This is a genomic window from Hymenobacter sp. UYCo722, assembly GCF_040547115.1.
Classification (GTDB): Bacteria; Bacteroidota; Bacteroidia; order Cytophagales; family Hymenobacteraceae; genus Hymenobacter.
On the sequence record NZ_JBEPPC010000007.1, the window covers coordinates 1 to 56,872 of the forward strand.

52 protein-coding genes (1 of these 52 cut by a window edge) are annotated in these 56,872 nt (G+C 60.9%); 24 read left to right on the top strand and 28 right to left on the bottom strand.

Annotated features, from left to right (window positions below):
- Both ABIB44_RS15570 and clpB read left to right on the top strand, forming a co-directional pair.
- Positions 1–1,476 (top strand): hypothetical protein (locus ABIB44_RS15570; protein ID WP_354585583.1); only part of this gene is annotated, 1,476 nt, incomplete at its 5' end.
- Between the two features lie 149 nt (positions 1,477–1,625).
- A complete protein-coding gene (clpB, locus tag ABIB44_RS15575) occupies positions 1,626–4,235 on the top strand; it encodes an ATP-dependent chaperone ClpB (protein WP_354585584.1) in 2,610 nt (869 codons plus the stop codon).
- A 75-nt stretch (positions 4,236–4,310) separates the two neighbouring features.
- Here clpB and ABIB44_RS15580 read toward each other — a convergent pair whose 3' ends face one another.
- Positions 4,311–4,727, bottom strand: a complete 417-nt coding sequence (locus ABIB44_RS15580; RefSeq protein WP_354585585.1) for a hypothetical protein — start codon at positions 4,725–4,727, stop codon at positions 4,311–4,313.
- 510 nt (positions 4,728–5,237) lie between these two features.
- On the opposite strand from ABIB44_RS15580, the gene ABIB44_RS15585 reads away from it, so the two are divergent.
- The 6 genes from ABIB44_RS15585 (at position 5,238) to ABIB44_RS15610 (ending at position 7,373) form a co-directional block, all read left to right on the top strand.
- Positions 5,238–5,459, top strand: coding sequence for a DUF6364 family protein (locus ABIB44_RS15585; RefSeq protein ID WP_354585586.1), 222 nt, complete (start codon positions 5,238–5,240; stop codon positions 5,457–5,459).
- Entirely contained in the window at positions 5,459–5,875 is a 417-nt protein-coding gene (locus tag ABIB44_RS15590; protein WP_354585587.1) for a PIN domain-containing protein, read from the top strand. Before ABIB44_RS15585 ends, ABIB44_RS15590 begins: the two co-directional genes overlap by 1 nt.
- Before the next feature lie 152 nt (positions 5,876–6,027).
- Positions 6,028–6,261 (top strand): DUF433 domain-containing protein, encoded by a 234-nt coding sequence (locus ABIB44_RS15595; protein WP_354585588.1) that lies wholly within the window; start codon positions 6,028–6,030, stop codon positions 6,259–6,261.
- On the top strand, positions 6,164–6,583 hold the full coding sequence (locus tag ABIB44_RS15600; protein ID WP_354585589.1) for a DUF5615 family PIN-like protein: 420 nt from the start codon (positions 6,164–6,166) through the stop codon (positions 6,581–6,583). The genes ABIB44_RS15595 and ABIB44_RS15600 overlap by 98 nt, the downstream gene beginning before the upstream one ends.
- 132 nt (positions 6,584–6,715) lie before the next feature.
- Positions 6,716–7,033 carry a nucleotidyltransferase family protein gene (locus tag ABIB44_RS15605; RefSeq protein ID WP_354585590.1) on the top strand — a complete coding sequence of 106 codons (318 nt, stop codon included), beginning with the start codon at positions 6,716–6,718 and terminating at the stop codon, positions 7,031–7,033.
- Between the two features lie 7 nt (positions 7,034–7,040).
- Positions 7,041–7,373 carry a HepT-like ribonuclease domain-containing protein gene (locus tag ABIB44_RS15610; protein ID WP_354585591.1) on the top strand — a complete coding sequence of 111 codons (333 nt, stop codon included), beginning with the start codon at positions 7,041–7,043 and terminating at the stop codon, positions 7,371–7,373.
- Between the two features lie 154 nt (positions 7,374–7,527).
- Here the strand turns inward: ABIB44_RS15610 and ABIB44_RS15615 are convergent, their stop codons facing one another.
- Positions 7,528–7,872: a DoxX family protein gene (locus tag ABIB44_RS15615; RefSeq protein ID WP_354585592.1), complete on the bottom strand. Its 345-nt coding sequence runs from the start codon at positions 7,870–7,872 to the stop codon at positions 7,528–7,530.
- A 5-nt stretch (positions 7,873–7,877) separates the two neighbouring features.
- Positions 7,878–8,228, bottom strand: a complete 351-nt coding sequence (locus ABIB44_RS15620) for a DoxX family protein (protein WP_354585594.1) — start codon at positions 8,226–8,228, stop codon at positions 7,878–7,880.
- A gap of 472 nt (positions 8,229–8,700) precedes the next feature.
- Here ABIB44_RS15620 and ABIB44_RS15625 point away from each other — a divergent pair, with 472 nt between their 5' ends.
- On the top strand, positions 8,701–9,489 hold the full coding sequence (locus tag ABIB44_RS15625; protein ID WP_354585595.1) for a hypothetical protein: 789 nt from the start codon (positions 8,701–8,703) through the stop codon (positions 9,487–9,489).
- 480 nt (positions 9,490–9,969) lie between these two features.
- On the top strand, positions 9,970–14,889 hold the full coding sequence (locus ABIB44_RS15630; RefSeq protein WP_354585596.1) for a DUF8696 domain-containing protein: 4,920 nt from the start codon (positions 9,970–9,972) through the stop codon (positions 14,887–14,889).
- Positions 14,890–14,976: 87 nt separating this feature from the next.
- Here the strand turns inward: ABIB44_RS15630 and ABIB44_RS15635 are convergent, their stop codons facing one another.
- Positions 14,977–15,957, bottom strand: a complete 981-nt coding sequence (locus ABIB44_RS15635) for a hypothetical protein (RefSeq protein ID WP_354585597.1) — start codon at positions 15,955–15,957, stop codon at positions 14,977–14,979.
- 72 nt (positions 15,958–16,029) lie between these two features.
- On the opposite strand from ABIB44_RS15635, the gene ABIB44_RS15640 reads away from it, so the two are divergent.
- Positions 16,030–16,635: a HupE/UreJ family protein gene (locus ABIB44_RS15640; RefSeq protein WP_354585598.1), complete on the top strand. Its 606-nt coding sequence runs from the start codon at positions 16,030–16,032 to the stop codon at positions 16,633–16,635.
- A gap of 140 nt (positions 16,636–16,775) precedes the next feature.
- Complete coding sequence (locus ABIB44_RS15645) at positions 16,776–19,133, top strand: M1 family metallopeptidase (protein WP_354585599.1); 2,358 nt, start codon at positions 16,776–16,778, stop codon at positions 19,131–19,133.
- Positions 19,134–19,280: 147 nt separating this feature from the next.
- Here ABIB44_RS15645 and ABIB44_RS15650 read toward each other — a convergent pair whose 3' ends face one another.
- From ABIB44_RS15650 to radC, 12 genes are all read right to left on the bottom strand, one after another.
- Positions 19,281–19,940: a cytochrome b/b6 domain-containing protein gene (locus tag ABIB44_RS15650; RefSeq protein WP_354585600.1), complete on the bottom strand. Its 660-nt coding sequence runs from the start codon at positions 19,938–19,940 to the stop codon at positions 19,281–19,283.
- Positions 19,941–19,954: 14 nt separating this feature from the next.
- On the bottom strand, positions 19,955–21,199 hold the full coding sequence (locus tag ABIB44_RS15655) for a pyridoxal phosphate-dependent aminotransferase (protein WP_354585601.1): 1,245 nt from the start codon (positions 21,197–21,199) through the stop codon (positions 19,955–19,957).
- A gap of 78 nt (positions 21,200–21,277) precedes the next feature.
- Entirely contained in the window at positions 21,278–22,240 is a 963-nt protein-coding gene (locus tag ABIB44_RS15660; RefSeq protein WP_354585839.1) for an N-acetylmuramoyl-L-alanine amidase, read from the bottom strand.
- Between the two features lie 67 nt (positions 22,241–22,307).
- Complete coding sequence (locus ABIB44_RS15665) at positions 22,308–23,105, bottom strand: hypothetical protein (protein WP_354585602.1); 798 nt, start codon at positions 23,103–23,105, stop codon at positions 22,308–22,310.
- 130 nt (positions 23,106–23,235) lie between these two features.
- Positions 23,236–24,924, bottom strand: coding sequence for a ribonuclease Y (rny, locus tag ABIB44_RS15670; RefSeq protein WP_354585603.1), 1,689 nt, complete (start codon positions 24,922–24,924; stop codon positions 23,236–23,238).
- 132 nt (positions 24,925–25,056) lie between these two features.
- Positions 25,057–25,350 (bottom strand): cell division protein ZapA, encoded by a 294-nt coding sequence (locus tag ABIB44_RS15675; RefSeq protein WP_354585604.1) that lies wholly within the window; start codon positions 25,348–25,350, stop codon positions 25,057–25,059.
- 39 nt (positions 25,351–25,389) lie between these two features.
- Entirely contained in the window at positions 25,390–25,686 is a 297-nt protein-coding gene (locus ABIB44_RS15680; protein ID WP_354585605.1) for a hypothetical protein, read from the bottom strand.
- Positions 25,687–25,939: 253 nt separating this feature from the next.
- Positions 25,940–28,936, bottom strand: a complete 2,997-nt coding sequence (locus ABIB44_RS15685) for a M16 family metallopeptidase (RefSeq protein WP_354585606.1) — start codon at positions 28,934–28,936, stop codon at positions 25,940–25,942.
- A gap of 235 nt (positions 28,937–29,171) precedes the next feature.
- Positions 29,172–31,607 carry a phenylalanine--tRNA ligase subunit beta gene (gene pheT / locus ABIB44_RS15690; RefSeq protein WP_354585607.1) on the bottom strand — a complete coding sequence of 812 codons (2,436 nt, stop codon included), beginning with the start codon at positions 31,605–31,607 and terminating at the stop codon, positions 29,172–29,174.
- 270 nt (positions 31,608–31,877) lie between these two features.
- The gene (locus ABIB44_RS15695) at positions 31,878–33,110 is read right to left on the bottom strand and encodes an isocitrate dehydrogenase (NADP(+)) (protein ID WP_354585609.1); all 1,233 of its coding nucleotides are present in this window, start codon (positions 33,108–33,110) and stop codon (positions 31,878–31,880) included.
- 176 nt (positions 33,111–33,286) lie between these two features.
- A complete protein-coding gene (locus tag ABIB44_RS15700) occupies positions 33,287–33,898 on the bottom strand; it encodes a DUF1684 domain-containing protein (protein WP_354585610.1) in 612 nt (203 codons plus the stop codon).
- Between the two features lie 72 nt (positions 33,899–33,970).
- A complete protein-coding gene (gene radC / locus ABIB44_RS15705; protein WP_354585611.1) occupies positions 33,971–34,714 on the bottom strand; it encodes a RadC family protein in 744 nt (247 codons plus the stop codon).
- Between the two features lie 124 nt (positions 34,715–34,838).
- Here radC and ABIB44_RS15710 point away from each other — a divergent pair, with 124 nt between their 5' ends.
- From ABIB44_RS15710 to ABIB44_RS15730, 5 genes are all read left to right on the top strand, one after another.
- A complete protein-coding gene (locus ABIB44_RS15710) occupies positions 34,839–36,077 on the top strand; it encodes a metallophosphoesterase (protein ID WP_354585612.1) in 1,239 nt (412 codons plus the stop codon).
- 109 nt (positions 36,078–36,186) lie between these two features.
- Complete coding sequence (locus ABIB44_RS15715; RefSeq protein WP_354585613.1) at positions 36,187–36,852, top strand: hypothetical protein; 666 nt, start codon at positions 36,187–36,189, stop codon at positions 36,850–36,852.
- Between the two features lie 162 nt (positions 36,853–37,014).
- A complete protein-coding gene (locus ABIB44_RS15720; protein WP_354585614.1) occupies positions 37,015–37,656 on the top strand; it encodes a carboxypeptidase-like regulatory domain-containing protein in 642 nt (213 codons plus the stop codon).
- Positions 37,657–37,787: 131 nt separating this feature from the next.
- A complete protein-coding gene (uvsE, locus tag ABIB44_RS15725) occupies positions 37,788–38,783 on the top strand; it encodes a UV DNA damage repair endonuclease UvsE (protein ID WP_354585615.1) in 996 nt (331 codons plus the stop codon).
- Between the two features lie 278 nt (positions 38,784–39,061).
- Positions 39,062–39,415, top strand: a complete 354-nt coding sequence (locus tag ABIB44_RS15730; protein WP_354585616.1) for a hypothetical protein — start codon at positions 39,062–39,064, stop codon at positions 39,413–39,415.
- Positions 39,416–39,513: 98 nt separating this feature from the next.
- Here ABIB44_RS15730 and ABIB44_RS15735 read toward each other — a convergent pair whose 3' ends face one another.
- Positions 39,514–39,903: a hypothetical protein gene (locus ABIB44_RS15735; protein WP_354585617.1), complete on the bottom strand. Its 390-nt coding sequence runs from the start codon at positions 39,901–39,903 to the stop codon at positions 39,514–39,516.
- Between the two features lie 291 nt (positions 39,904–40,194).
- On the opposite strand from ABIB44_RS15735, the gene ABIB44_RS15740 reads away from it, so the two are divergent.
- The 7 genes from ABIB44_RS15740 to ABIB44_RS15770 all read left to right on the top strand — a co-directional run bounded on the left by ABIB44_RS15740 (position 40,195) and on the right by ABIB44_RS15770 (position 45,697).
- On the top strand, positions 40,195–40,734 hold the full coding sequence (locus tag ABIB44_RS15740; protein WP_354585618.1) for an RNA polymerase sigma factor: 540 nt from the start codon (positions 40,195–40,197) through the stop codon (positions 40,732–40,734).
- A 132-nt stretch (positions 40,735–40,866) separates the two neighbouring features.
- Positions 40,867–41,742: a HEAT repeat domain-containing protein gene (locus tag ABIB44_RS15745; protein ID WP_354585619.1), complete on the top strand. Its 876-nt coding sequence runs from the start codon at positions 40,867–40,869 to the stop codon at positions 41,740–41,742.
- Positions 41,743–41,828: 86 nt separating this feature from the next.
- Positions 41,829–42,599, top strand: coding sequence for a DUF4097 family beta strand repeat-containing protein (locus ABIB44_RS15750; RefSeq protein ID WP_354585620.1), 771 nt, complete (start codon positions 41,829–41,831; stop codon positions 42,597–42,599).
- A gap of 69 nt (positions 42,600–42,668) precedes the next feature.
- Complete coding sequence (locus ABIB44_RS15755; RefSeq protein WP_354585621.1) at positions 42,669–43,367, top strand: DUF4097 family beta strand repeat-containing protein; 699 nt, start codon at positions 42,669–42,671, stop codon at positions 43,365–43,367.
- Between the two features lie 182 nt (positions 43,368–43,549).
- Positions 43,550–44,344: a HipA family kinase gene (locus ABIB44_RS15760; RefSeq protein WP_354585623.1), complete on the top strand. Its 795-nt coding sequence runs from the start codon at positions 43,550–43,552 to the stop codon at positions 44,342–44,344.
- A complete protein-coding gene (locus tag ABIB44_RS15765; protein ID WP_354585624.1) occupies positions 44,331–44,705 on the top strand; it encodes a DUF3037 domain-containing protein in 375 nt (124 codons plus the stop codon). Before ABIB44_RS15760 ends, ABIB44_RS15765 begins: the two co-directional genes overlap by 14 nt.
- Positions 44,706–44,872: 167 nt before the next feature.
- Positions 44,873–45,697 carry a universal stress protein gene (locus tag ABIB44_RS15770; protein WP_354585625.1) on the top strand — a complete coding sequence of 275 codons (825 nt, stop codon included), beginning with the start codon at positions 44,873–44,875 and terminating at the stop codon, positions 45,695–45,697.
- Between the two features lie 106 nt (positions 45,698–45,803).
- On the opposite strand, the gene hemF is transcribed toward ABIB44_RS15770, so the two are convergent.
- The 11 genes from hemF to ABIB44_RS15825 form a co-directional block, all read right to left on the bottom strand.
- Complete coding sequence (hemF, locus tag ABIB44_RS15775; protein ID WP_354585626.1) at positions 45,804–46,742, bottom strand: oxygen-dependent coproporphyrinogen oxidase; 939 nt, start codon at positions 46,740–46,742, stop codon at positions 45,804–45,806.
- Positions 46,743–47,003: 261 nt separating this feature from the next.
- A complete protein-coding gene (locus ABIB44_RS15780; RefSeq protein WP_354585627.1) occupies positions 47,004–47,921 on the bottom strand; it encodes a universal stress protein in 918 nt (305 codons plus the stop codon).
- Between the two features lie 42 nt (positions 47,922–47,963).
- A complete protein-coding gene (locus ABIB44_RS15785) occupies positions 47,964–48,689 on the bottom strand; it encodes a sulfite exporter TauE/SafE family protein (RefSeq protein WP_354585629.1) in 726 nt (241 codons plus the stop codon).
- A gap of 47 nt (positions 48,690–48,736) precedes the next feature.
- Complete coding sequence (locus ABIB44_RS15790; protein ID WP_354585630.1) at positions 48,737–49,195, bottom strand: FixH family protein; 459 nt, start codon at positions 49,193–49,195, stop codon at positions 48,737–48,739.
- Between the two features lie 188 nt (positions 49,196–49,383).
- Entirely contained in the window at positions 49,384–50,793 is a 1,410-nt protein-coding gene (ccoG, locus tag ABIB44_RS15795; protein ID WP_354585631.1) for a cytochrome c oxidase accessory protein CcoG, read from the bottom strand.
- Between the two features lie 168 nt (positions 50,794–50,961).
- Positions 50,962–51,837, bottom strand: coding sequence for a cbb3-type cytochrome c oxidase N-terminal domain-containing protein (locus tag ABIB44_RS15800; protein WP_354585632.1), 876 nt, complete (start codon positions 51,835–51,837; stop codon positions 50,962–50,964).
- Positions 51,831–52,034 carry a hypothetical protein gene (locus ABIB44_RS15805; RefSeq protein ID WP_354585633.1) on the bottom strand — a complete coding sequence of 68 codons (204 nt, stop codon included), beginning with the start codon at positions 52,032–52,034 and terminating at the stop codon, positions 51,831–51,833. Before ABIB44_RS15805 ends, ABIB44_RS15800 begins: the two co-directional genes overlap by 7 nt.
- A 148-nt stretch (positions 52,035–52,182) precedes the next feature.
- Entirely contained in the window at positions 52,183–54,369 is a 2,187-nt protein-coding gene (gene ccoN / locus ABIB44_RS15810) for a cytochrome-c oxidase, cbb3-type subunit I (protein WP_354585840.1), read from the bottom strand.
- A gap of 126 nt (positions 54,370–54,495) precedes the next feature.
- A complete protein-coding gene (locus ABIB44_RS15815; RefSeq protein ID WP_354585634.1) occupies positions 54,496–55,005 on the bottom strand; it encodes a DUF2199 domain-containing protein in 510 nt (169 codons plus the stop codon).
- Positions 55,006–55,062: 57 nt separating this feature from the next.
- The gene (gene ccoS, locus ABIB44_RS15820) at positions 55,063–55,218 is read right to left on the bottom strand and encodes a cbb3-type cytochrome oxidase assembly protein CcoS (protein WP_354585635.1); all 156 of its coding nucleotides are present in this window, start codon (positions 55,216–55,218) and stop codon (positions 55,063–55,065) included.
- A gap of 187 nt (positions 55,219–55,405) precedes the next feature.
- On the bottom strand, positions 55,406–56,872 hold the 3' portion of the coding sequence (locus ABIB44_RS15825) for a heavy metal translocating P-type ATPase (protein ID WP_354585636.1). Its footprint extends 1,035 nt past the window's final position; the window shows 1,467 of its 2,502 coding nt (coding positions 1,036–2,502); its start codon lies beyond the right edge, outside the window — the gene reads right to left on this strand; its stop codon occupies positions 55,406–55,408.

Here is a 56,872-nt window from a genome sequence, read left to right on the forward strand (position 1 = left end):
CCAGCCTGCAAAACTGGTTGGCCCTGCACTGGCTCGCTTTTACCGTGCTGCTACTGCGTAAAATTACGTCGCCGACTACTTCCTAAACAGCTTCATAATATCCGCGGATTGCAGCCAAAGTCATGGATTAGGAAGTTTCAAGAAATTGACTTGTTGATTAAAGGTGGGGAATTACATGGCGTTATTATTTACTTAGCTACTCCACTTTTTTTGCAAGTATCTAAGCCGGAATACAACGACCATTGGAATAGACTATTAGAGATTTGCTCACAAACTAAATCAATAGTTATAGTATATGAGGAGAATATACATGAGAACTTTAATTACTATGATTACACTGAAGAGCGGTATCTGTCTTATTCAGAGCTTCTAGAAAGAATATTAGTCATCGAAGCCGAGTTATTTGCAAGGGATGGATACGCTCCTTTTGGAGAAAAGAAATTTACAGGCGAAGAGCTGCATATGATTTTGGGGGGAGCACCCCCAATCCCAGATGAGCCGAATTTTGGTTATAGGTCTTTGCTAGAAAACCTTGATTTAGCACAAAAAAGGATAGAAGATTATCACAACAGAAAAGATGATGTATCAAAATCAATTGATGCAATTCTCTCTTCAAAAGTCCTTTTGAAGACGTTTAAAGAAAAACAAAGCATTGCTCATGTCATTGAGGAATTTCTCTTTGACATAGTAAAGGATGTTTTTTTTAGTATATATGTGTCGAATGAACAGATTCTGCATGATGAATTTTCTGATTTTGTCAAAATATTCGAGAAATATATGCGAAATATAGAAGGTATAAATTTTATTGTGGATTCTGATAGTAGTTCAAACGGCACTACATACTACTTCAAATCTAAAGTGCTAGAAGGAGCAGAAGACTTTTCGAATGCTATTCGTCGCTTTGATAAATTTATAGAAGTGTATCTGGAAGCACCAGAAGAAGCTGCAAAACTTGTAGCCAAAGAATATGCTAATTCGGTGGAAGTATTTGATGCCATGCAAGGCATCATGAAAAAATATCAAAGGTTATTATTGGATATAAAACATCAACAAGAGAGAATTAAGATGTTGATGAAGCAAGATTTTGAGAACATTGCTTTAGAAAACACAATGTATAGTGAGGAGCTAAGTTTGCTGAATTCTAAAGGGCTTATTAAGGACTCGACTTATTTCATTGGAGGTAAAGTAGGGCCTTTTGGGCTGGATGTGAATGCGGAAGGCTATTCAGAAAATGACACAGAGATTTTGAGAGTTGTGTCTAAATATGGTAGCAAAGAGGATTTGACGCTCATAAAATCCAGCATCGACAAGTTAAAAGATGAAGAAGCGTCACAAACTGATAAAATTAGCTCGTCAGAAAAAATAAAAGGATTTTTAATAAAAGTCCTTAAAAAAACAGGTGAACACGCGGAAACTATTGGTGTAAAGGTGTTAACTACATATTTGGACAACTTGGCAAAAGGTGCAATACAGTAGATAATTCGATTCAGCCAAAATGTCTCACTTGCTCTTTTAAATCATTTTCATTTCCGCCAAAAAGTCCGCTTTTCACCTCTCGCACCCCATTTGCTAGTCCTCTCGTACGAACTTCCTAACCCGAAGCATCCACTTAGAGACGAACGAAAATGGACTTTAAAAACTTCACCATCAAGGCGCAGGAGGCCGTGCAGAAGGCCACCGAAATTGCCGGCGGAAACCAGCAGCAGGCGGTCGAAACCGGCCATTTGCTGAAGGGCATCTTCCAGAGCGACGAGAGCGTCTTCTCGTTTCTGGCCAACAAGCTGGGGGCCAACCTCAACATTCTCACGCCGCGGCTCGATGCCCTTGTGGCCGCCTACCCCAAGGTGAGCGGCGGCTCGCCCTACTTCGCCAACGACGCGGCCGCCGCCGTGCAGCGCGCCAACGCCGCCATGAAGGACATGGGCGACGAGTTCGTGTCCATCGAGCACCTGCTGCTGGGCATCCTCTCCGGCCGCGATGCCGTGGCCACGCTGCTCAAAGACACGGGCTTCAACGACAAGGACTTGAAGGCCGCCATTCAGGAACTGCGCGGCGGGCGCAAAGTCACCAGCCAGAGCGCCGAAGACCAGTACCAGAGCCTAAACCGCTACGCCGTGAACCTCAACGAGCAGGTGCGGCGCGGCAAGATGGACCCCGTGATTGGCCGCGACGAGGAAATCCGGCGCGTGCTGCAAATCCTCTCGCGCCGCACCAAAAACAACCCTGTGCTGCTCGGCGAGCCCGGCGTGGGCAAAACCGCCATCGTGGAGGGCCTGGCCCAGCGCATCGTGGCCGGCGACGTGCCCGAAAACCTGCGCGACAAAGTCATCATGAGTCTCGACATGGGCCTGCTCGTGGCCGGGGCCAAGTACAAGGGCGAGTTTGAGGAGCGCCTCAAGGCCGTCATCAAGGAAGTGACCGACTCGGATGGGCAGATTGTGCTCTTCATCGACGAGATGCACACCCTCATCGGGGCCGGCGGCGGGGGCGAGGGCGCCATGGACGCCGCCAACCTGCTCAAGCCCGCCCTGGCGCGCGGCGAGCTGCACGCCATCGGGGCCACCACGCTCAAGGAATACCAGAAGTACATCGAGAAGGACAAGGCCCTCGAACGCCGTTTCCAGGCCGTGATGGTGGACGAGCCCACCCAGGACGACGCCATCAGCATCCTGCGCGGCATCAAGGAGAAGTACGAGCTGCACCACGGCGTGCGCATCACCGACGACGCCGTGATTGCCGCCGTGGAGCTCAGCTCGCGCTACATCACCGACCGGTTTTTGCCCGACAAGGCCATCGACCTCATGGACGAAGCCGCCGCCAAACTCCGCATCGAGCTGAATTCCATGCCCGTGGAGCTCGATGAAATCCAGCGCCGCATCATGCAGCTCGAGATTGAGCGCGAAGCCATCCGCCGCGAAGACAACCGCGACCGCGAAGCCGTGCTCAGCAAGGAGCTGGCCGAGCTGAACGACAAGCGCGACACCCTCAAAGCCCGCTGGGAAAGCGAAAAAGCCGTGCTCACCGGCATTCAAACCCAGAAGGAAGCCATCGAGCAATTCAAGCTGGAAGCCGAGCAGGCCGAGCGCCAGGGCGATTACGCCCGCGTGGCCGAGTTGCGCTACGGCAAGATTCAGGAAGCCGAAACCAAGCTGAGGGCCCTCCAGGACGAGGCCGCCGCCAACAAAGACGGCGGCACCATGCTCCAGGAAGTCGTGACCAGCGAGAGCATTGCCGAAGTGGTGGCCAAGTGGACCGGCATCCCGGTGAGCAAAATGCTGCAATCGGACCGCGAGAAGCTGCTCCAGCTCGAAGCCGAGTTGGGCAAGCGCGTGGCGGGCCAGGCCGAGGCCATCGCGGCCATTTCGGATGCGGTGCGCCGCTCCCGCGCCGGCCTGCAGGACCCCAAGCGGCCCATCGGCTCGTTCATTTTCCTGGGCACCACCGGCGTGGGCAAAACCGAGCTGGCCAAGGCCCTGGCCGAGTATTTGTTCAACGACGAGAATGCGATGGTGCGCATCGACATGAGCGAGTTTCAGGAGCGCCATTCGGTGTCGCGCCTCATCGGGGCCCCTCCCGGCTACGTGGGTTACGACGAGGGCGGGCAGCTCACGGAGGCCGTGCGCCGCAAGCCCTACTCGGTAGTGCTGCTCGATGAAATCGAAAAGGCCCACCCCGACGTGTTCAACATCCTGCTGCAAGTGCTCGACGATGGCCGCCTCACCGACAACAAAGGCCGGGTGGCGAACTTCAAGAATACCATCATCATCATGACCTCGAACACGGGGGCCGACATCATCCAGAAGAATTTCAAGGAGCTGAACGAGTACAACCACGAGGAAGTGGTGGACCGCACCCGCGACGAAGTGCTGGAGCGCCTCAAGCAGCACATGCGCCCCGAGTTCCTGAACCGCATCGACGAAATCGTGATGTTCCAGCCCCTCAAGCGCAAGGAAATCCGCAAGATTGTCGACATCCAGTTCAAGCAAATCCAGCAGCGCCTGGCCGAAGCCGGCATCCAGCTCGAAGCCACCCCCGAAGTCCTGGATTACCTGGGCGAAGCCGGCTTCGACCCGCAGTTCGGTGCCCGCCCGCTGAAGCGCGTGCTCCAGCGCGTCATTCTGAATGAGCTGTCGAAGGATATTCTTTCGGGCCGTGTGAGCAAGGACGCCGTGGTGGAAGCGGTGTTGGAGGACGGCGCGGTGAAGTTCGAGAACGTGGAGATGCCGGCGGTGTAATTCGTTGGTTGGTTTGGAATGAAAAGGCCCCGTTGGAAATTTCCAACGGGGCTTTTTTCGTGCAGCTGCACGAATTTAATTAGCGAAATATCTCGACTTTTTTAGGCGGCGTTGGACGTAAGCGGGCAGTACTTTGCCTGCTTCGTACGCACTTACGGTGCTACCTTCCTTTGCGCTGCTGAAGCGAGTTAATTTACCAATACTAATGATGGCAGGTATGCCACCGAATAGCGCAACCCCGGTTGCAGTACCGGCAGTTGTACCTGAAAATCCTTGGGTAGCACCGCTACTGGCTGCTACTGTAACAATGCGAATAGCAAATGCACTTCCAATCACTGTCCAGATTATTCCTCCGGTGCGGTGCTTGCTGAACATGTTGTGAATTGCACGAACTGTGTCGGCACGCGAGAATGCTTGTGAAGTGGGGCTTTGGGCATGTGCATTTAAGGCGGTTGCTAGAATAAAGCCCAAAATGAGTAGTTGTCTTTTCATGTTAGCTGCAGAAGGTAAAAAGGTGACCCGAACGAAATATGAGTGGCCAATAGTTAGGACGCTTTAGAGGCAAAGCTACTGCCGTTGTATCTAAGCTGGCGCAAATTTAGCGCAGCATAATTAGTGGCCAACCTTGATATGGAAGCACAAGCTGCACTGCCGCACCAGCGGCAAGGCAGTGCTGACTATCTGGAATGTTCAGAGTAGTTGTTCAAATGCGAGGCGCTGCCTCGCTCGAATGCAAGGCACGAGTTACAATGCGCTAGATTCACGCCCGCACATTTCTTCTGCAACACCCGCTACCCTTGCCGCGCCAGCCACGGCGGCGGGGCGCGTGAGATAGGATTAGAAACTGAAGACACTATTGCTACATGCGCCGCTGGGGTGGCGGCCGGGGCGCGGGGTGAGCGGCTGGCTATTAGCGGTTAGCTTTCAAGAAAGCCAATTCGAGTCCTGAACCAGCTCCGGTAAGCGGGCGTTATCTTTACCTGACCCCAAACTCCTACCGCTATGTCCATTACCCTTGAGTTGAGCGACGAAGTGACGCAGCAAGCCGAGCAGTACGCCCGGCAGCAGGGTCGCAGCCTAGCGGCGCTGGTAGAGGAGTATCTGCGGCAGTTGGCTGCGAAGCCGGTGCCGCCGCTAGCCCCGGCCGTGCAGGAGTTGTATGGCATCCTGGATTTGCCGGCCGGTTTCGACTATAAAACGCAGCGCGACGAGCGGGCTTCGTAATGCGCCATTGCTTTCTGGATACCAACGTCGTATTTGATTACCTGGGCCGACGCGAGCCGAATGACTTGGCGGCCGTGGCCCTATTTCAAGCCGCTTATGATGGAAGGGTAACGCTGCACGTTTCAAGCCTGAGCTTCAGCCACGTCTTCTACACCTTACGCAAGCAGTTCGGCGCGGAGTCGGCGCGGGAAATGCTGCGCAAAATAGCTCGGCTGGTACAGGTGACGGCCGTAGATGCTGCCGTGGTGGAAGCCGCGCTAGAATCGGCCTTTACCGATGTGGAAGATGCAATGCAGCATTTTGCGGCGTTGGCTCTGCCGGAGGTGGAAGCCATTGTGACGGGCGACCCGAAAGGATTCAAGGAAAGTCAGTTGCTGGTATTGAGCCCGCTGGAGGCTTGGCAGCGGGTGAAGTAGCCCGTGGCTGCAAAGAAACTTCTGCTACTCCTGCCGCTGGGGTGGCAGCCGGGGAGCGTGGAGGTGGGTTTTAGCTATTAACGGATGGCTATTAGTGGTTAGCTTTTGCTCTCGTTCGTCGTATTTTTGACCACCCACCCATTCCAATCCGCATGGATACCGCCGCCATCACTGCTTACATCGAACTGAACCCGCAGGTGCGCTTCGGCAAGCCGGTGGTGAAGGGCACGCGCACGACCGTGGCCGAAGTGCTGGAAATGCTGGCCAACGGCATGAGCGCCGCCGACATTGCCGAGGACTTCCCGGCCATCGGCGCGGCGCAGGTACGGGCCTGCCTGCTGTACGCGGCCTATAAGGAAAGCATCATGCTGCTGGCCGCCGCGTAGCTGCTCATGCGCCTGCTGCTGGACGAAAACATCGGCCGCCTATCTACGCCCGCACTGCGCGGCGGTGCTGCACGTCCGCGATATTAACCTGGACAACAGCCCTGACACGAGCATCTGGCGCTACGCCCGGCAGCACGGCTACGATGTGCTGACCAAAGAAGAGGATTTCCTGCGGCTGGTGCTGGCCGAAGGGTTTCCGCCCCGCGTGGTAGCCGTACAAAATGCGCAGGTGCCCGTAGCGAGGCTGGCGGAATTTTTGCTGGCGCGGCTGCCGCAGATTCAGTCGTTTCTGGGGCCGCAGACGGAATTTGGGCTGTTGTAGCTGCGGCTGCCGTGAGCAGAAACTGAAGACACTCCCGCTACTTTGGCTGCTTGGGGAGGCGGCCGGGGCGCGGGGGTGAGGTAGTGGGTGGCTGCCGTATCTTGTGCATAATTAGTCGCGTAGCCTTCTTTTATGGAACCCGTTCAAACCAAAGCCGAAGTTATTGAGCGCTTGCAACAGCAGGGTGCGCAATTGCGGGCGCTGGGCGTGGCGCAGCTGGGCTTGTTCGGCTCGTTCGTGCGCGACGAGGCCGGGCCGGAGAGTGACGTAGACCTGCTCGTAGATTTTCAGGAAGGACGCAAGACGTTTGAAGGCTTCTTCGCGGTGATTGACTTTTTGGAAGCGTTGCTCGGGCGTGAAGTGGAACTGCTGACCCGGCCGGGGTTGTCGAAGTACATCGGGCCGCATATTTTAAAAACGACCGAATATGTCCTCCCCATTGCCGCTTGAGCGGCTAATGCACATCCGCGACGAAGTGCAGTTTTTGCAAAGGTGTCGGGCGAAATTGCCGGATGTGGTGGCGTTGGTAGCCGATGAAGTCATGAGCCGGGCCATCGTGAAAAGTATTGAAATCATTGGGGAAGCCACCAAAAACCTGCCAACTGACTGGCGGGATGCTTACCCGGAAATACAGTGGCGCAACATTGCCCGGATGCGTGATAAGCTGACGCACCATTACTTCGATACCGATTTTGAGTTTGTATGGATAGTGCTTCAAAAACTGATTGACCCGCTGGGTGAAACTATCGCCAAGATGTTAGAAGAGTTGCCGGGAGTGGAGCAGGAATAGCTAAGTAGGAGTGAAACTGCCGCTACATGCGCCGCTGGGGTGGCGGCCGGGGCGCGGGGTAATCGATTGTGTTTAGCGGCCCGCCATTAGTGCTCCTTTATTCCCTAAATACGCGCTGTTTGCTAAGACGTTTTATCATCTTATGCCAGAATAGCTAAGCGGTGTAGTGCTGCCACGTCACGTAGCAGATATAGCCGTTGAGTAGCATGAACAGGAAGGATGGCAGCGATAACCAAAATCCATCGCCGATTTTCATTCGCACGCCGAAGCCCAGCAGCATGAGTAGTGTCAGTCCTCCCGAGGCGAGAAGCAGAATGAGCGGTGAAACCAAGCCGACAAGCAGACCAACGGCTCCCAGTATTTCCAATATCGCAGTTAGCGGCCCGAATTTCTGCAGGCCGTAGCGCACAAATTCCTGCTGCAGATGGGCAGATTTGAAATAACTAATGCCGTAAAATAGAAAGGAAATACTGGAAATCCAGATGAAAATAGTCGTCATTAGGCTCATACCGAAATCACACCTGCGTAAGCCGCTGCCACGAACAACGATAGTAGCAAGAGCACAAAAGAAGGCACGTATTTGTACCAGGGATTGCGCACTTTAATGTGTGCTAATTGAGCGCATACCATCAGAAAAGCCATTATCAGGGCCGGTACCAGCACCAGCTGGGGAAACCAGATGCCGGCCACCAGCAGCGTGGCCAACGCAATTTTGGTTGCGCCCACCATGTTGCGCACCAAATCTGGCAGTCCATACTGTTTAAACTCCTTAACGATATTATCAAAGCGAAATACCCATACCACAACAATGGAAAGGGCGATGATGATTTGGGCGAGTACAACTATTACACTCATATTCGGTCGTGTTTTTCAAAAAAAGTTACGCATTCACGCAGGCCGGTTCGATAGCTCACTTTCCGGCAAATGTTCGCAGCCTTGCTGCAGGAATAGAATTTGTATGGCCTACACCCTTGCATACGCTCTACGAGCCAGGTTTACATTTAGTTGATTGTCAGCAGTAATTCAATCTCAATAGCTTGAGCTTTGCGCGGATTACGGACTGACACTACTGCCGCCGCGCCCGGTAGCGGCCGCGCAAGAGACGAGAAAGCTAGCGCTGGCGGTAGCTGACGTAGCGCTTTGCCGGGTTTATGCAGTAACCATTACACACAGGCAATAGTCGCTTTGGTAAGTTGCCGCGGCAAACCAACGACTACTGAGTCACCGCCACAGGCAACCGCTAACTCCGGTGTCTGGCGGTGATACGTGAGCAACTAGGCACCTTCTCTCTTCTTCAAACCGGTATTTTGGCTTCCGGCTGCTCTGCATGAAACGAATCCACTTGTTCGAACTCGAAGACTTCGCCTGGTTTCCGAATTGGATACGCATCTGCCTGACGCGGCTTATTGTGGTAATGCATAAGTTCCTGGGTTCGCCCGCAGATTTGGTGCAACTGCTCAGTCGGGCGTTGGCCCATTCCGAGCGTGCGGCCATCGTAGACCTGTGCTCGGGCAGCGGAGGACCGATGCTGGAAGTTTACCGAACGCTGAAACAGCAGCCCGGCCTAACCCGCCTGATGCTCATACTGACGGATTTGTACCCGAACCGGACCTTGGCTGCTGCCATCCAAGGGCAGGCCGATGCTGCGCTGCGGTACGAAACCCACTCGGTCGACGCGGCCGAAGTAGGCTCGGAGTTGCGCGGCGTGCGCACATTGGTCTGCAGCTTCCACCACATGCGTCCGGGGGTGGCCCGGCGTATTCTGCAGGATGCCAAGGAGCAGCAGCAGCCCATCTGCGTGTATGAAATCAGCGACAACAGCTTTCCAATTGGCCTGTGGTGGGTAACCCTGCCCCTGAATTTTCTGATGGCGTTTTTCATCACGCCCTTTGCGCGCCCGGTCACGGCAAAACAGTTGTTTTTTACTTATGCCGTGCCCATTATCCCGCTTTGCTTTGCCTGGGATGGGGCCGTTTCCAATGCCCGCACGTACACCTTGGGCGATATGGCAACCCTGCTCGAAGGGTTGCACTCCGATGAGTACACCTGGGAAACCGGCCTCATTTCGGGCAAGGCCAAGAAGCTGTACTTGCTTGGCCTACCCAAGGGGAGGTAGCAGCCCTGGCACCCACCGTCCGGGGTGCTGTGAAGGCGGTGCAACCACTACCCCGCTCCGGCAATTGATAGCCCCGACATCAGCAGGTGGCGTTGCAATCGGCCGCACGGCTATGCTGTGCCGGCCAAGCATGAAGATTTTTCGCCACGGGTGCTGGCCGTGCAGAATGCGTAATTCTGCGGGAAGATATTTATTGTGTGTAATAAATTGATAAACAGCTTGCTAGAGTTGTATTTGTGCGAATGGGTAGTGCAGGTAGAAATGCGGGTATGATGCCTTATTAAAATTCATTCATATTTGCTTGTTCGTCGCTGCCTGTTAGTTAGAATTATCTGGCAAAGTGCACGTTTAGCTGCCTTTGACTGGCTTTGCCAGTGGGTTTTACATCGGCAGTTATTCACTGATGAATATCGATTTCCGTTGGGAGTCGACCTGATTGTATTCGCTTTCCACATCTTTTCACCCATTCCAATTTTCCGTATGCCAAATTCCTTACCCACTACCGGTCGCTGTACGCGGCCGGCAACCCCACTACCGGCCGGTGGCCGTACCTGGCGGCCGTTGCTCGCGGCCGCTTTTGGCTTGCTTTCACTCGCCGAGGCTAATGCTCAGCACCGGCTACAGCCCGTGTTCGACCTGGAAAAGTCGGTTGTGCGGCCCCTGCCGGCTGCGGCTCCGGTAGTGCAGCCTGTTCGCACGGTGGTGGCGCACAAGGTGCTGGCCGCTATCAGCTCGACGGCGGCGGGTGGCGACTGGAGCGCCCCCGCTACCTGGGTGGGCGGCGTGGTGCCCACGGCGAGCGATGACGTTACCATTGTGGCCGGTGCGACCGTAACGCTGGATGTGGCGGCCTCGGCGGCTTCGCTTACCATTGCGGCCACGGGCTCGCTCCTCACGTCGGCCACCACGGCCTACCAGCTGCAGGTAGCCGGGAGCGTGACCAACAACGGCGTACTCGACCTGAGCAATAGCGCCACCATCGGCTCGGACCTGCGCTTTACGAGCGCGGGCAGCGTTACTTTTTCGGGCTCGGGAACGACCGACCTGCAAACCATCTCGCTGGCCAAATCGGTCAGGGCCGATGTGGTGGATATGAACCTGCCGGCGCTGTCGGTGAAAGGCAGTACGACCACCGGCGACGGTTTCCTGCTTACGCTTACTACGGGAACTACGCCCGTGGCTGACATGACCGGCACCCTGAAGGTTTCGGGTACGGCCGCTATCAGCAATAAAGTATTCGTAACTGCGGGCTACATCATTCCGGCAACCGGCGGTTTCTGGCTCAACAATTCCAACTTCACCGTGGCCCCGCAGAACGCCTCGCCTTCGGTGAACGGCTTGCTGCGCATTTCGGCTGGTACCTACAGCGTCGGGGCGAGCATCGGTAACTCCATCACCTTCGGTTCGGGGGCGGTGTACACGCAGGAGGGTGGCACGATGAACGTGGCCGGCCGTTTCAGCAATAGCGGCTTGGCCATCACCTTCACGATGACGGCGGGCACGCTCAATTCGATGGTCATCGGCAGCACTTCTTCCAATAGCAGCTTCGGCTTGTTTGTCACGACGGGCGTTGCTTTTGCTGATGTTATCGTGAACATTTCGGGGGGCACCATCAACCTGGTAAACCGCAATAGCGCCGCTACTCCCGGGCTGGACTACAACGTTACCGGCACCCCGAACATCACGGGTGGAACGCTCCAGATTGGTACGGCTGCCACCGCAACCAACTTTAACTTTCGCATCACTGGCAACACGCCGAGCATGGTGGTCGATAATACCGGCACCGCCAAAACGGTCGCGCTAGCCGGAACGGTATTCAACTACGGGACGCTGCTGGTGAAGTCCGGGGCCGGCTTCACGGTAGGACCTAATACCTACTTGCAGTTTGGCGCGACGCTGGTCAACGACGGCACCTTCACGGCCAATACCGCAGCCGTGACGACCCCGGCCTCGGCGGCCAGCACCGTATATTTTGCCGGCAGCGTTCCGCAAACGCTAAGCGGCGCGGGTACTTTCTCGGCCATCCGGTCGCTGTCAATTGACAACGACGGCGGTGGCGTAACCCTTAACGTGCCCATCGTAGCTTTTCGCGTCAACATGTTCACCGGCAACCTCAACGGCACGGGCAACCTGACCGTTGGCGATGGGTCGGCCACTTTCTTCGCCATTCAAATTGGCGTTAGTGGCAATACCGGTACTTCGGGTTCCTTCACGGCTGCGCCATCCTTCAACATTGGCGTTGGGGCCCTGCAGCTGATTTATGCTCCCGAGCTGACGGCCCGCACGACTGGCTTTGAAATTCCCGCTTCGCGTAACGTTGATGTTATCAGCATCGCCAACCCTGCCGGCGTAATCCTGGCGGGAGGCAACGTGCTGGTTAACTCCCGCGGCGCTTCCGGCAGCTCTTTATTGTTCTCAAGCGGGCTGTTGACCACCTCGGCTGCAAACACCGTCGTGATTGGATTGGGTGCAACGACTACCCCCGCGGGTATTGCTACCTCGTACGTGAAAGGCCCGCTGGGCATCACGGTTAACAGCCCAACTGCTGTTAGCCGGACTTTCGCGGTCGGCGATGCGGGCGGCTGGCGTCCCGTGGTGGTTGCCGGCATCACGGCCGCTACCGACCAGACCTTTACGGCCACGGTGGTGGCTGGTGCAACGGGCGGCTCGGGTGTTTCGCCCGTAACCAACCTGAACCCCACGCGCTACGTGCGTCTTCAGAATACGGCCAACCTGCCGGCTACGGCCACGGTGCAGTTAAGCTACGGGGCCGATGACGTGCTGGGCAATGCCGCTACCGCAGTGGTCACGCAGGCCCCAACGGCGGCCGGCGCCTATGCGTCCATTGGCGGCGCGGCGGCTACCACGCCCACCACCGGCATCGTATCGACCCAAAGCCTGACGCCCGGCAACGACTTTTTCGTGCTGGCCAACACCGAAGGCGGCACGCTCGCCAGCTCGGTAACCGCCGTGTGCGCCGGTACCAACTCGGGTACGCTTACGCTGAGTGGCAACGTGGGAACCATTACCGGCTATCAGGCCGATGCCGGCAGCGGCTTCGTGACGCTGGCTGGCACGAACACTGCCAGCACTTACATGTTTGCCAACCTCACAACCACCACTACGTTCCGGGCCGTGATTATGACCAGCGACAACCGCACGGTGTATTCGGCCCCGGTGACGGTGACGGTGAATCCGGCGACTACGGCCACGTTCAGCTACGGCAGCACTGCCTATTGCGTGAGCGGAACCAACCCCACGCCGACGGTGACGGGCACGGCCGGCGGCACGTTTGCCTCGACGACCGGCCTGGTTATCGACGCCACTACCGGAGCCATTGCGCTGGCTGGCAGCACGCCGGGCACCTACACCGTCACGTACAGCGTGGGCGGTTCCTGCCCGTCCTCGGCTACGGCTTCGGTCACCATCACGGCGGCCCCGGTGGCTGCGTTCAGCTATGCCAATGCGTCCTACTGCACCAGCGCTGCCAACCCTACACCCGTGGTTCCGGCCACCAGCACGGCCGGAACCTTCAGCTCGACCACCGGCCTGGTGATTGACGCGACGACCGGGACTATCAGCCTGGCTACTTCCATGCCCGGAACCTACACCGTAACCAACACGGTGGCCGCCGCGGGGGGCTGCGGCCAGGTAACGGCTACCACGCAGGTGACCATCAATGCGGCTACCACGGCTACCTTCAGCTACGGGGGCTCGACCTTCTGCCAAAGCGGGACCAACCCCACGCCCACGGTAACGGGTACGGCCGGCGGAGCTTTCGCTTCGACGACGGGCCTGAGCCTGAATACAACGACCGGAGCTATCAACCTGACTGCTTCGACGCTGGGAACCTACACCGTGACGTATAGCGTGGGCGGCCCCTGCCCATCTTCGGCCACGGCCCAGGTAACGGTTACCAGTGCGCCGGTAGCGACGTTCTCCTACGCCAATGCCGCTTACTGCGCGGGCGGTACCAATCCGGCCCCGGTTTTCGCCACCGGAGCCAGCGGCGGTGCCTTCACCTCGACGACAGGCCTGGTTATTAATGCCAGCACCGGCGTAATCGACCTCACGGCCAGCACCGCCGGTACCTACACCGTCACCAATGCCATTGTGGCCTCGGGGGGCTGCGCGGCGGCTTCGGCTACCGCCACCGTTACCATCAACGCGCTGCCCACGGCCACGCTCACGGCCAGTGGCCCAACCACGTTCTGCGCGGGCGGCTCCGTAACGCTGTCGGCTCCGGCTGGCACGGGCAATACCTATCAGTTCCTGCTCAACGGCACGGCCATCGGCGGTGCCACGGGCGCTACGTACGCGGCTACGGCCAGCGGTGCCTACAGCGTAGTGGTGACGTCGGCCAGCGGCTGCTCGGCCACGAGCGCGGCCACGGCCATCACCGTTAATCCGGCTACCACGGCTACGTTCAGCTACAGTGGCAGCACCTACTGCGTGAGCGGGACCAACCCGATGGCCACGGTGACGGGTACGGCCGGCGGCACGTTTGCCTCGACGACCGGCCTGGTTATCGACGCCACTACCGGAGCCATTGCGCTGGCCGGCAGCACGCCGGGCACCTATACCGTCACGTACAGCGTGGGTGGCTCCTGCCCGTCCTCGTCCACGGCTTCGGTCACCATCACGGCGGCCCTCGCGGCCACGTTCAGCTACGCGACCGCCACGGGCTGCGTGGGCAGCACCGGCACCGCTACGCCCACGTTGGGCACGGGCGCTACGGCTGGCGCGTTCAGCTCGACCACGGGCCTGACCATCAACGCTACTACGGGTGTGATTACCCTTGGCAGCAGCACGGCCGGTACTTACACCGTAACCAACACGGTGGCTGCCGCTGGGGGCTGCGCCGCCGCCACGGCCACAACTACCTTCACGGTGAACCCACGGCCCGCTACGCCGACCATCAGTGCGGCTTACGGCCCCACGTCGACTACGCTTACTTCGAGCGCGGCCACGGGTAACCAGTTCTACTTCAACGGGACGGCAATTGCCAACGCCACCGGCCAGACCTACGTGGTGAGCGGCACGCCCGCCTCGCTGGGCTCGTACACCGTGACGACCACCAACGCCAACGGCTGCGTGTCGCTGCCCTCGCTCGCGCTGGTAGTCACGTCGAGCCTGAAGCCGCTGGCGGGCAGCTCGCTCACAGTGTACCCGAACCCAACCCACGATGGTGACCTGCGTGTGGAGCTGAAAGGCTACCACCAAGCAGTGGAGCTCACGGTGCTCAACGCCCTGGGCCAGGTAGTCAACACCACCCTGGTACCTGCCGCAACCGGCACCACCACGCAGGTGCTGAACCTTTCGCAGCTGCCCTCGGGCATCTACATCATGCGGGCCAAAACCGAAGGCGGAGTCGATGCTCGCCGCATCGTGAAAGACTAAGCGCACAGCTTCTTCTGCCCCATAAAAAATACCCTGACCAATCTGGTCAGGGTATTTTTTATGGGCGGGCAGTAGGGCCGGTGGCGTTTAGTGACGCTGGCGGGCCGCCCGGCGCTCCAGCCGCTCGCGGTAGCGCCGGCCGGCAGTGAGGTGTTGTGGGCGCAGCTTCTGCCGGATGGTGGCTGGCAGGGGCTGGCCCGCTTTGTAACTGGTTTGCAAGGCGGCCAGGTGAGCCTGCGAATAGGGCGCATTGTGTACCAGCATGAATACCAGGCCCGCGCCCATCAGGCCAAGGCCCGCGGCCACCGCGCCATCCGAAGGGGCCGCTTGCTGCGGCGCGTAGGGGCTGCTGGCCGGAGTGGTAGCCGTGGCCCCGGCCATAATGCGGGCCACGGGCAGCAGTATCACCAGTGGCCACGTACCCGCCGAGCGCCGTGCCATAAACAGGCCGGTAACGGCGTCGAGGGTGTCGGTGCGGGCATCGGCCAGCAGCTGCACCGCCGAGGGGGCCAGGGTGGGCGGTGTTGTTACCGCTGGGGCCGGCGCGGTGGCCGGGGCCGGGGTGGTAACGGCGGGAGTTGGGGTGGCACCGGCGGGTGCCGGGGTGGGGCGCGGGGCGGCCAGCGCCAGGAAAGGGTCGGGCTGCGACGCGGTGCCGTGCAACGGCGCGAAGTCACCCCGTAGGCGGCGCTTCACATCGGCCGGCAGGTGGCCAGTGGCTGCCAGGTCCTGGAGTACGCGGTGCTCGCGCCCCCAGCCAAACTGAAGCAGCTTTTTGGTGCCCAGCAGCGCCAGCGTGGAGCCAATGACGACACCCGGCGTCCAGACGCCGGCACTGGTCGTTTGCTGCGCGGGGATAATGGAAGCCGCCGTGCCGGCCCCGCCAAACGCCAGCCAGCTGAACCCGCCGCCGCGCCGGCTCTTAAAAAGCTCGTGCACGGCGCGGGCGGTGTCCTGGCGGGTGAGCGCGGGCACGGATGCCCCGGCGGCGGTGGCCGGGAGCTGGGCGCGGGCCGGGGCGGCGGCCAGGAGGAAAAACAGTGCCAGCAACTGGTAGATTTTGGGCATAAAAAAAAGGGGTTGAGAAACGCGCACAAGATACCAGTTGCCGTCCGGACGCGCACCGCTAGCTTTGCCGCCATGTCCGTTTTTCAGACTTACCTGCAGCTGGGGTTCCTGCACATCTGCACGCCGCGCGCGGCCGACCACCTCACGTTTCTGCTGGCGCTGTGCGCGCCCTACGTGCTGGCCGACTGGCGGCGCGTGCTGGCACTGGTTACCAGCTTCACGGTGGGGCACTCGCTCACGCTGGCGCTGGCTACGCTGGGACTGGTCGCGTTCAAGCCCACGCTTATCGAGGCGCTTATTCCGGTCACCATCATCATTACCGCGCTGGTGAATCTGCGTGGGGCTGGTTCGGCTTCGGCGCGCCCCACGCTGCGGCCGACCCCGGTGCTGGCGGCCGCCCCCAATGCGCTGGCCCTGGGCTTCGGGCTGATTCATGGGCTGGGCTTTTCCAATTACCTGCGGGCGCTGCTGGGACCCAGCAGCCGGCCGGTGCAGGAGCTATTGGCCTTCAACGTGGGTGTGGAGCTGGGCCAGGTGTTGGTTGTAGGCGCTATTCTGCTGCTGGGAGCGCTGCTGCTGCGCGGCTTTGGCGTGCTGCGGCGCGACTGGCTGCTCACGACCAGTGGCGCGGCCCTGGGCATTGCCGCGCTGCTGCTGGTGCAGCTGCTGTGGCCATAGCACCGCACCCCCCCGGTTCAGCTTTCCAAGAAGGGGAGGGGGTGAGGTGATACACTACCGCAACCTTGCCGTAACTTTAAGCGACCTTATTGGTCGCCAACTTTAACTTATTTCTGATTTTCCCACCTCACCCTTTTTCTATGCGTCGTCTTTTATTCGCCGGTCTGGTGCTGGCCGTGGTGGGCCAACAGGCCGCCGTGGCCCAGACCACCAACTCGGGCACCGACAAATTTGCGCAGCTCGAAACGATGCTGCCCACGCCCAACAGCTACCGCACCGCCAGCGGCGCGCCCGGCCCCGACTACTGGCAGCAGCGCGCCGACTACGACATCAAAGTCACCCTCGATGATGCCAAGCAGGCCCTCACCGGCCGCGAAACCATCACCTACACCAACCTTTCGCCCGATGCGCTGCCCTACCTCTGGGTGCAGCTCGACCAGAACATCTTCGAGAAAAACTCCATCGCCAACGCTACCCAGGTGGGCCAGCTGCAGGATAAGATGTCGTTTCAGGCCGTGGAAGGCATGATGTCGGATTTCGAAGGCGGGTTCAAGATTGAAAGCGTGACCGGCAAGGATGGCCGCGCCCTGCGTACCGTCACCAACAACACCATGATGCGCGTGGACTTGCCCACGCCGCTAATGCCGCGCCAGGCGGTGTCCTTCAGCATAAAGTGGCACTACAACATCACCGACCAGTCGAAAATCAACGGCCGCAGCGGCTACGAGTACTTCGCCGACGACAAGAACTACCTCTACGAGATGGCCCAGTTCTACCCCCGCATGGCCGTGTACTCCGACAACCAGGGCTGGCAGCACAAGCAATTCCTCGGCAACGGCGAGTTCACGCTGCCCTTCGGCAACTATAAGGTGAGCATCACCGCGCCGGCCGACCACATCGTGGGCGCTACCGGCACGCTGCAAAATGCCGCTCAGGTCCTCACCGCCGCGCAGCAGCGCCGCTTCGAGCAGGCCAAATCCGCTACCAAGCCCGTGCTCATCGTGAGCCAGGACGAGGCCGTGAAGAACGAAAGCAGCCGCGCCACCGGCACCAAAACCTGGACCTACGTGGCCAAAAACGTGCGTGACTTCGCCTGGGCCAGCTCGCGCAAGTTCATCTGGGATGCCATGCAGATTAAGGAGGAAGGCAAGCCGGTGATGTGCATGAGCTACTACCCCAAGGAAGGCAACCCGCTGTGGGGCCAGTACTCGACCCAGGTGGTGGCGCACACCATCAAAACCTATTCGAAGTACACCATTCCGTACGCGTATCCGGTGGCTATTTCGGTGCACGGCCCGGTGGGCGGCATGGAGTACCCCATGCTGTGCTTCAACGGTGGCCGGCCGGAGAAGGACGGCACCTACTCGGCGCAGGTGAAATACGGGATGATTTCGGTGATTATCCACGAGGTGGGCCACAACTTCTTCCCCATGATTATCAACTCCGACGAGCGGCAGTGGACGTGGATGGACGAGGGCCTGAACTCCTTCGTGGAGTTCCTGGCCGAGCAGGAGTGGGAGCGCAACTACCCCAGCCGCCGCGGCGAGCCCCGCAACATCGCGGCCTACATGGCCACGAGCAGCAACCTGCAATCGCCGATTATGATGAACTCGGAATCGGTACTGCAATTCGGTAACAACGCCTATGGCAAGCCCGCCACGGCCCTCAACATCCTGCGCGAAACGGTGATGGGCCGCGAGCTGTTCGACTACGCTTTCAAAACCTACGCCCAGCGCTGGGCCTACAAGCACCCCACGCCCGCCGACCTGTTCCGCACGATGGAAGACGCTTCGGCCGTGGACCTCGACTGGTTCTGGCGCGGCTGGTTCTACACCACCGAGCACACCGATATTGCCCTGGAGTCGGTGAAGTCTTACAACGCCAGCACCCGCAACCCCCAGGTCGAAAACGCCCGCCTGCAGCAGCAGAAGGCTGCCGCGCCGCAGTCCATCACGGCTCAGCGCAATGCCCAGGACATCGCCAAAACCCTGGTCGACGAGAAGCCCGAGCTGAAGGATTTTTACAACAATTACGACCCCCTGGCCGTGACGCCCGCCGACCAGCAGCGCTACACCGCCATGCTCGGCAGCCTCACGCCCGAGCAGCAGCAGCGCCTGGGCGACTCGCAGAGCAACTTCTACGAGCTGAGCCTGCGCAACGTGGGCGGCCTCGTGATGCCCGTGGTGCTGCAAATGACCTACGCCGACAACACGCAGGAAATTCAGACCATTCCGGCCGAAATCTGGCGCAAGAACAACGCCCAGGTCACCAAGGTCATCGTGACAAAAAAGCCGGTTATCAGCTTCGTAATCGACCCTTTCCAGCAAACGGCCGATACCGATTTGAGCAACAACTCCTTCCCACGCCAGCCCGCCGCCTCCCGCTTCGAGCTGTTTGAGCAGCAGCGCCCGCAAGCCCCGGCCAACCCCATGCAGGCTGCCAAAGCCACCAGCCCCCTGCAGAAGCTGGAGCAGAAGCCCGGCAGCACCGGTAACTAAGCTCTACCTCACGAGCTCCTTTCGGGGCCGGCCCCGGCAGGTAAATTAAAAACGCTCATCAAAAAGGCCCTTGCTGTACAGCAAGGGCCTTTTTGATGAGCGTTTTTCGTCAGGCACTCCCTCTCCCCAGGGAAGGGAGGCTGGGGGTTACGCCTTGGCCTTCGGCGCTTCGCCGCCCACCATGCGCGAAACCAACCCGTGGTCCTCTTTCGTTTCGGCCCACACCACGCCTACCACGTGCAGCACAATGAAGCCGATAATCAGGTACATCGTAAACTCGTGGACTTCCTTGGCCAGGTCCTGGAAGCTTTTTAGCCAGGATACGTCCTCGTATATCATAATAAGGCCCGTGGCGACCATAAGGGTGATAAAAATGTAGAACAGGGCGTAGGTAGTTTTGGCAAACAGAATTTTGCCGGCTTTGCCCTTGTCGGCGGGCGGGGCCAGGCGGTAGCGGCGCAGAATCTCCATCAGCCGCGCCGAAAAGTGCAGCTCCGAGGGTCCCGTGAGCTGCAGGCCCAGCCGGAACACCCACAGCGCCACCAGCGCCCACCCAAAGTAGATGTGCCAAGCCCAGATGCGCTCGCTGATGATGTGGGCCAGCTCGCGCGCCTGCGGCACCGAAACGGCTTTGCCCGACGACTGCAGCTCCGTCACCGCCGACTTGGATTTGACAATCACCTTCTGAAACAGAATGGTTATCAGCTGCAGGCTTATTAGCAGCGCACTGGCCCAGTGCCAGAAGCGCAGCGGGGCGCGGTAGTCTTTAATAGGCGCTTCGACGGCGGGAGCAATGGTTGGATTCATGGATGAGTGGACGTTCAGATAGTGAGGGAAATAGCCGCTTCGGTGGCCGCCGCCACGGGCTGCGGTTCGACGCGGCCGGGGTATTCGCGCAGGGCGTGCTCCAGGCAGTCGAACGCCGCGCTGAGGTCGGTGCGGTTGAGCACGTAGGCAATGCGCACTTCCTGGCGGCCTAGGCCCGGCGTCTGGTAGAAGCCGTTGGCGGGCGAGAGCATCAGGGTCTGGTTGTGGTAGGAAAACGACTCCAGCAGCCACTGGCCGAACTGCTCGGTGTCGTCCACGGGCAAGTGGGCCAGTACGTAGAACGCGCCCCCGGGGCGCGGGCACACCACGCCCGGCATGGCCTGCAGGCGCGCCACCGTGAAATCGCGCCGGGCCAGGTACTCGGCCTTGCTGGCATCGAAGTACGACTCGGGTAGTTCGGCGGCGGCTTCGGCCAGCAGCATGCCCAGGCCGGGCGGGCTCACCCGCATCTGCGCGAAGCGAAAGGCGGCCGCGTACACTTCCTTGTTCAGCGTCACCAAGGCCCCAATGCGGGCCCCGCAGGCGCTGTAGCGCTTCGAAATCGTGTCCACGACCACCACGTTGGGCTCGGCCCCGGCCAGCTCCAGCGCGCTCACGTAGGGCGCGTCGTAGCAGAATTCGCGGTAGGCCTCGTCCGAAATCAGGTATAGCTTGTGGGCTTTGCACAGCGCCAGCATGCTTTCCAGCTCGGCGCGGCTGTATACGTAGCCGGTGGGGTTGCTGGGGTTGCAAACGAGAATAGCCTTGGTGCGCGGCGTAATAGCCCGCTCAAAATCAGCCAGCGGCGGCAGGGCAAAGTTGTCCTCGATGCGCGCCGTTACGGGCACAATGTGCACGCCCGCCGCAATGGCGAAGGCCGTGTACGTGCCGTAAAACGGCTCCTGAATAATGACTTCATCGCCGGGGTTCAGGCAAGTGAGCATGGCAAACAGGATGGCTTCGCTGCCGCCGGTCGTCACGATGATGTCCTCCATCACCACCGGCAGGCCGGCGCGCTGGTAGTAGGCGGCCAACTTGTAGCGGTAGCTTTCGGTGCCCGCGCCGTGGGTGTAGCCCAGCACCCGAATATCGGCGTTGCGCACGGCGTCGAGCGCGGCCGGCGGCGTCTCGATATCGGGCTGGCCGATGTTGAGCGGATACACGATTTTACCCTGCTGGCGGGCCATGTCGGCGTACGGGGCCAGCTTGCGGAACGGTGAAACGGGCATGGCCCGCCCCCGCTGAGATATTTCTAACATACCACTGATTTAAAACTCCGGCCGGCGCTGCACCAGCCGCCGGCTCTCCAAAGGCTAAAGTTAGCGGGGCCCGGCCGGTTACAGGTATTTCTTGTACAGATTATACAGAATCCGCTGGTCGGCTTCCGTCAGGGCCCCACTCACATTCTGCGGAATGAAATGCAGCTTAAATGCCCGGATGGCCGCCGGCAAATCGCGCGTATCATACCCGATAATGCGCAGCGCCTCGCGGGAGTTGAACACGGTAATCGGACCGTTCAGCCGCGCCAGCTGGGCATCCACCTGGCTCGTATCGACGGGCAGTGCATTGGTGAGCGCGGTTTCGTCGGTTTCGGGCCGGGGCAGCGTCAGCAGGCGGCCGGCCAGCGCGGCGGCGCTGTCGGGCCCGAAAGGGGTGGGCAGTGGCCCGGCATCGTACCACAGGCCGAAGCCATTGTCGGCCAAACGCTTCCAGGGGAAGCGGGCGCTGGGGTCGTTTTTGCGGCTGGGCGCAATGTCGGCGTGGCCGATGAAGTTGGCGGCCGGAATGCCGTAGGCCTTTTTCAGGCCGGCCAGAATGTGCAGCAGACTGGTCAGCTGGGGCTCGGCAAACGGCTCGGTGCCGTTGTTATCCAGCTCGATGCCGATGGAGCAGGAATTCAGGTCGGTAGTATTGCCCCAGCGGGCCACCCCGCCGTGCCAGGCCCGCAGGTAGTCGTTCAGCATGTGGTACACCCGGCCGTCGCGCCCGATTACGTAGTGCGCGCTCACCTCGGTGCGCGGCAGGGTAAAGGTTTTGAGCGTTTGGGCCGTCGAGTCCTGCGCCGTGTGGTGGATGACGACGAAGTTGGGTTTGCGCAGGTTGAAATTGGTGGTGCCCACCCAGTATTTGCCCAGCAGGCTGTCGCCGCCCGGCGTGGGTGGGGGCGTGGCCTGCAGAGCCGCCGCGTAGGCCTTCACCTGCGCTTTATACGACTTGTTGGTGAGGGCGTAGGGATTGGGTGCGGCGCAGGCAGCCAGCGCGGCGGCGCAAGCCAGGCCCAGGCAGTAGCGAAAGGTCATCACAGAGAGGGAATGCAGGAATAGGCCACGGATTGGCCGGCCAAATTTCCGTAAAAAAGCCGGAGCCTCAAAGTTCGTCGCGGTCAGGCAGCGCCGGGGCTTTCCGGAACAGGCAGTGCGGAAAAATGGTGATGCCCAGGGTGGTGTAGCTCCGGCCCTGTTTCAGGTCGTACACCCCGGGGGCATAGGTTGCGTTGGTATCCCGGGGATTGTAGCCGAAGGTGTCGGAAAGGCCCCAGGCCGCCTGCAACTGCACAGGGCGGTTCTCGGTGGGCCCGTTGCCGAGACGCACCCGCATGAACAGCATCGGTTCGCTGCGGGTAATCCGGCTCAGGTCGACGGGCACTCCAAAGTTGGTCAGGTGCGTGAAGTTCACCTGCGTCACACGGTAAGCGGCCCCAATCGAAAAGGCCTCACTGGTCTGGATGAGGCCATATACCTCGCCGAAAATCTTGTTGTAGCGCGTGTCAAATTCGTAGCGGGTGCTGGAAAAGATGATGCCGGGCTTCGCATAAGCCGCCGCGCTCTGCGCCTGCCCGAAGCCGCCCAGCCCGCCCACCAGCCATTGGTTGCCTAGCCGCCAGTAAGTCCCTACGCCCAAATCGTACTGGTGCCCGCGGTAGTAGGTCGTATCGCGGGAATCGTCGCGCCGGCTGCTGGATGATGCCCGCACCAGCAGGTGTGGCACCGGCGAGTAGGTGCCCGCTATATCGGCCCGGCCATTGAGATAGGTGCTGATGGTGAGTTCGCCTTGTTTTTTGTCGGTAATCTGCGGGGCCGCGCATTGCATGGGCATGTACACGACGCAGCCGGGCAGCAAGAGGCTGGCGCAAGTACTTAAGAAAAGGAGTAGCCGTTGATTCATCGCTCTGGTAGAATGATGGGAGGATTAGACGAAAAGGAGCAGGAAGATAAGCAAAAAAGCCCCCGCAACTCTCGCTGCGGGGGCTTCTTCGGTAGCATCTCAAGGCGCAAGCTAAAGCGTGCGCTACAACTTACTTGGCATAGGCCACAGCGCGCATCTCCCGGATTACGGTGATTTTAATCTGGCCGGGGTACTGCATCTCCTTCTCGATTTTTTGCGAAATCTCGAAGCTCAGTTCCGCCGCCCGTTCGTCGGTCACGTTCTCGGCGTCCACCATCACGCGCAGCTCGCGGCCGGCCTGAATGGCGAAGCACTGGTTCACGCCCTTGAAGCCGTTGGCCGTTTCTTCGAGCTGCTTCAGGCGCTTGATGTAGCTCTCCATCATCTCGCGGCGGGCACCCGGGCGCGAGCCCGAAATGGCATCGCAGGCCTGCACCAGCGGCGAAATCATGGCCGTCATCTCAATCTCGTCGTGGTGGGCACCGATGGCGTTAACCACGTCGGGATGCTCTTTCCACTTCTTGGCCATCTCCATACCCAGGATGGCGTGGGGCAACTCAGGCTCCTCGGTGCTCACCTTGCCGATGTCGTGCAACAGGCCGGCACGCTTGGCTTTCTTCACGTCGAGGCCCATCTCAGCGGCCATGGTGGCGCAGAGGTTGGCCACTTCGCGGCTGTGCTGCAGCAGGTTCTGGCCATACGACGAGCGGAAGCGCATGCGGCCCACCATCTTAATCAGCTCGGGGTGCAGGCCGTGAATGCCGAGGTCGATGATGGTTTTCTCGCCGATTTCGACGATTTCCTCCTCAATGTTCTTGCGGGTTTTAGCCACAATCTCCTCCACGCGGGCCGGGTGAATCCGGCCGTCCTTCACCAGCAGGTGCAGCGAGAGGCGCGCAATTTCGCGGCGCACCGGGTCGAAGCCCGAGATGATGATGGCCTCCGGCGTGTCGTCCACGATGATTTCAACGCCCGTGGCGGCTTCCAGCGCCCGGATGTTACGGCCCTCGCGGCCGATGATTTTGCCCTTCACGTCGTCGCTTTCAATGTTGAAAATCGACACGCAGTTCTCAATGGCGTGCTCCGAAGCGGTGCGCTGAATGGTTTCGAGCACAATCTTCTTGGCATCCTTGGTGGCGGTGAGCTTGGCTTGGGCCACGGTGTCCTTCACGAAGGAGCTGGCCTGAATCTGGGCTTCGTTCTTGAGCGATTCCACCAGCTGCTCGCGGGCTTCGGCGGCGGTCAGGTTGGCGATGGTTTCGAGCTGGCGCTGCACCGAGTGCAGCTGCTCATCGGCCTCTTTCTGTTTTTCTTCCAGTTCGGCCATCGTTTCCTCGTGGTCGAGGCGGCGCTTTTCGGCCTGGCTGTCGAGCTTGTCGCGCAGCTGCTGGGTATCGGTCTGGTTTTTCTCGCGCTGGCGCTCCAAATCCACCTCCTTCTTCTGCAGTTGCTCCAGCTGGCGCTGGGTCGTTTCGGTGAGCATTTTGATGCTCTGCTCTTGCTCCACTACGCCCTGGCGGCGCTGGGTCAGCTCGCCTTCCAACTCGGTTTTGAGGCGGCGGCTTTCCTGGTCGAATTCATTGCGCAGCGTCTTGAACTTGTTCTTCGACTGCTCCAGACGCTCATCGGCCTGCTTGATTTTCTCATCGCGAAGGCGGGTGCCTTTCTCCTCCGCATCGCGGACGATTTGCTGAGCGCGGGCCGTGGCCTCGCCCTCGTGGTCGAGCCGGGCTTTGCCGGCCAGCTGCCTGCCAATCAGGATGCCCGCCACGAGGGCGACCACCGCCGCAATCAGGCAGTACATTATTAAGGGGGTCATATAGATTATGGTTTTTGGATGGATGAAAAACCATAACTGGGTAGAACGATTTTGCCCGGGCTCGGGCGGAAGCGGCCGATTGCCGCGCCGCCCAGCCGGGCCAACGAGTGTGTGGGTGCCGCGCGAGCTGCCTTAGCTCGCGAGCACCACGCCGGATAGTAGCTCGTCGAAACGAGCCAGCCGTTCGGTTAGCGCCGCATCGGTGCCATCCTTTTCCTTGCTTACTTTCAATTGGTCGGCCATAGTGGCCAAGGCAATCATCGCCAGCAAGTCCTGTTTATCCTGAATGCCGTAGCCTTCTCGGAATTCGCGCAGCTTATCGCCCAACAGGCGACCGGCCATACGCAACCGTTCCTCATCCTGCACGTCAACGCGCATGGGATAGTCCCGGTCAGCAATTCGGATTTTGATGGCTAATTCGCTCATGGGGCGAAAGTTACGGCAGTGGGGTGAGGGTCGTTCGGTTTAGTCTCTCAAATAGGCAAGACACTTGTCCAGTTCGCGGATGTATTCGTTGAGGCGCAGTTTTAATTCGTTGGCGTGGGTGGGTTCCCCAGCTATGGTGTGTACAAGTTTAACAATATTTTCCTGGTTTTGGCGCTCCTTCAACTGTCGGTCCTTCTCGCGCAGGTCGCCGCGGAGCTGCTGCACCGTGGTGTTGGCATCGGCCAGGTCCTCGCGCAATTGCTGATAGGCAGCCACTAAGGTGGTCATCTGCCGCTCCAGGCGGTCGAGTTGCGCAAGCTGTTGGGAGGAGGCCACGGGCAGGTAAATTTTTGCGTGAAGATAGAGCGGCGGGCCGAAAGCTACGCTTTACCCGGCACTTGCTCGCGGCTTGTGCCTCAGACAGGTTTGGTTTGAGGGGGGGATGGTCGGGATAAAAAGAACGTCATGCTGAACGAAGTGAAGCAGCTCTGCCGCAGCAGTAAATCCTTTCGATTGGATTACTTACGCGGTAAAGCTGCTTCACTTCGTTCAGCATGACGTTCAACGAACCGTCAGGCACTCAAAAGGCCTAGCCTTTCTTGGTCTTGGTCTTCATTTTGCCGCCGTCTTCCATCTTTATTTTGGTCTTGTCGTCAACTACGGGCGCTGCCATCGCCGGAGCGGCCGGTGCCGCTGCTGCTACAGTCTTGCCTTCCATATCGAGCTGTACCACGGGGTAGCCCAGGGCCTGTAGCGAGGGCAATTGCTTCTCGTCGCCCACCACCACAATGTACATCTTGTCGGCGGGCAGGTACTTCTTGGCGATGGCCTGCACGTCCTCCTTCTTCAGGTTTTTCAGGATTTCGCTCTGCTGGTTCACATAAGTCGGGTCGAGGTCATACTCTACCAGGCGGGACAGGAAACCGGCTTTCTGCTGGCCGGTTTCGTACTTCAAAGCATCGCTCTGGCCCACCGAGGTTTGCATGAAGGTCAGCTCCTCATCCGAAATACCGTTCTGGTAGTTGGTGATTTCGCTCATGAACTCCTTCACCGAAGCCGCCGTGGCATCGGCGCGCACGCCGGCCTGCGCCGTGAAGGGGCCGACGTAGCGCGTGCCGGCAAAGCCCGACCGGGCCCCGTAGGTGTAGCCCTTGTTCTCGCGCAGGTTCAGATTGATGCGGGAGTTGAAGGCCCCGCCGAGCAGGAAGTTGGCCAGGCCGGCACGGTAGTACGGGCCGGTGGCGTCGTATTTCATGTCGGTGAGGTAGCCCACCCGAATTTCGGACTGCGCCGCGTCGGGTTTGTTCACGAAATAGATGGTGGTTTTGTCGGGCTGGGTGGTGGCCGGCGCGGCGGGAATCGTCAGGTTCTGGCGGGGCCAGGCTTTCAGAAAGCCCAGCTTCGAGGTTACTTCCTTGGGGTCCACGTCGCCCACGATGGTCAGGTAGCTTTCGCTGGGCGAGCCCCCGGCCTGGTACGCCTTCTTCACATCGTCGAGGGTGATGCTGCTTACGCTGGCGGCAGTACCGCTCGAAGAGATGCCCATGATGCTGGAAGTGCCATACAGGAGTCGGTTATAGGTTTTGTCGGCAATGACTACGGGCTGGGTGGTCTGGTTGGCAATGCCTTCCAGCGTTTGCTTTTTGACCCGGTCGAAATCGGCCTGGTCGAAGCGCGGATGCAGCAGGCGCTCGTCGAGCAGGGCCAGCGTGGCCGGCAGGTTCTTGGTCAGGCTTTGCACGTACACGGTCACCCGGTCGTCGCCCGGTAGCACCTGCACGGTGCTGCCCAGCTTGTCGAGCTCGGCCGAGAACTGCTCGCTGGTGTATTTGCGCGAGCCTTCGTTCAGCATCGCCACGGTGAGGGCCGAGATACCGGCTTTGCCGAGGTCGGCCTGCTCGAGGCGGCGGCCGCCGCGGATGGTGAGCAGCATGGTCACGGCCGGAATCTCGGTGTTGCGCGTGGCAATCACTTTCAGGCCGTTGGAGAACTCTTCCCGGTACAGGGCGGGCACTTTCAGCACGGGGCTGGCCCCTGCGACGGGCTGCTTGCCGCGGTCGAAGGTATCAGTGGCCTTCGTGTATTTCAGGCCGTTGTAGCCGTAGTCGGGGGCTTTGTAGCCCGATTTGTCGATGGTGTAGTTGTCGGGCTTGGCGGCGGCCACCCCGCCGGTTTTGGGCAGCACACTCAGAATCACGGCGTGCTTGCCTTTCACGTACTTGTCGTACACGCGCTGCACATCGGCCTTGGTGAGGGCGCGCAGCTGCTTCAGCTCGACGGTGAGGTAATTGGGGTTGTTGAAGTAGGTTTGGTAGGCGGCGAGCTGGCTCACCTTGCCGCTCACACTGGCCAGGCTGTTAATCACCTGCGCCTCGTTCTGGGCCTTGAAGCGCTGCACATCGTCGTCGGTTACGCCTTTTTTCTCAAACTCTTTCAGCGTGTTGCGGATGATAACCTCCGTGCTGTCGAGGGTTTTGCCGGGGAAGGGCAGGGCGATGAAATCGAGGAAGCCGCCCAGCTCCGAGTTCTGCTGGTAGGCCTGGGCCTGCACCGATTTCTGGGTTTTTACCAGGTTTTTGTAGAGCAGCGAGGTTTTGCCGCTGCCGATGATGTCGGCCAGCGCGTCGAGGGCCACGGCGTCGGGGTGGCCGTTGGGCACCGTCGGAAACACCATTTGCAGCATCGGGAAGCGCACATTGTCCTGGTAGCTCACGTAGCGGTCGGCAGTCAGCACGGGCTCGGGCAGCTTTTGCACCGGCACGCTCGGGCCGCGCTTGATGGAGCCGAAGTATTTCTCGGCCAGCTTCACCACTTCGGCGGCTTTCACGTCGCCGCCCACGGTCAGGGTAGCGTTGTTGGGGCCGTACCAGCGCAGGAAGAAGTTCTTCAGGTCCTCTACGTTCGAGCGGTCCAGGTCTTCGAGGTAGCCGATGGTGAGCCAGGAGTAGGGGTGGCCGTAGGGGTAGAGGGTTTTCGAAATGTACTCGCTGGCCAGGCCGTAGGGGCGGTTGTCGTAGTTCTGGCCGCGCTCGTTCTTCACCGTCGAGCGCTGAATCTCGAACTTCTTCTGGCTCACGGCATCGAGTAGGAAGCCCATGCGGTCGGCTTCCAGCCACAGGCCGGTTTCAAGCTGGTTGCTGGGCAGGGTCTCGTAATAGTTGGTGCGGTCCTGGTTGGTGCTGCCGTTGTTGGTGCCACCGGCCGCCGTCACCAGCTTGATGTGCTGCCCGTCGCCGACGTGGTCGGAGCCCTGGAACATCATGTGCTCGAAGAAGTGGGCAAAGCCCGACTTGCCAATCTGCTCGCGGGCCGAGCCTACGTGGTAGGTCACGTCGATGTGCACCAGCGGGTCGGAGTGGTCTTCGGCCACCACGAGCGTGAGGCCGTTGGGCAGCACGTACTTCTCGTAGGGAATCATGACCTGGCCGGGCTGCTTGGTCACTTTCTCAACCAATTTGGTGCCGCCGGGCGTGGTCATCATCGCCATTTTGGCGGCCGGGGCCTTGGCCGCAGGCTTCTTTTGCTGGGCGAGGCTGGCCGTTGTAATCAGGGCCAGGCCCAGAGTGGATAGGAAACGGAAGTTCATTTTTGGAGAAAAAGGTGAGGGAGTGAAGGATGAGCAAGGTAAATCAGGCCGCAACTTACGGCCGGGGCGGCAAACGCTGGACTACTTGCGCTACGGTCAGGTTTATCGGCTGTCGGTTGGAAGCATTACATTTTCAACCTGCCGAGAACGCAGCAGGGGGCGCAGAAGTCGCAGAACGTTCTGCGGCCTCTGCGCCCCCTGCTGCGTTTTCAGCGGGTTGAAAACATCAGAATGGCTACTTTCGAATCAGCGCGCCGGCCTGCTTCTCGAACTGCTGAATCAGCTTTTGCATCACCTGGTCGATGGCCTGCTCGCTGAGCGTTTGGCCGTAGTCCTGCAGGGTGAAGCTCACCGAGTACGACTTCTTGCCCGCCCCCAGGTTCTCGCCGGCGTACACGTCGAACACATTGATGGATTGCAGGAGCTTCTTTTCAGTGCGCTGGGCAATCTGCTGGAGCTGGTCGAAGGTCACGGTCGAGTCCACCACGAGGCTCAAGTCGCGCCGTACTTCCGGGAATTTTGAGAGCTCGCGGGCCACCAACGTGGGCTTGTATTTCTTCGAAAGGGCATCCCAGTCCAGTTCGGCGTACCACACCGGCTGGGTCACGTCCAGCCGCTTCAGCACCGAAGCCGACACGGCACCCAACTGCGCTACCGGCTGATTATGCACCAGCAGCGCGAGGCCGCCGGCCAAATACTCGTGCTGCACCGGTTGCGCGGCCGCGCCCCCAAAGCCCAAGGCCGCCAGCACCTGCTGCACCGCCCCGGCCAGGTCCTGGAACGCCGCCTTTTCCGACTTCTGCTGCCAGGTTTCGCCGGTGGCGTTGCCCGTCAGGTAAATCACCAGCTTGTTCTTTTCCTGGTACTTGCCGTTCTCGTTCTGCGCGTAGGCTTTGCCGAACTCATACAGCTTGAGGTCGCGCTGGCGGCGGTTGAGGTTGTGTCGAATAACTTCCAAACCCGAGTGGAGCAGGGTAGGCCGCATCACGTTCAACTCAACGCTGTTGTAGTTCAGAATGCGCACCAGCGCGTTGTTCGCTTCACCTTCTTTCTCGAAATATAGCGAGTTGGTGAGCGAGTTAGTCAGCATCTCCGAGAAGCCCTGGCCGCTGAGCAGCGAGGCAATTTTCACACGCGTCACCTCGGGGTCGGGGTTTGGGAAGCGCGCCAGGAAGGAGGCCGAGTTGTTGGGCCGCAGCGCCACGTTGTTGTAGCCGTAAATGCGCAGGATTTCTTCAATCACGTCAGCCTCGCGGGTCACGTCTACTTTGTGGGGCGGCACAGTTAGCGTCCAAGTGTCCTGGTCGCCGGCGTCGGAGTTTTCCTCGCTGATTTCAATGTCGAGGTCGGTCAGAATCTGGCGGATGCGCTCGGGCGCGATGTACTGGCCCACCAGCCGCTCCACGCGGGGCAGGCGCAGGCGCACGGTGGCCGGCAGCACGGGCGCAGGGTACTCGTCCACCACCGGCGCGGCGATAGTGGCACCCGCCACTTCCTGGAGCAGCAGCGCCGCCCGTTGCAGGGCCACCAGCACCATATTCGGGTCGGTGCCGCGCTCGAAGCGGAAGGAGGCATCGGTTTTCAGATTGTGCGTTTGGGAGGTGCGGCGCACGGCGGCGGGGCCGAAGTAGGCGCTTTCCAGGAACACGCGGGTAGTGCCTTCACTCACGCCCGAGGTTTTGCCACCGAACACGCCGGCCAGCGCCATCGGTGCGGCGTGCGCATCGGCAATTACTAAGTCTTCAGCTTTCAGGCTGCGTTCCACGCCATCCAGGGTCACAAATTTCTCGCCCGCTTGGGCGCGCTTCACCCGAATATGTCCGCCCGTAATCTGGTCGGCATCGAAGGCGTGCAGGGGTTGGCCCAGTTCGTGGAGCACGAAGTTGGTTACGTCCACCACGTTGTTGATGGGGCTCAGGCCGATGCTGCGCAGGCGGCGCTGCAGCCACTCGGGCGAGGGGCCAACCTGCACGTTCTCCAGCAGCAGGCCGGCGTAGCGCGGGCAGGCCTCGGTGTCCTCAATCGTCACCTTGATATTCGCGGCGGCCGACTCCGGGGCCGCAAAGCCGCTCACGTCGGGCAAATGGCAGGGCTGACGCAATAGGGCGCGCAGCTCGCGGGCTACGCCGTAGTGCGAGGCGGCATCGGCCCGGTTGGGCGTGAGGCCGATTTCGTACACTGTATCGGAGCCCAGGCCGAAGTAGTTGGCGGCGGGCGTGCCGTTGGGCAGCTCGGTGGTTAGCACCATAATGCCGGCGTGCGACTGGCCCAGGCCGATTTCGTCCTCTGCGCAAATCATGCCCTCCGAGGCCGCGCCGCGAATCTTGCTTTTCTTGATTTTGAACGGCTCGCCCTGCGCGGGATAGAGCATCGCGCCTTCGAGGGCCACCACCACGCGCTGGCCAGCGGCCACGTTGGGGGCACCGCACACAATCTGGCGCGGGGTGTCGTCGCCCACGTCCACGGTGGTCAGGCTCAGCTTGTCGGCGTCGGGGTGGGGCGCGCAGGTGAGCACGGTCCCCAGTACCACGCCGCGCAGCCCGCCGGGAATGCTTTCCAGCTCCTCGGCGCTCTCCACTTCCAGGCCCGAGCCGGTGAGCAGGGCCCCGATTTCGGCAGCAGGTTTATCGGTCGGAATGAGGGTTTTAAGCCAGTCGAGGGAGATGCGCATTTTCAGTGAACAGTTAGCAGTGAGCAGTTATCAATTGGGTTGATAAGCTGGGCAAAGGTACGGCGGGGTGAAAAGAAGGAATTGACTGATTGCGGAATTTGAGAATGGCGCACGAAAAAGCCCATCTGGCGGGCCAGATGGGCTTTTGTAGCATGTCTGTGTCATGCTGAGCTTGCGAAGCATGTTTTCACGTTGGAACGATTCGTTCAACGCTGATAAGGTCCTTCGCTCTGCTCAGGATGACAAACGTTTTAGTCAAATAATGCGAGCTTACTTGCCCAGCTTCTTTTTCAAATTCTCGTCCAGCGCTTCCAGGAACTCCTCCGTGTAGAGGTAGTCGCGGCCGTGCTCCACCTTGTTGCCGTGGATGCAGACGGCCAAATCCTTGGTCATTTTGCCGCTTTCCACGGTTTCCACGCACACGGCTTCCAGGGCGTGGCAGAAGTCGATAAGCTCCTGGTTGTTGTCGAGTTTGCCACGGAACTCCAGGCCGCGCGTCCAGGCAAAAATGCTGGCGATGGGGTTGGTGCTGGTGGGCTTGCCCTTCTGGTGGTCGCGGTAGTGGCGCGTCACGGTGCCGTGGGCGGCTTCGGCCTCCATGGTTTTGCCGTCGGGCGTAATCAGTACGGAGGTCATCAGGCCGAGCGAGCCGAAGCCCTGGGCCACGGTGTCGCTCTGCACGTCGCCGTCGTAGTTTTTGCAGGCCCACACAAAGTTGCCGTGCCATTTCAGGGCCGAGGCCACCATGTCGTCAATCAGGCGGTGCTCGTAGGTGATGCCGGCTTCCTTGAATTTAGTGGTGTAGTCCTGCTCGTAAATCTCCTGGAAGATGTCCTTGAAACGGCCATCGTACTTCTTCAGGATGGTGTTTTTGGTGCTCAGGTACAGCGGCCAGCCCTTGCTCAGGGCCTGGTTGAAGCAGGCATGGGCGAAGCCGCGGATGCTCTCGTCGGTGTTGTACATGGCCAGGGCCACGCCGTCGCCCTTGAAGTTGTAGACTTCAAATGACTGGGTTTCGCCGCCATCCTCGGGCTGGAAGGTGACGGTGAGCTTGCCCTTGCCCTTGGTCACGAAGTCGGTGGCGCGGTACTGGTCGCCGAAGGCGTGGCGGCCGATGCAAATCGGGGCCGTCCAGTTGGGTACCAGGCGGGGCACGTTGCTCATCACAATGGGCTCGCGGAACACGGTGCCGTCCAGAATATTGCGGATGGTGCCGTTGGGCGACTTCCACATTTGTTTCAGGCCAAACTCCTGCACCCGCTCCTCATCTGGCGTAATCGTGGCGCACTTAATGCCCACGCCGTACTGCCGGATGGCGTTGGCCGAGTCGATGGTGACCTGGTCGTTGGTTTCATCGCGGTACTCGATGCCGAGGTCGTAATATTTGATGTCCAGCTCCAGATAGGGCAGAATCAGCTTGTCCTTGATGAACTTCCAGATGATGCGCGTCATCTCATCGCCGTCGAGCTCGACAACCGGGTTGGCTACTTTAATTTTTGACATTACTGCAGGTGGGATTGGGGAACAGTGATTTAAGGTCCGGAGCCGGCTATTCGTCGGCTTTCGGGGGGCTAAATATAAGGGGCTGCAAAAGGCCGTAAACGCTTGCCGGGGGCGCATAGTTGCTGCCGCCGCCGCCGAAACCAGGGTTGCACCGGTACTAAGCTGCCCACAATCAATCAGTCGTGAAACGATTTCTCGCCGACGGGTATGGCAACCGGTAGTCGGTTTTCGGCGGGCGGCACCGGGCAGCTAAATGCGCTATTATAAGCGCAGAAGGGATTGTACGCGCGGTTAAAATCAAGTTGAATTTCCGTCTCGTTCAGCTTGGGAATGGGGGCGTCGAGGTAGCGGCCGCCGCCGTAGGTATCGTGGCCGTTGGTGAGGTCGGTGAAAGGGATGAACAGGGTGGAGTCGCGGCCGTTGGCTTTCAGGTAGAGATGCAGCTGCTGCGGCGCGTTGTTGATATTGAATTTGACGAGGCCCCAGTTCAGGTATTTTTCGGACTTGTTGTCGCTCATTTGCAAGAGCGTGGTGTCGGGTTTTTCGTTGCGCGAAACATCGGCGTGCGGAATAAAAGTCGGGTCGCCGGGATAGTATTTCAGGCTGTCGAATTGCGCTTTTTGCGCGGTTTCGAGGGGCGAATTTTCATCCTGGCGAAAATTCTGATTTTTATCGCGGCGAAATTTATTTAGCTGCGCTAAATAAGCGCTGGTACTGGGTTTGGAGTCGCTGAGCGAGTAGTAGATGATGCCAATTATCGCAACGGCAAGGGCTATTTTTTTAATCATGAATTATTGGTTGGCAAATCAAATTATAGAAATAGTAGCGTCATGCTGAGCTTGTCGAAGCATGACGCTCAATCACAGTATTCCCTCGTCGGCGAAGCTGTAGTATCCTGACTCAGCGAAAATAAGATGGTCAAGAATTGGTAAATCCAGAAAATTACCAGCCTCTTTTAATTTCTTGGTCAACTGAATATCGGCCGCGCTGGGGTTGCGGTTGCCGCTGGGGTGGTTATGCACCAGAATAATGCTGCTGGCCAATTGTTCGAGGGCTTCCTTAAAAATCATTTTCGGGTCGGCTACGGTGCCGGCCACGCCGCCCCGGCTGATGGCCGTTTTGCGCATCACCACGTTGGCCCGGTTCAGTAGGATAACCCAGAATTCTTCGTGCGGCAGGTCCATCAAATTCGGCCGAATCAAATTATAGATGTCGCGCGAGCAGGTGATGGTGGTGCGTGGGGCCGCATCGGCTTCCTTGCGGCGGCGGCCCAGCTCCAGCGCCGCCACCACCGTGATGGCCCGGGCCTCACCGATGCCGGGGTGGCGGCAGAGCTGTTTCACGCCTTCGCGGGCCAGGGCGTTGAGGTCGTTGCCGACGCCCTGCAGCATCAGCTTGCCCACGTCCACGGCCGTGAGCTTGGTGGTGCCCGAGCCGATGAGAATGGCCAGCAGCTCGGCATCGGAGAGGGCGGCGCGGCCCTTGGCCATGAGCTTTTCGCGGGGACGGTCGTCTTCGGCCCAGCTCTTGATACCGGAAACGGGGAGGGCGGGGTAGGCGGGTTGCAGGGTGTGAGGTTCGGGCAGAAGGTCAGGGTTTTCCATGCGGGACGACGGCGGCAGACGTAAAAAGTGCGTTAAATGTAAAGCAAAAGCCGGCCCGGTACGTTTAAGCCTCGCAGCCGCCGGCGCAACGATGCGCGGCGGCCCTCTGCGATTCTGGTTCGATATGCGAAATCCGTTGGTTTTATGGTTGGTGCTGGCCGCGATTGTGCTGGCCGAATATTATGGGTATCAAGCCGTGCGCACGGCTACGCAGCACCTGTCGCTCAATGGTCGGCGGGTGGCCGCTATTGGCTATTGGGTGGTTACAGCGGGCGTCTGGATGGCGGCGGGCTGGGCTGGCAGCACGCGCCAAACGGGCAACACCGTGCTCAAAAGCTACCTCATGAGCCTGCCGCTGCTGCTGCTGGCCGGCAAGCTGTTTATGCTGCTGCCGCTGCTATTGGAGGACCTCACGCGCCTGGGGCGCTGGGCGCTGGGCAATAGCGCCCGGCCGGCCGGCACCGAGGCCGTGGCTATCCCGCGCAGCGAGTTTCTGGCCAAGTTCACGCTGGCGCTGGGCGCTATTCCGGCCGCGGCGCTGCTGTGGGGCATGGTTAAGGGCGGCACCGACTACACTGTGCGCCGCGTCACGCTAAAATTTCCCAACCTGCCACCGGCTTTTGAGGGCTTCAAAGTGCTCCAAATTTCGGATTTGCACACTGGCAGCTTCAACTCGACCGAGCCGCTGGAGCGCGCCGTGGCCATGATAAATAAGCAGGGCGCGGATTTGATTTTGATGACCGGCGACCTGGTAAATAACCGCGCCACCGAGGTCGAGCCGCACATTCCGGCCCTGCGCGGCATCAAATCCGAGCTGCCCATTTTCTCCAGCCTCGGCAACCACGACTACGGCGACTACGTGGCCTGGGAGAGCCCCGCCGCCAAGCGCGCCAACCTGGAGCGCCTGATGCAGAACCACGCCAAAATCGGTTGGACGCTGCTCAACGACACCAGCCACACCATTGCGCGCGGCGGCGACAAAATATCGGTGCTTGGCGTGCAGAACTGGAGCTCGCACGCCAACTTTCCCAAGCACGGCAACCTGCCCCAGGCCCACGCCGCCAGCGGCGACGCGCCGTTCAAAATTCTGCTCTCGCACGACCCCTCGCACTGGGAGGCGCAGGTGCTGAATTACCCCGACATCGACCTGACCTTAAGCGGCCACACCCACGGCATGCAGTTCGGCGTGAACCTGCCGTTTCTGAAGTGGAGCCCCGTGAAATACGTGTACAAGCAGTGGGCCGGCCTGTACGAGCAGGGCCGCCAGAAACTGTATGTAAACGTCGGGCTGGGCTTTCTGGGCTACCCGGGGCGCGTGGGCTTCCTGCCCGAAATCACGGTGTTCGAGCTGCGGCGGGCGTAAAAAAAACGGGCGGTGTTATATCGCCAGGGTAACATCTTTCGGGAGGTTAGCGTAAAGCGCGGCCAAACCCCATTGGGGTTAGCTTTTCTTCTTATCACCTCCCAAACTTATGAAAAACTCCCTCCTGATTCTCGCTGGCGCGGCTGCGCTCTCCCTCACTTCCTGCTCGCAGGAAAAAACCACTGAGGTGACCACCGCCCCCGTCGATGGTGCGACCACGACGACCACCACCACGACGACCACGGCCCCAATGTCGGATGCCGACATTCAGGCCCGCGCCCAGCGCATTGCCGATAAAATGGTGGCCAACATGAAAATCACGGACGAGGCCATGAAAACTAAAATCCGCACCGTGTATGTGAACCGCTACAACCGCATGAACGAAATGCGCACCAAATACGGCACCGACACCACCGGCATGGCCGCCGCCAACCGCGAAGCCATGATGGCCGAGGACCAGGAGTTCAAGACTGTGTTCACCGACCCCACCCAGTACCAGGCCTACGAGTCGAGCCGCTCGACCTATGACGATAGCAACTACATGGACGACAACGCTTCGACCATGACGCCCGCCGACAACACCGCCAACAACACCATGGATAATAGCAACATGGAAACCGGCAAGACCAAAATGGCCGATGGCAGCAAGATAAAAGTGAAAAGCGACGGCGACGTGAAAATGAAGGATGCCGAAGGCAACAAGCTGAAGATGGCTGGCGACGATGGCACCATCAAACTCAAGCCGAAAGACGGCGAAAAGATGAAGCAGGAATAGTTAGAGACTTTTTTCTGCCGATTTTTAAGCCCGCACCGCCACGGTGTGGGCTTTTTTTCGCTCTACTGAATGCTACTTTGTAGGAGCGTTGCGTACGATTGATTAATGATTGCTGAGCGAAAGAGTTGTAAATGGGCTGGTTGGCTCGAAAAGAGCGGGAAGTTGGCCCTGCTGGCCAGCCTGTGCCTGCTGGCTGGCCTGGCCCGGGCCCAGGCTCCCAACACCGTGCGCGTGAGCGGCAGCGTGGCCGAAGCACGCTCGCGCCTACCCATCCCGGGCGCTACCGTGCAGGTGCAGCGCACGCGCCGCGGTGTGGTGTCGGGCACCACCGGCGATTTCAGCATTGATGCGCTGCCCACCGATACCATTCTGTTCCGGGCGCTGGGCTTCAAGCCGCAGCGCATGCCGCTGGGCGGCACGGGCCTCTCGCAACTGGTGGTGCGCATACTGTTGGTGCGCGACAGCGTGCAGCTGGGCAACGTGCAGGTAACGGCTGACCGCCCCGACCGCGCCATCATCAACCGGGCGCTGCGCAACATCAAGCGCCCCAAGCCGCCGGTGGTGAGCGGCGCAAAGCGCCCGCCCAAGCCCAAGCCGCTGTTCGCCGTCGACTCGACCGCGCCCAAGGCCCCCATTCCCACCATTGCCAGCCCGGTGAGCTTGCTCTACGACCAGTTCTCGCGCGAGGGCAAACAGCGCCGCAAGATGGAGCAGATTGAGGCCGAGCAGCGAGCCGAAAAAGCCCGCAAAGCCCGCGCCGATTACAACAAAGCCTTTCGGGACAATCGCGGCTACGAGCCGTGAAGCAATGAGCAATGAGCAGTGAATAAGGAGCAATTGGCGACGAACGCTGAAAGCCCATTGTTCACTGCTTATTGCTCATTATTCATTGTCCGTGGATAACTGTTCACTGTTTATCCGCGTAAGCCCGGAGTATGAAAATCGGCTATCCCTGCGTGAACGAGGCCATGGATTGCAGCTCGGGCAATACCTTCCGGCTGGCTTCGTATTCTGACGAGCGGGTGGTGGCAGCCGTAGCGGCCAACCTGGTTTGCCTGCGCCGCATGCTGGAATGGAACGTGGCCCACGGCCTGCTGTTTTTCCGCATTGGCTCCAGCGTTGTGCCGTTTGGCTCGCATCCGGTGAACACTTTTCCGTGGCAGACGCATTTTGCGGCTGAATTTCGGGCGATTGGTGATTACATCAAGGCCAACAACCTGCGGGTGAGCTTCCATCCCGACCAGTTTGTGGTGCTGAACTCGCCCAGCACTGAAATCGTGCAGCGCAGCATTCAGGAGTTGGGGTATCAGGGTTTGATGCTGGACTTGATGGGACTGGATAGCACCGCTAAGCTCCAGATTCACGTGGGCGGCTTGTATGGCGACCGCGAGCTGGCCATCCGCCGGTTTGCGGCGGTGTATGCCACGCTGCCCGCCGCCGTGCGGGCTCGGCTGGTGGTGGAGAACGACGACCGCCTGTTCTCGCTGCGCGACTGTTTGGAGCTGCACCAATTGACGGGCGTGCCCATTTTGTTCGACAACTTTCATCACGAGTGCCTCCACCACGGCGAGCCCATGGCCGAGGCCCTGCGCCTAGCTGCCGCCACCTGGCACCCCACCGCCGACGGCGTGCCGATGATGGATTACAGCTCGCAGGCCCTGGGCGAGCGCAAGGGTAAGCACACCAACGACCTCGTGGATGACCGGTTTGCCGCCTTTCTGGACGACCTGCACGGGCTGGATTTCGACATCATGCTGGAAATCAAAAACAAGGAAGCCAGCGCCCTACGTGCCGTGGCGCTGTTGCGCGAGCGCGGCCTGAGCCCCGCCGCCCCCAACCCCAGCCCGCCCCTGAAACTGCCACCTGATGCCCGGGCTCCCGTAAAAGGCCCGCGCGCCGGTAAGCCGGCCGTGGCCAATGCGAGCAGCTAGGTGCAGTGCGGCCGGGTTTTCCCGGGCCACCGATGCTTGCTGCTAAGTAGCAAGTCACAAGTATTATGTAATGAGATTATGATTTATCTCTTTAATAAGTAGTAGTTAATCAGTAGTTATAATGCGCACAACAATCTGATTGTCAAAATTTATAAGCATTACCACGTAATATTATTTTCTGCTTACTTACTTAATTAGGAATTTTAAATCTCACTACTTATTGCCTTATGCTAACTACTCACTGAAACCCACTAATTCACCATTCCTCAACCCACCTTATGCCTTCCGACCACCTCCTCGCCACCATCAGCGCCCTCAAAAACGGCCTCACCAGCCTGCCATTGGGCTCAGCCATGGATAACACCGAAACCTGGCAGCAGCAGTTTCTGCAAAGCGGCATGCCCGGCTTGCAGGATTTGGCCCGCGAAATCGGCAACCTGCAATCACTCCTCACGGGAGGGGTGCTGAGCGCGCGCGCCATTGGCAATTCGCTCAGCATGCTCGGCGACCAGACCAGCCAGGCCAGCGCCGATGCCCCCGCCGAACTCAAAAAGCCCCTCGTGGAACTGGCCGACCTGCTGCGCCGCCACGGCAGCGACCTGCTCGCCCACGCCGAGAAAGCGCAGAAATAAATAGCGCTTCATTCCAACAAGAAAGCCCCAATCCGCGCTGGATTGGGGCTTTCTTGTTGATGCTATTCGGTTTGGCAATACCTACTCAGGTATGCTGCTTAGTTGGGCCCTACGCTGCGGCTGCTTCTGCGCGAGCGGCTGGGTACAATGTCAGTCGACTGGCGCGGTCGCTGGTCGCGGATGATGGGCTGTTCGCGCACATCGGGCACGGTGTTGGGCGACCTTTCGGGCGTGGCGGCGGGCGGTAGGTTGCGGTCGTCGAGCTGGCGGCTGGGCTGGGCATCGCGGTTGGTAGGAGTGCGCTGCACATCGGGCGGGCCCTGAATGGTGCTCTGGTTGAGCGCGGGGTTGACGGGCGGCACGGTAGTTTGGCCCTGGCTGCCGCCACGCACGGGGGCCGTAGGGTCGAAAGGAATAGTCTGGGCCTGGGTGCTGGCCGCCAGCAGCAGGCCGGCGGCCAGTGCGAGGGCAGTTTGAAGGGTTTTCATAGTAAAGGAAATAAGGAGTGAGGGGAGGAATCGTTGGGCTTGGCCGCGAGGCTAGTTACTGCCTGCGCCGTTATACGCAACAACCAGTTGAGAGGGCCATCTAAAGTTAAAAAAATACCAGAATAAAAAGGTTAATATCAGCCTTTTATATATTAAAAAGCGCTAGTCTTGGATACTTCATTCTGCTGAAATGAAGCAGCTTCCCGACCTTACAAAAAAATATTCGGGCCCTGCTGTAACGTTCGGGCACGGGCCGGGTACTCCCTGCATTCCAACTCCTAAACACCTCCCGTGGAACCCACGAGCGACGAAGCGCTGATGACGGCCGTGCGGGCCGACGACCTCGACCGGCTGGTGCCGCTGTTCGAGCGCTACCACGGGCCCTTGTTCAACTACCTCACCCGCCTCACCAACGACCGCGAAACCGGCGAAGACCTCACCCAAACCGTGTTCGAGCGCATTCTCAAGTACCGCAGCAGCTACCAGCCCAACCAGCCTTTCAAGGCCTGGGTGTACCAGATGGCCCGCAACGTGCACGCCGACCATTGGCACCGCCAGCAAAAGCAGCGCGCCGACGACGTGGACGAAGTGGAGCGCACCGGTGGCCTGCGCAACGCCGCCTTCAGCCAGCAGCGCGCCAGTAGCAGCCACGATGACCTGCACGAAGCCCTGGCCCTGCTGCCCGCCCCGCAGCGCGAGATTCTGGTGCTGCACCGCTTCCAGGGCTTCAGCTACGACGAAATCGGGCAGCTGCTGAGCTGCACCGCCGAGGCCGCCCGCGTGAAAGCCCACCGCGCCCTGCAGGCCCTGCGCAAAATATATTTCACCTGATTTAAAAGCTAATAATTCAGTTCAATTAATTCGAATTCAAGATAAATAATAAATTAATTTGAAAGAATACGAGCATAAATAATTCTATTTTATTTCCATAATTATCAGCAGCTACCCGATAATAACCAACTCATGAATACGACCGAATTTTCTGCCTGCACCGAGCTGGAAGCCCTGCTGCCAGCCTACGCCGAGGGCAGCCTGCCAGCCGCTGAGGCCGACCGCGTGGCGGCGCATTTGCCGGGGTGCCCCGGCTGCCAGCAGCAGCTGCGCGAGCTGCGCACTCTCGCGGCCGACCTCGATGCGGCCCTGCCCGAAGTGCCGGGCATGGCCCTGCGCGCCAGCTTCATGGCAATGCTGGAGCAGCAGAAACAGCAACTGAAAACGGAATTGGCCGCCGCGCCCGTTGCCGTGGCGGCACCGGTAGCTGGGCAGCCCACCGCCAAGGTAGTTTCGATGTGGCCCACGGCGCTGGCTAACAGCTGGGTACGCATCGCGGCCAGCATCGTGCTGGTAGCGGCGGGCGTGTTCCTGGGCCGGCAGCTGCCTTGGGGTGGTGGAACCAGTAACACCGTTGCCACCACTGCCCCGGCCGCCAGCCAGCCGGCCCCCGCCGCCCTGGCCGCCGCCCTGAGCGGCGATAGTGGCCACACGGTATCGGCCAGCAACCGCATTGCCCTGGTCACCAACTCGACCAGGACCTCCGAGCCCGACGATGCCACGGTGCAGGTGCTGCTCAATACCCTCAATTTCGACCCCAACCCCAACGTGCGTTTGGCGGCCTGCGAAGCGCTCTACCGCCTGCGCGAGGCCCCCGGCGTGCGCGAGGGCCTGGCCAACTCGCTACCCATTCAAACCGACCCGAACGTGCAGATTGCGCTGATTGACATGGTGGTATCGCTGCGGGTGCACCGCGCCGTGCCCCAGCTCCAGCGCCTGTCTAAGCGCCCCGACGCGCTGCCCGTGGTGCGCGCCCAAGCCGAAGCGGGTATCGGCAAACTGATTTAACCCTTCTTTTTTCGCTCCCGCCGACGCTGGCGGTGCCGGCTCACGGCGCAACGGCGGGACTTCACTTGCTTCAATTTTCTGTACTCATGAATAAGCTGTTTTTAATGACGCTGGCGGGCTTGCTGCTCGCCGCGTCGGGCCAGGCCCAGGATTTTAAAACCCGCCTCACCAGCAAATCTCCTAAAATCGTCATCGACATGCAGGGCAACAACGTGACGGTTGAGGGCATTGATGGCGACGAGCTCATCATCAAGGGCGACGGCTACGAGGAGCCGCCCAAGCGCGCCGATGGCTTGCGCCCGATGTATAACACGGCCGTCGATAACACCCGTATCGGGTTGGCCGTGAGCCAGGATGGTAACGTGGTGCGCATCACGCGGGCCTCGCGCCGCCCGGCCAGCTACGTGATTCGGGTGCCGCGCGCCTCGGCCGTGCAGTACAAGCAGGTGGGCTGGAATGGCAGCGGCGACGTGGCCGTGCGCGACGTGAGCGGCGACCTGGAAGTGAGCATGACCAGCGGCGATATCAAGCTGACCAACGTGGCAGGCCCCGTGGTAGCCAACACCGTGAGCGGCGACGTGACGGTGCATTTTACGCCCCTGCGCCAGGGCCCGAGCTCCATCTCCACCGTGAGCGGCGACGTGGATATCAGCCTGCCAACCACTACCAAGGCCACCATGCACATGCGCTCGATTTCGGGCGAAGTCTACACCGATTTCGACATGAGCCTGGGCGGCAAGCAGAACGACATGCAGCACATCGGCGGCCAGGTCGTGGATGGCAGCCTCAACGGCGGGGGCAATGCCCTGTCGCTCAAAACGGTGAGCGGCGACATCTACGTGCGCAAAGCCAAATAAAGCGTGAGCGGCGTTGGGCAACCCGCGCCCTGGTTTCCGGTCCATCCTTCACTTTTACTTGCCTCTCCCATGCACCGCTTTCTGTTTTTATTGCTCGTAGTGGTGGTGGCCCGGCCGGTCGCCGCCCAGAAAATCATCGAAAAAACGGCCCCGGTGGCGGCTGGCCAGCGCGTGTTTCTCGACCTGCGCCAAGCCACCAGCATTCGGGTGCGCACCGGCCCAGCCGGTCAGATGTCGCTGAAGGCCACCGTGAGCATCAACCAAAACCGCTTGAACGACGCCCTGCAGCTGACCGTGGCCCCAGCCGCCGAGCAGCTGCGCGTGACGGCCGATTTCGACAAGGAAATGCTGAAACAGGCCCGCCCCGGCGACTGCGCCGGCTACGACGACCACGGCTACGGCCGCAATATGTGGTTCGGCCAGCAGGTGTGCGATGACATTGCCTACGAAGTCACGCTGCCCGCCGACGTGGCCCTGCGCGTGTTCACCTACAGCGGCAACGTCGACATCGTGGGCTTTAGCAATGCCATCGAGGCCAAGTCGCTGAGCGGCTTTATCGACGTGACCTGGCCCGACACCAAGGGCGCGGTGCTGTCGCTGAAAACCCTGAACGGCGAAGTGTACACCGACCAGGACATTGCCTTCAGCACGGCGCTGCGCCGCAACCCCGATTTCGGCTACTGGCTGCAAGGCACTCTGAAGGGCAGCGGGCCGGTGGTGAAGCTCGAATCCATCAGCAACGACGTGTATTTCCGCAAGCGGAAGTAGGAGAGGGGCAGCGAATACAAAAGCACGTCATGCCTATCTGGCGTCCGCGCAGCCGAAGCATCTCTACCGCAGCAGTAAACCTGATTACTCGCGCCGTAGAGATGCTTCACTGCGCGGACGCCAGATAGGCATGACCGTTCTTTGCGTATTCGGCTCTCAACCCAATCCCGCTGCTCCCGCCTATGCTGGCCCCCTTTACCCCCGAACTGCGCACCGTCGTGCTCACGCGCTACGTGACCCCACTCCGTGAAGGCGGCTCCCTGCCGGCCCTGATGGAGGCCGACGACGGGTTCCTGTACGTGGTGAAATTCCGGGGGGCGGGGCAGGGCGTGAAGGCGCTGATTGCGGAGCTGATTGTGGGTGAAATAGCCCGCGTGCTGGGCCTGCGCATGCCCGAGCTGGTGTTTTGCGAGCTCGACGAGTGCTTCGGCCGCAGCGAGCCCGACGAGGAAATCCAGGACCTGCTGCGGGCCAGCACCGGCCGCAACCTAGCGCTGCACTACCTGTCGGGGGCCATCACCTACGATGCGCTGGTGACCACCGTGGAGCCCGGGCTGGCCTCGCTCATCGTGTGGCTCGATGCCCTGACGCTGAACGTGGACCGCACCGCCCGCAACACCAACCTGCTGATGTGGCACCAGGAGCTGTGGCTGATTGACCACGGCGCGGCCATCTACGTGCACCACGCCGGCCCCGAGTGGGCCGCGCCGCGCCCGCGCCCCTTTCCCCAGATTAAAACCCACGTGCTGCTGCCCCAGGCCACCGAGCTGGCGGCCGCCGATGCGCTCGGCCACGCCCGTCTCACGCCCGAGGTCATCCGGAGCATAGTGGCACTGGTGCCCGACGAGTGGCTAACCCACGCCGCCGGCACGCCCGCCGAGGAGCGCGCCGCTTACGCCGGCTTTCTGGAAGCCCGCTTGGCCCAGTCCGCCACCTTTATTCAGGAAATCAACGACGCCCGCCATGCACGTATTTGAGTACGCCGTGCTACGGGTGGTGCCCCGCGTGGAGCGCGAAGAATTCCTGAACGTGGGCGTGGTGCTGTACTGCCGGGGCCTGGGCTTTTTGCAGGTGCGCTGGCTGCTGCCCGAAGCCCGGCTGCACGCCTTCGCCCCGGCCCTCGACCAGGTCGAAGTAGCTGCCCGGCTGCGGGCGTTCGAGCACATCTGCCAGGGCCGGGCCGGGGGCGGCGTTATCGGGCAGCTGCCGGTGGCCGAGCGGTTCCGCTGGCTCACGGCCACGCGCAGCACGGTGGTGCAGTGCTCGCCGCTGCACCCGGGCCGCACCGCCGACGCGGCCGCCACGCTGGAGCGACTGTTTGAACAATTAGTGGTCTGAAGCTCGCCCAGGGCTTGCTTTTCGGCGGGGCGAGCTTTCGAGCGGTGAACCTAGCCCGGCAAAGCCATGATTTTAATCAGCCGGGATAATGATGTTTTGCATGGGGTCCTCTGGTCGGAGGTGGGTTATTTGCAGCAGTATCCACGCTGGTTTATTGCTCCTCGTTTATGGTTCCTTCGCTGCTCGTTCTGACTGATTTTTTCCAGCCCGCCAACCGCGCCCTGGCGTACGCCGTTACGCTCGCTGGCGGCCTCGGGGCCAGCCTGGTGCTGCTGCACGTGCACCGCGATTCGGTGCTCGACCCCGAACTGCTGACCGGCGAGTTGGCCACCCTCGATACGGAAGCCGAAAACCGGGCCTTCGCTAGCCTGGTGCGCGATTTGGCAGTGCCGGCCATTGCTGAAATCGGCCACGGCCGGGTGGCCGAAGCGGTGGCCGCCGCCGTGCGCCGCCATCAGCCTATGCTACTGGTGCTGGGCCGCCCCGATACCGAAGAACTGCCCGACGAGCTGGTGACCACCACCGCCCTGGAGCTGCTGAGGGCCGCGCCCTGCCCCATGCTGGTAGTGCCGCCTACCGTGCGGCACGCGCCGGTGCCGCGCCGCGTGCTGCTGGCCGTCGATGGTGAGCCGTTCAGCCTGGGCTCGTACGCGGGCACCATGCGCCATCTGCTCGATACCCTCGGGGCCGAGCTGACGGTGCTGCACGTCGAGGCGCATCCTGGCCCGGCCGCCACCACGGCCGCCGCGCTGGCTTCGGTGCAGCGCACGGGCCTCGTCGCCGATTTGGCATCCCCGGTTCGCACCCGCAGCCTCCACGCCCCGCACCCGGCCGCCGCCATTCTGAAAGCCGCCCAGCCGGCCGAATTCGATTTGGTTATCCTAATTGCCCGGCCGCGCAGCTTCTGGGGCGAGTTGTTTCATCGCAGCGTAACGGCACAGGTGCTGCTGCACAGTGCCGTGCCCGTGCTGTTGCTGCCGGCGCAGGAATAAGCGGTGGGGCACGGTAGATGTCCGAACAGGCATTCAGCCGTGAAGTAGTGTCCGCTTCCGTTGCACGGTCCGCGAGCTATCCAGCTCTCAGCACCAACCGCTGCAATCAATCGGCATGCCGCCAGTCCACGCCCTGGCGCAGCCATTGTTGGCTGGTTTCCTCGGCCGAGCCGGGCTCGGGCACGAGGTCGTAGTGCCACTCGGCCTGCGGGGGCAGGCTCATGAGGATGGATTCGGTGCGGCCGCCGGTTTCGAGCCCGAAGCGGGTACCCCGGTCGATGGCCAGGTTGAACTCGGCGTAGCGGCCCCGGCGCACCAGCTGCCAGTGCTTCTCGCGGGCGGTGAAGGGCAGGTCGCGGGTTTGGGCGATGATGGCCTGGTAGGTGCGGCCGTAGAGCTCGCCCACGTCCTGCACGAAGGCAAACAGCTCCTCGAACGAGCCGTCGGGGCCCACGGTGAGGCGGTCGAAGAAGAGGCCGCCCACGCCGCGCGTTTCGCGGCGGTGGGGCAGGTAGAAGTACTCGTCGCCCCACTTTTTGAAGCGGGCGTAGTAGCTGGCGTCGTGGCGCTGGCACATGGCCTCCAGTTGCTCATGAAACCAGCGGGCCTGAGCCACGTCCACGTAAACAGGCGTCAAATCGAGCCCGCCGCCGAACCAGGCTTCGCCGTTGCCAGCCTCGAAGTAGCGCACGTTCATGTGCGAGATGGGCACCATGGGGCTGCGCGGGTGCTGCACCACGCTCACGCCGGTAGCAAAATAGCGGCGGTCGGGCAACTGTAAGCTTTGGGCAGCTTGCTCGCTCAGCCCGCCCCACACGGCCGAAAAGGCCACGCCGCTTTTCTCCAGCACCGCGCCGTTCTGGAGCACGCGGGTGCGGCCGCCGCCGCCGCCGGCGTGTTCCCACGGAGTTTCGGCGAAATGCAGGCCGCCGCCATCGGCCAGCGCCAGGCGGTAGCATAGCCAGTCTTGGAAGTGGCGCATCCAGTTTTCGACCATGGTGCGGGGTGGGGCGGTAGCAGCGGGAGCGGGGGCAGTGGAATTCATTGGATTTGGGTTTTAGCGAACGGCGCGAATAGGGTAACCTCACCCCCGGCCCCGGTTCGCTTGAAGCGCGAAACCTTGGGGAGAGGGGAGCCTGACGATGTTAGGAATACTTGCCTTCGCTTGTGCCAGCCTGATGGTAGTAATGTCATCGTCATACAAGTTGGAGGCAGTGCTGCGAAGTGCATTTCCGGGGCCCATCTCCCCAAGGTGAGGGGGGGCAGGGGGTAAGGTTGACGGTGGGGGGCGTGAGGGGTATTCCTCCTACACCCAAGGCGTGGCCAGGTAATCGGCGCGGTTGGGCTGCACGGTTTCCTGACCTAGGCGCTCGGCGCATTTGTCGCAGCAGGTGGTGGTGGGCTGGCGCTCGGTGGCGCGCAGCACCAGCACCGGGATGCGGGTGTGGTAGGCGTGGGTGGTAGCGTAGCAGGCGTCGAAATACCGCAGCAATTCGGCCTGGCTGGCCGGCGCGATGATGAGCAGCTGGGCCTGCGTGCGGGCGCAGAAATCGCCGATTCCTTCGAGCGGGGCGTCGTCTTCGAGCAGATGCGGGGTGCTGGTGGGCCAGCCCAGGTGGGCGGCGGCTTTGGTGAGGGCCTGCTTATAGCGCCGGCGCTGGGGCCGCTCGGTGGGCGCGTAGAACTGCACGAGGTCGAGCGGAGCGGGAAAGGCGGCTTCCAACGCCGCCAGCCGGGGCAGAATGCTGAGGCCCAGGGTAGCAAAATCGGCGGCAAAAACCAGGCGGCCGGGCAGCGGGCGGCGGCCGGCCGGCACCACCAGCACGGGGCAAGGCACGAGCTCGCTGATGGCAGCGGCGTGGTTGCCGGGGGCTTCCTGCCGGCCGCAGTCGATGTGCTCCAGGCCCATCACCACGAGGTCGGCGGCGCAGCGGGTAGCCTCGGTGCGGACGTGCTCGTGCAGACAGCCTTCGAGCAGGCGATATTCATAGTGAATGCGGCGACCGTTCTGGCGGGTGAGCTGCTGGTAGCGCAGGCGCTCCACCAGGCTGCGCAGGCGGGTCTCCTGGGCTTCGGGGGTGGGGGTGGGCTGGCCTGGTGCGGCCGGGGGCTGGCAGTAGAGCAGCACCACTTCGGCCGGCCAGTGCACGGCCAGCTTGTTGGCATAGGCCAGCGTCGATTCGGCGGCGGCCGTGTGGTCGATGGGAACGAGAATGGTTTTCATGAGGCGCGGTCAGCAGCTGACAATAGATGGGTGGTCGAAAAATCAATGGCAGTAGTGCACGGTGAGCGGCTGGCGGGCCGGGATTGTGGCCGTCGGCGGGCGCAGTTGCGGGCTCAGATAAGGAATGCCCAGTCCCAGCCCGCGCACGATGAACAGCACCGCCAGCCCCGAAGCGGCGTAGGGCACGGCCTGCCGCATGCGCCCGCGCCAGGCCAGCGGCACCAGCCGCCCACTCAGTGAGAGGCCCAGCATGAGCGGCAGGGTGCCGAGACCAAACAGCGCCATGTAGGCCGCCGCGCCCGCCACGCCCGGCGCGCTCAGGGCCCCGGCCAACGCCAGGTACACCAGGCCGCAGGGCAGCAGGCCGTTGAGCACGCCGGTGGCATACAGCGCCGGCAGCGACGACTGTTGAAACAGGCGGCCCAGCGTGGCTTTCACCCAGGCTAGCGGCCGGCCGAAGCCCAGTACATTGGCCAGCCGCGCCGTGTAGCGCTCGGGTACGGCCACCAGCAGCAAAATCAGCACGCCCGAGGCAATGGACAGGCTTTGCTGCACGCCGGCCAGGCGCAGGCTTTGGACCACCAGGCCCGCGCCCGCGCCCAGCGCGGCGTAGGTGCTCACGCGGCCCAGGTTGTAGAGCACGCGGCCGGCTACGTAGCGCAGCGGGCCCGCACCCGCCGCGCCGGGCAGCGCCAGGGCAATGGCCCCGCACATGCCCACGCAGTGGAAGCTGCCGAGTAACCCAAATAGAAAACCGGCCCAGAGCATGATTTTAGGGTGTGATAGTAAGCGGGTAGGAGGGTGCCCCAGCGCATTTATTTTATCAGGAGTTCTTTCTCGACGAAATAGGCCTGGCCGCCGGCCGTGAAATCGAGGCGCACGCGCCAGTAGCCGGGCTGCATTTTGGCGGTGCTGAATGGCTGGTTAGCCCCGGCCTGCAGCGGCAGGCTGAAGTCCAGGCGCTGGTCGGAGGGGCGGAAGAAGTGCAGCTGACCCTTCACGGGTTGGCTGGCCAGCGCGGGCGGCAGCTGAAGCGTGAGACGCTGGGCGGCTGCCTCGTAGCGCAGTTCCACGGGCGCGGGCAGGGCAGCGGTGCGCGCCACCGATTCCATGCGCTTTTGATAGGCCAGCTCCTGCTGGTAATAGTCGGGACTGACGAGGTCGACGGTGGTGCGCATGGCCTGCTGCACCATGTAGCCGATGTAGCTGGCAAACAGCACAAACACGGCAATGATGGCGTAGGGCCAGATGGTGCGGGGTTTAATGGGTGTCATTGGATGTTGTTTGCTTTCAGAAACGTCATGCAGAGCGCAACGCAGTATCTCGCTCGCCGGAACCTCACCCCAGGCCCCGGTTCGCTTAATGCGCGAAGCCAAAAGTGAGGGGAGCCTGACGAAGCGGTAGAGATGCTTCGGCTGCGCTCAGCATAACGTTCTTTTGCTCACTGCTCATTGCTCATTGCTCATTGCACCGGCCCCAGAAACTTGGTGCTCGTCTCGGCAATCAATTTTCCCCGGCTGAACAGGCCGATGCGGATTTTCTGGTTGGTGTGATGCAGAGCGGTGCGGGGCAGCTCGGCGAAAAACACGCCCTCGGCGATGCCCTGAGCCGGGAGCGCAAGCTGATTGGTGCTGATGAGGGAAATGGTGCCCCGCGCTGGCTCCAGCAGGCGCAGGGTGATGGGGTAAGGCTGGTTGGTCTTGTTGATGACCGAGATGTTGTAGAGGTTGGTGATGGTGCCGTGGGTGGTTTTCTGGAAGAGCTGGCCGGGGGTGCGCAGTACCGTGGCCGCCACGTTGGCTCGCGACACCAGCAGGCCGGTGAGCACAACCAGCAGGAAGGCCAGCACGCCGGAAAGGGCTTTCACGCGGCCCGTAAGGCGGAACTTGGTACCCTCGGCAATGCCGTTGACGGAGGCGTGGCGGATGAGGCCCTGCGGCTTATTTATCATATCCATGATGGCGTCGCAGGCATCAATGCAGGCGGTGCAGTTGGTGCATTCGAGCTGGGTGGCCCCGTTGCGGATGTCGATGCCGGTGGGGCAGACCTGCACGCACTGGTGGCAGTCGATGCAGTCGCCGGCGGTGCGCGTCTGGCTTTTGCGCAGCTTCTCGCGGGGCTCGCCGCGCTGGTAGTCGTAGGCCACCACGAGGCTGTCCTTGTCGAGCAAAACGCCCTGCAAGCGGCCATACGGACACACAATGGTGCACACCTGCTCCCGAAACCGGGCAAACACAGCGTAAAAAACGCCCGTGAACAGCACCAGCGCCGCCAGCCCGCCCAGGTGGGCCGTGGGCGCGTCGGTGATGAGCTTCACCAGCTCATCGGACCCGATGATGTAGGCCAGGAAGGTGTTGGCGATAACGAAGGAGATGGCCAGAAACAGCGCGTGCTTGGTGGTTTTGCGCCAGAGCTTGTCCCAGTCCAGCGCCCGCCGGTCGAGGGCTTTTTGCTGGGGCGCGTCGCCTTCCAGCCAGTACTCAATGCGGCGAAACACCATCTCCAGGAAGATGGTCTGGGGGCACACCCAGCCGCAAAAAACCCGCCCGTACACCACCGTGAACACAATGATGAACACCAGAAACGTGAGCGTGGCCAGCAGCAGAATGAAAAAATCCTGGGGCCAGAAAATCTGCCCGAAGATGATGAACTTCCGGGCGGGCAGGTTCAGCAGCAGCACCGGCAAATCGTGGATGCGCAGCCACGGCCCGGCGAAAAGCAGGCCCAGAAACCCGTAGCTGAGCCACTTGCGGTGGCGGTAGAGCCGCCCGACGGGCTTTTTAGGATAGAGCCACACCCGCTCGCCCGCCGCGCCTATGGTCGAAAGCGAGTCGCGGTACGAGTCGTCGGGGTGGAATTGGGTGGAGGGCATGGGGAAGAACTTATTGGGCCTGAATCAGGCGGTCATGCTGAGCGTAGCCGAGGCATCTCGCGGGTGGCAGTAATTCAATTGTGAGGCTGCCAGTAAATAGTGATGGCACGCGAGATGCTTCGGCTGCGCTCAGCATGACGTTCTTTCTTGCCATTTAGCCTGCCGGCCCTACAGCTTTGCCACCGGTTTCCCCGCCGTCTCCTTCTCGCCCTGCGGCGGTTTGGCATTGGCCGGTTTCGTGCCTTTCAGACTCAGCACGTAGGAGCTCACCTGCAAAATCTGCTTGCCCGAGAGCTTGCCTTTCCAGGCCACCATGCCCTTGCCGTTGATGCCGAACTTGATGGTTTTGTACACGTGGTTCAGCTCGCCGCCGTGCAGCCAGAATTCGTCGGTGAGGTTGGGGCCGACTTTGCCTTCGGCGCTGCCCCCGTGGCAGGGCGCGCAGTTGGTCGTGAAGACGCCTTTGCCGCTGCTGATATCGGCCAGGGCCGTGAGGGGCTGGTAGGTAGTGAGCAGGTTAGGGTCGTCGGAGCCGACGGGCACGAACAGGGCAGCCTGCTGCATTTCGACGGCGTATTCGGCCTCCTGCAGCTGGCCGGTTTTGAAGACGTGGTAGTACGCCATGTAGACCACGGCGAAGACGATGGTAAAGTAGAAGCCGTACTTCCACCACGGGGGCAGGTCGTTGTCGAACTCGTGGATGCCGTCGTAATTGTGGTCGGTTAGCTCGTCGCGCACCTCGCCCTGCACCAAACGGGCATCGCCCACCAGCAGGCCCAGCACCTGGCCGCTCCAGCTGTCGTGCACCAGGGGCTGGTCGTAGAGCTGGCGCAGCTGCGGCTTCATCTGCCGCGTGATGACGATGCCGGTGAAGAGCAGCGCCAGCAGCAGCAGGCCCAGCAGGCTCAGCAGCAGCCAGAACAGGACCTCCTGCTCGCTTATGGGCGCGGCTTTGGCGGGGGGCGCGTCCGGCGTTTGGGCGGCGGCGGCGTAGCCGATGAGCAGGCCCGTTGCCAGCAGCAGCAGTGTGCGTTTGGTTAGCATGGTCCGTCGTGTTCGAGGTTAGATTTCAGGGCTGCGCCCTCGGCTTCCAGGGGCAGCTGGCTCATGGTGCTCAGGTGCTGGCGGTTGGCCACCAGCACGTACACCAGCAGGCCGATGAAAAAGAGAAAGAAGATGGCAAAGGAGATGAGCGGGTACACCGTGACGCCGGCGATGGATTGGAGCACGTTCTTTTCCATGAGGATTGGGAAGGTTAGTAATTGCTAAGCCGTCATGCTGAGCTTGTCGAAGCATCTCTACTGCTTCGTTGCAACGAGATTGATTACTAGCGCGGTAGAGATGCTTCGACTCCACTCAGCATGACGTTCTGATTGTTCGTCTCTGTTGCTACTGGGCAGCATCGGCGGCGGCCGGGGCCGTTGCCACGCCGGGCTTCACTTTGATATCCGTGCCCAGGCGCTGGAGGTAGGCGATGAGGGCCACGATTTCGCGGTCGGATTTTACTTCGATGTCCTCTTTTTTCAAATCGGCCACAATGCCGCGGGCCTGGTTCCGCGCATCGGCCACGGCCAGTTGGTCGAAGCCGGCGGGATAGGGCGTGCTGAGGGTTTGCAGGACGCGGATTTTGGCGGGCAGCGTGCTGTAGTTGATTTCGTTCTCATACAGCCACGGGTAGGGCGGCATGATGGAGCCGGGCGACATGCTGGTGGGGTCCATCATGTGGTTGTAGTGCCAGGAGTTGGGGTATTTCTGGCCCACGCGGTGCAGGTCGGGCCCGGTGCGCTTGCTGCCCCACAGAAAGGGCCGGTCGTACACAAACTCGCCGGCCTTGGAGTACTCGCCGTAGCGCTCGGTTTCGGAGCGGAAGGGGCGCACCATCTGGGTGTGGCAGTTCGAGCAGCCTTCCTTGATGTAGAGGTCGCGGCCCTGCAACTCCAGCGGCCGGTAGGGCTTCACGGAGGCGATGGTGGGCACGTTCGATTTCACCAAAAAGGTCGGAATCATCTCCACCGCGCCGCCGATGGCAATGGCCACGGTGGCCAGCACGGCCATTTGCACGGGGCGGCGCTCCAGCCAGCGGTGCCAGTGGCCGCTCTGCACGTGCGGGTCCTCGGCTTCGGGCACCAGCGCCGGGGCCTGGGCTTTTTCGTTGGCCAGCAGCGAGCCGGCTTTGGCGGTTTGGTACAGGTTGTACATCAGCAGAAACACGCCGCTCAGGTACATCACCCCGCCGATGCCGCGCAGGTAGTACATGGGCACCAGCTGCAGCACGGTTTCGAGGAAGTTGGGGTATTGCAGCATGCCCTCGCTGTTGAACTGCTTCCACATCAGGCCCTGCGTAAAGCCCGACCAGTACATCGGAATGGCGTAGAACAGGATGCCCAGCGTGCCCAGCCAGAAGTGCGTAGTGGCCAGTTTTTTGGAAAACAGCGGCGTGCGGTAGAGGCGCGGCCACAGCCAGTACAGCATCCCGAAGGTGAAGAAGCCGTTCCAGCCCAGCGCCCCGACGTGCACGTGCGCCACAATCCAGTCGGTGAAGTGGGCCAGGGCATTCACGTTTTTCAGGGCCAGCATAGGACCTTCGAAGGTGGCCATGCCGTAGGCCGTGATGGCCACCACGAAAAACTTGAGCACGGGCTCCTCGCGCACCTTGTCCCAGGCCCCGCGCAGGGTCAGCAGGCCGTTAATCATGCCGCCCCAGCTGGGCGCAATCAGCATGATGCTGAAGGCCACGCCCAAGCTCTGGGCCCAGTCGGGCAGGGCAGTGTAGAGCAAGTGGTGCGGCCCGGCCCAGATGTAAATAAAAATCAGCGACCAGAAGTGCACGATGCTCAGGCGGTAGGAGTAGATGGGCCGCTCCGCCGCCTTCGGCAGGAAGTAGTACATCATGCCTAGATAGGGCGTGGTGAGGAAGAAGGCCACCGCGTTGTGGCCGTACCACCACTGCACTAGGGCATCCTGCACGCCGGCGTAGGCCGAGTAGCTTTTCAAGAAGCTCACCGGTACTTCGGCCGAGTTCACGAGGTGCAAAACCGCCACCGTGATGAACGTGGCGATGTAAAACCAGATGCCCACGTACAGGTGCCGCTCGCGCCGCCGGAAAATGGTGCCGAACATGTTCCAGCCAAACACCACCCAAATCACGGTAATGGCGATGTCAATGGGCCATTCCAGCTCGGCGTATTCCTTGCTGGTGGTGAAGCCCAGTGGCAGCGTGGCCACCGCCGACAGGATAATAAGCTGCCAGCCCCAGAAATGAATTTTGCTGAGCACGTCGGAAAACATCCGGGCCTTGCACAGGCGCTGCAGCGAGTAGTACACGCCGGTAAAAATGCCGTTGCCCACGAAAGCGAAAATCACCGCGTTGGTGTGCAGCGGGCGAATGCGGCCGAAAGTGGTGTAGGCCGTGCCCATGTTCACCTCGGGCCGGGCCAGCTCGAAGGCCGCCAGCACGCCCACCGCCATCCCGATAATTCCCCAGATAACGGTGGCAATGCCGAAGTCGCGGACAATCCTGTTGTCGTAGAAAAAGGTGTCCACCGCCCGCGCTATCGGGGCCGGAATCAGCGGCATTCGGGGCGCGGCGGGAGCTAATTGTTCGGCCTGCATGGTCGGAGAAGTGAGTTATTTACTTCTCCAAAGGTCCCCCGGGGCGTTTTTCGGGTAGGTGATGAAAATCAGGTGGGCAGCTGATTGATGTCAGGCATCAGCACCGTGTAGGGCAGTTTCTACTAATTCGACGACCCGTTCCCACGTAATTCCGGCTTGCCGCTCATCAGCCAGCCGGTGGTTTTCCTCTATTACTTCGACCCTCGGAATGATGCCGGGCTCTTGGGTGTGCAGCATTGCTCTGATATTGAGCGTTTCCGGATAACCCGGAATAGTGGTTTGAAGCCAGCCAAAATAAGCGGGCTCGGTCACCCGTTCCGGGTCATGCCATACTTCGTTGGTGCGGCGGAAATTAGTCTCGCTCAAACTAGTCCAGACATTCCAGCAAAATATTTCATCCGAATCAATAACCGGAATTTCAATGCGCGCCCGAACAAAGAAATGAGACTCGTCAATTACGCACAGGCTTTCCGTGAGCTCAACTCTGGTTTCCCGTTCATCCGGCGGCACGCTGAAATAATAATCGGGGAATTCTGCGCCGAAGCACATCGGCAGTTCCTCGTGATACTCGCCGCAACGGGAACAAGTGAATCCATCCATGCTACTTGTCAGCGGTTAGTTTGAAGCTAAAATAATGGCCCTAAGGTACTGCCGCAGCTACTCATCCTGCTCGATTTCATCTTCAAACAGCATGCGTACGGCGGGCGTGTAGTCGTCCTCGTACTGGCCCGAGCGCACCGCCCACAGGAAGGCGGCCAGGAAAGTGAGCGCCACCAGTAGGCTGATGCCGATGAGCAGGAAGATGATGGTCATGGTTGGATAGAATGATATTGGGATGGCTGCGCCGATAGTCGTTTTAACGGAGCGCCTCACCCCCTGACCCCCTCTCCGAAAAGGAGAGGGGGCACCGGAAATGCGCGAACTTCAGGCTCTCCCCGTTCCCTTTCGGAGTGGGGGCTGGGGTGAGGCGCTCCGTTGAACGACCCATCTCACACACACATCATAGCCCACGTCGCCACGCGGCCCACCGCACCAATAGCGTGGCAAACAACATCACGCTCAGCGAGCTGATGGGCATGAGGATGGCCGACACGATGGGCGTGAACCGGCCCTGCACCGCCAGCGTGAGGCCAACGCCATTGTAGCAGAATGAGAGCACGAACGTGGCCAGCACGATGCGCAGGCAGTCGCGCGAGAAACCCAGGATGGTGGCCAGCCGCCCAAAGCTGCCCGCTTCGAGAATGGCGTCGCAGGCGGGCGAGAAGTTGGTGAGCGTATCGGTGAGGGCGATGCCGGTGTCGGCGCGCTGCAGGGCCCCGGCGTCGTTCAGGCCATCGCCGACCATGACCACCGTGCGGCCCTGCTGCTTGAGCTGGGCGATGTAGTCGAGCTTGTTTTGGGGCGTTTGGCGGAAGTGAAGCTCGGCCTGCGGGCCGAACAACTCGCGCAGGCGGCTCTGTTCGGTGTCGTTGTCGCCCGAGAGCACGGCCAGCCGGTAGCGCTGGCTGAGCTTGGCCAGCACCTCGCGCAGCCCCTCACGGTACACGTTGTGGAAGGAGTAGCAGCCGTGGAGGTCATCAATCGTGATGTATACCCGCGATTGCAGGCGGTCCGTTGCGGGTAGCGACGCGCCCCTGCGCGTCTCGGCGTCTGCGGTGCTAGCATCGGTCGCTACCGCATCGTTCAACGCTGAGACGCGCAGGGGCGCGTCGCTACCCTTGTTCACGAATGCGGCCGAACCCACCCGCACCGCCACGCCGCTCACGGTGCCGCGCAGGCCCTGCCCGGGCACTTCGGCAAAATGCTCCACGGCCAACGTGCTGGCCGGCAGCTCCGCCGCCAGGCGCTGGCTGAGCGGGTGCGTGGAGTGGCGCACCACGGCCGCCACCGCTTGCTGCTGAAGTAGCGTAAGCGCCGGCCCCACGTATGCCACCGCCGACTTTTTGACATCCGTGAGCGTGCCGGTCTTATCGAAAACGATGGTGTCGGCGCGGCCCAGGGCTTCGACCACGGTGGAGTTTTTGAGGTACAGCTTCCGGCGGCCCAGCACGCGCAGCGCGGCCCCCATGGCGAAGGGCGTGGCCAGTGACAGCGCGCACGGGCAGGCAATCACCAGCACCGAGGTGAAGGCCCGCAGCGCCATCGTCGGGCTTTGGGGGTACCAATAGGCCACTGCGCCCACGGCCAGGGTTAGGGTAAGCCCCACGAAGTAGCGGCCTACCCGGTTGGCGTAGGTTTCCAGATTGGGCTTCTCTTCTTTCTGAAACGCGGGGTTGTTCCAGAGCTGGGTGAGGTAGCCCTGCGATACTTCGCGCACCACTTCCAGCTCCACGGCCTCGCCCACCTGCCGGCCGCCGGCGTACACGAGCTCGCCGGCCGCGCGGGCCACCGGCTCGCTCTCGCCCGACACAAAGCTGTAGTCAATCCGGCCCGCGCCGCGCAGCAGGATGGCATCGGCGGGAATGAT

Bases quoted from the DNA above. Each gene is read 5' to 3' on its own strand.
- ABIB44_RS15635 (WP_354585597.1), bottom strand. From the start codon at position 15,957: ATGCCCAAAATCTACCAGTTGCTGGCACTGTTTTTCCTCCTGGCCGCC.
- ABIB44_RS15765 (WP_354585624.1), top strand. From the start codon at position 44,331: ATGCACGTATTTGAGTACGCCGTGCTACGGGTGGTGCCCCGCGTGGAG.
- ABIB44_RS15580 (WP_354585585.1), bottom strand. From the start codon at position 4,727: ATGAAAAGACAACTACTCATTTTGGGCTTTATTCTAGCAACCGCCTTA.
- ABIB44_RS15710 (WP_354585612.1), top strand. From the start codon at position 34,839: ATGCGAAATCCGTTGGTTTTATGGTTGGTGCTGGCCGCGATTGTGCTG.
- ABIB44_RS15785 (WP_354585629.1), bottom strand. From the start codon at position 48,689: ATGCTCTGGGCCGGTTTTCTATTTGGGTTACTCGGCAGCTTCCACTGC.
- ccoG (WP_354585631.1), bottom strand. From the start codon at position 50,793: ATGCCCTCCACCCAATTCCACCCCGACGACTCGTACCGCGACTCGCTT.
- ABIB44_RS15700 (WP_354585610.1), bottom strand. From the start codon at position 33,898: ATGATTAAAAAAATAGCCCTTGCCGTTGCGATAATTGGCATCATCTAC.
- ABIB44_RS15735 (WP_354585617.1), bottom strand. From the start codon at position 39,903: ATGAAAACCCTTCAAACTGCCCTCGCACTGGCCGCCGGCCTGCTGCTG.
- ABIB44_RS15625 (WP_354585595.1), top strand. From the start codon at position 8,701: ATGAAACGAATCCACTTGTTCGAACTCGAAGACTTCGCCTGGTTTCCG.
- ccoN (WP_354585840.1), bottom strand. From the start codon at position 54,369: ATGCCGCTGATTCCGGCCCCGATAGCGCGGGCGGTGGACACCTTTTTC.
- ABIB44_RS15645 (WP_354585599.1), top strand. From the start codon at position 16,776: ATGCGTCGTCTTTTATTCGCCGGTCTGGTGCTGGCCGTGGTGGGCCAA.
- rny (WP_354585603.1), bottom strand. From the start codon at position 24,924: ATGACCCCCTTAATAATGTACTGCCTGATTGCGGCGGTGGTCGCCCTC.
- clpB (WP_354585584.1), top strand. From the start codon at position 1,626: ATGGACTTTAAAAACTTCACCATCAAGGCGCAGGAGGCCGTGCAGAAG.
- ABIB44_RS15755 (WP_354585621.1), top strand. From the start codon at position 42,669: ATGCACCGCTTTCTGTTTTTATTGCTCGTAGTGGTGGTGGCCCGGCCG.
- ABIB44_RS15650 (WP_354585600.1), bottom strand. From the start codon at position 19,940: ATGAATCCAACCATTGCTCCCGCCGTCGAAGCGCCTATTAAAGACTAC.
- ABIB44_RS15815 (WP_354585634.1), bottom strand. From the start codon at position 55,005: ATGGATGGATTCACTTGTTCCCGTTGCGGCGAGTATCACGAGGAACTG.
- ABIB44_RS15655 (WP_354585601.1), bottom strand. From the start codon at position 21,199: ATGTTAGAAATATCTCAGCGGGGGCGGGCCATGCCCGTTTCACCGTTC.
- ABIB44_RS15590 (WP_354585587.1), top strand. From the start codon at position 5,459: ATGCGCCATTGCTTTCTGGATACCAACGTCGTATTTGATTACCTGGGC.
- ABIB44_RS15770 (WP_354585625.1), top strand. From the start codon at position 44,873: ATGGTTCCTTCGCTGCTCGTTCTGACTGATTTTTTCCAGCCCGCCAAC.
- ABIB44_RS15610 (WP_354585591.1), top strand. From the start codon at position 7,041: ATGCACATCCGCGACGAAGTGCAGTTTTTGCAAAGGTGTCGGGCGAAA.
- ABIB44_RS15730 (WP_354585616.1), top strand. From the start codon at position 39,062: ATGCCTTCCGACCACCTCCTCGCCACCATCAGCGCCCTCAAAAACGGC.
- ABIB44_RS15605 (WP_354585590.1), top strand. From the start codon at position 6,716: ATGGAACCCGTTCAAACCAAAGCCGAAGTTATTGAGCGCTTGCAACAG.
- ABIB44_RS15715 (WP_354585613.1), top strand. From the start codon at position 36,187: ATGAAAAACTCCCTCCTGATTCTCGCTGGCGCGGCTGCGCTCTCCCTC.
- ccoS (WP_354585635.1), bottom strand. From the start codon at position 55,218: ATGACCATCATCTTCCTGCTCATCGGCATCAGCCTACTGGTGGCGCTC.
- hemF (WP_354585626.1), bottom strand. From the start codon at position 46,742: ATGAATTCCACTGCCCCCGCTCCCGCTGCTACCGCCCCACCCCGCACC.
- ABIB44_RS15790 (WP_354585630.1), bottom strand. From the start codon at position 49,195: ATGACACCCATTAAACCCCGCACCATCTGGCCCTACGCCATCATTGCC.
- ABIB44_RS15630 (WP_354585596.1), top strand. From the start codon at position 9,970: ATGCCAAATTCCTTACCCACTACCGGTCGCTGTACGCGGCCGGCAACC.
- ABIB44_RS15665 (WP_354585602.1), bottom strand. From the start codon at position 23,105: ATGAATCAACGGCTACTCCTTTTCTTAAGTACTTGCGCCAGCCTCTTG.
- uvsE (WP_354585615.1), top strand. From the start codon at position 37,788: ATGAAAATCGGCTATCCCTGCGTGAACGAGGCCATGGATTGCAGCTCG.
- ABIB44_RS15760 (WP_354585623.1), top strand. From the start codon at position 43,550: ATGCTGGCCCCCTTTACCCCCGAACTGCGCACCGTCGTGCTCACGCGC.
- ABIB44_RS15615 (WP_354585592.1), bottom strand. From the start codon at position 7,872: ATGACGACTATTTTCATCTGGATTTCCAGTATTTCCTTTCTATTTTAC.
- ABIB44_RS15800 (WP_354585632.1), bottom strand. From the start codon at position 51,837: ATGCTAACCAAACGCACACTGCTGCTGCTGGCAACGGGCCTGCTCATC.
- ABIB44_RS15585 (WP_354585586.1), top strand. From the start codon at position 5,238: ATGTCCATTACCCTTGAGTTGAGCGACGAAGTGACGCAGCAAGCCGAG.
- ABIB44_RS15685 (WP_354585606.1), bottom strand. From the start codon at position 28,936: ATGAACTTCCGTTTCCTATCCACTCTGGGCCTGGCCCTGATTACAACG.
- pheT (WP_354585607.1), bottom strand. From the start codon at position 31,607: ATGCGCATCTCCCTCGACTGGCTTAAAACCCTCATTCCGACCGATAAA.
- ABIB44_RS15780 (WP_354585627.1), bottom strand. From the start codon at position 47,921: ATGAAAACCATTCTCGTTCCCATCGACCACACGGCCGCCGCCGAATCG.
- ABIB44_RS15695 (WP_354585609.1), bottom strand. From the start codon at position 33,110: ATGTCAAAAATTAAAGTAGCCAACCCGGTTGTCGAGCTCGACGGCGAT.
- radC (WP_354585611.1), bottom strand. From the start codon at position 34,714: ATGGAAAACCCTGACCTTCTGCCCGAACCTCACACCCTGCAACCCGCC.
- ABIB44_RS15675 (WP_354585604.1), bottom strand. From the start codon at position 25,350: ATGAGCGAATTAGCCATCAAAATCCGAATTGCTGACCGGGACTATCCC.
- ABIB44_RS15660 (WP_354585839.1), bottom strand. From the start codon at position 22,240: ATGACCTTTCGCTACTGCCTGGGCCTGGCTTGCGCCGCCGCGCTGGCT.
- ABIB44_RS15595 (WP_354585588.1), top strand. From the start codon at position 6,028: ATGGATACCGCCGCCATCACTGCTTACATCGAACTGAACCCGCAGGTG.
- ABIB44_RS15750 (WP_354585620.1), top strand. From the start codon at position 41,829: ATGAATAAGCTGTTTTTAATGACGCTGGCGGGCTTGCTGCTCGCCGCG.
- ABIB44_RS15805 (WP_354585633.1), bottom strand. From the start codon at position 52,034: ATGGAAAAGAACGTGCTCCAATCCATCGCCGGCGTCACGGTGTACCCG.
- ABIB44_RS15620 (WP_354585594.1), bottom strand. From the start codon at position 8,228: ATGAGTGTAATAGTTGTACTCGCCCAAATCATCATCGCCCTTTCCATT.
- ABIB44_RS15745 (WP_354585619.1), top strand. From the start codon at position 40,867: ATGAATACGACCGAATTTTCTGCCTGCACCGAGCTGGAAGCCCTGCTG.
- ABIB44_RS15640 (WP_354585598.1), top strand. From the start codon at position 16,030: ATGTCCGTTTTTCAGACTTACCTGCAGCTGGGGTTCCTGCACATCTGC.